Here is a 41,481-nt window from a genome sequence, read left to right as displayed (position 1 = left end):
GTGAGGATAGGACGTTGCCAGGCACTTGACCGATCTGCAGATTGCAGGTCGGTCTTTTTGTGTAATCATTTTAGAGGAAAAGGAGTTTTTTCATGAAACACGAACTTCCTATTGTACATGCACTTCAACGCCATTTAGATCGAACGCCCATCTCATGGCATGTTCCTGGTCATAAGAATGGAACATTGACACCTCTTCCTGACTTCTTTAAATGGGACGTCACAGAATTACCTGGTCTAGATGATTTTCATCATCCGGAAGAGGCCATTGCAGACGCGATAGCTTTGCTGCAAAAAGTCTACGGTGCAAAAGCGAGTCATTTCCTTGTGAATGGTTCGACCGTTGGGAACTGGGCGATGCTTGCCGCTACAGCAACAAGAGGAGAGCGTGTTTATGTACAGCGTAATTCCCATAAATCGGTGTTCAATGCGTTAGAATGGCTGGGGATCGAACCGATCTTTCTTGAACCAGACATCCATGAGGAAACGGGAATCAGTGGACATGTTTCACGTGAAACATTAAAGGAAGCGTTTACGAAATACCCAGGAGGAGTCGGCGTGTTTATCACTTCACCGACCTATTACGGGGAAGCAGCTGATATCACGTCACTCGTTCAGCTCACAGCGTCGCACGGGCTCCCTTTATTAGTGGATGAAGCACATGGCGCACACTTCGGTGAAGCATTTGGTGTACGCTCTGCATTTGAATTAGGAGCAACTGCTGTTGTCCAGTCTGCCCATAAAACACTTCCAGCACTGACGATGGGAGCATGGATGCATGAGCGATTTTCAGAAAAGATGAGAAGGAAGTTACAGCGAGCGCTTCAAGCGTTTCAGACTTCGAGTCCTTCATATTTACTCTTGGCTTCATTAGATTACGCCCGTTCCTATCGTGAACAATGGACAGTTAAAGGGATGTCAGATGTTCAAGCTAGTCATGATGCATTCATCGAGGCACTTCAACGGTTCGATCATATGACGGTTCTGCGATTCGATGATTGGTCGCGGATGACATTAACGTATGAGGGATATCCAGGAGATGCGTTGTTGCACGCGTTACGAGCTGTTCAACTCGATGCGGAATTTGCTCTAGGAGATCACGTCGTCTGTATTTTGCCACTTCGTCCGCTAACAAAGTCTGAGCAGAATGACTGGGTCCACCGTGTCGAACGAGCCATTCAAATGATGAAATCAGAAGGAATTCCTTTGAAAAGGTATATCGAGCAACCAATTATGGGTAAAATACAGGTATCTGCTTTAGCTTGTTCTTATGAACAGTTAGAACAAGCAACAGGTATGTTCCGTCAGCTGGATGAGTGTATCGGTCATGTTTCACTCGAAACGATTATTCCATACCCGCCAGGCATTCCGTTGATCGTCAGAGGCGAACGCATTACGGCGGAACAGGTACTACGTTTACGATATTATCAAACCGTAGCCGTTCATTTGCAAGGAGGCGAACAATTGCAACGAGGAGCGTTACGCGTCATAGAGGAAGGGTTTGAAGAATGAAAGGTACGTTCATTACTGTCGAAGGACCGGATGGTGCCGGTAAAACGACACAACTACAATTGCTTGGCGATGTGTTAAAAGAAAAGGGCTATAACGTCATGACGACCCGCGAGCCAGGTGGCACACGCGTTGGAAACGAAATTCGTTCGTTGATTTTGAATCCTGATTTTGAAGAGATGAAAGAGATGACGGAAATTCTGCTGTATGCAGCGTCTCGTGCCCAGCATGTCGAGGAATTGATTCGACCGGCGTTAGAGGCAGGAATAATCGTCTTATGTGACCGATTCGTTGATGCGTCACTTGCGTATCAAGGGTATGGTCTCGGACATCCGATTGATCTCGTGCGTCAAATCAATGATTCTGCAACAGGTAGGTTAGCACCAGACCGAACGTATTTATTTGATTTAACGGTAACGGATTCTAAAAAACGAATGATGGACCGGGGAGCACTTGATCGAATCGAGCAGCGAGATGATGCGTTTCGTGCCCGCGTCTATGAAGGTTTCCAACAGATTGCAGCATCGGATCCGGAACGGGTGAAGATCGTACAAGCCAATCGATCGATTGAAGCGATTCATCAGGACTTAGTGGAAGATGTCATTACCTATTTAGAAGAAAAGGAGAGATTTTCATGAAAATGGTCATTACGATCGTTCAAGATAAAGATAGCTTACGTTTGGCGGAAGCACTTGTCGAGCATGATTTCCGAGCAACGAAACTGGCAACGACAGGTGGTTTTCTTAAAGAAGGGAACACGACGTTCATGATTGGTGTACAGAGTGAGCGTCTCGATGATTTGTTGCGATTGATCAAAAAGAACTGTTCAAGCCGCGAACAGATGGTTTCTCCAATCTCACCAATGGGTGGTCATGCCGATTCTTATATCCCTTACCCTGTTGAAGTCCAGGTAGGCGGGGCAACGGTCTTCGTCTTGCCAATCGAAGGGTTTCATCAATTCTGATGCAGACGTTTCATGAACTGGAACAGACACAATCGGTCATTTCGACGATTCTTCAAAATTCGTTACGAAACGATCGAATCAATCACGCTTATATCTTCACCGGAGACTATGAGCCGCTTCTACTTGAAGCGGCTCACTTGTTCGCGAAAAGCCTTTTTTGTGAGGACCCGGTCGATGTAGAACCGTGTGGTGTCTGTCGTAGCTGTCGGCGGATGGAAAGTGGCAACTTGGTCGATTATTATGAAATCGAACCAGATGGCGCGACCATCAAAAAAGAACAGATTCAACAATTGATGCATGATCTCTCACTCCGAGGACTTGAAGGCGATCGTCAGATTTATGTCATTACCCAGTCCCATAAGATGACTCCCCAGGCAGCAAACAGTTTGCTGAAGTTCTTTGAGGAACCAGGAGAAGGAAAAGTGGCTTTATTGTTGACGAATCAACCCCAGCTCCTTTTACCGACGATTCGATCGCGGGGACAGTTATTAAGTTTTCGTCCGGCGGATCGTCAAATGATTGGCGAGGTTTTATCTGAAAAAACGGGACGGGACCACGAGTTGACGCAATTGGCAGCGCGTGTCTATCCAAAAGTCGAGGATGCAGAAGAAGCATTACTCGAAGACTGGTTTGTAAATGCGCGAGCGTCAGTGTTACAATTGATGGAGGAATTAGCGAATCGTCCGGCTGATTTACCACTGTTCGTACAAGAGAAATGGATGGGACAATTCAAAAACCGTCAGGATGTCCGAATCGGTCTTGAACTCGTCACTTGTTTCTTCGAGGATGTCTTACGTCTGAAACTGAATCCGGCGTGGGAAGGTATGACCTATACGAATAGTAAACCCCAACTTGAACAGATGGGGTCCAAGAGCCAGACGACGATCACCCGCTGGTTGCAAGCTGTGCTTGCCGCAGTAAGACGGGTCGAAGCGAATGTTAATCCCCAATTAACAGTTGAGCGTCTCATGTTTGACTTACAGAAAGGGTAGAGCGACATGCTAGAAGTAGTAGGCGTTCGCTTTAAAGAAGCGGGCAAAATTTATTATTTTGCACCTGGACAAGAGTCATTATCACGAGGACAAGCAGTCATCGTTGAGACGGTACGGGGCATTGAATATGGCGAAGTGGTCATCGCCGATAAACAAATGGACGAAGAAGATGTGGTGTTGCCACTGAAATCCATTCTTCGGATTGCTGACGATAAGGATGCAATGATCGTCCGCGAAAATAAAGTCGCAGCGCTTGATGCGCATGCGGTATGTGTCGAAAAAATCCGTGAACATAAACTCGATATGAAATTGGTCGATGTCGAGTACACGTTTGATCGCAATAAGGTCATCTTCTACTTCACGGCAGAAGGACGTGTTGACTTCCGTGAGCTCGTCAAAGATTTAGCGGCGGTCTTCCGGACGCGTATCGAACTCCGTCAAATCGGTGTTCGGGATGAAGCGAAGTTACTGGGAGGCATCGGTCCGTGTGGTCGTGTCTTATGTTGTTCATCTTTCCTCGGTGAGTTCGAACCGGTTTCGATCAAGATGGCAAAAGATCAAAACCTGTCGTTGAATCCGACGAAGATTTCAGGAGTATGTGGTCGTTTGATGTGCTGCCTGAAATACGAGAACGATACGTATGAAGAAATGCGCCGTGATTTGCCGGACTACGGAAAACGTTTGACAGTACCTGAAGGCGAAGGACGCGTCGTTGGTTTGAACATCCTCGATCAAGTCGTTCAAATCGAACTGAAGGATCGTTCCCGCGTCTTGACGTATTCAATGGAAGAACTATTATCCGTTGGTGCCGTAAAACCAAAACGACCAAAAGAATAACGGGGTGCATACGCGTGGAGAGAGTCGATAAAAAAGAAATCATTACGCGTGTCGATGCGATTGAGCAACAGATTCATTTGCTGACTGAGCATCTGAGCGTGTTAAAGGATCAGCTGGCTTACATGATGGAAGAGAACCAACATCTGTACCTGGAGAATCATCATCTTCGAGAAAAAGTCGAACGCGATGAACAACAGCCGGTCACGGAAGCGGAAGAAGCGGAAGCAGGCGTCGGTGCGGGCTACGATAATCTCGGGCGATTGTACCAGGAAGGGTTCCACATCTGTAACTTGCATTATGGACAAGTACGAAAAGACGGCGATTGTCTCTTTTGCTTATCCATGTTAACGAAACATTGAGAGGCTGACTTCTACATGAGTCAGTCTTTTTTTCGGAAAGGAAGGCACGACATGTTTGAACTATTACCAGACGAACGACTTGATTATCTCTTAGGACAGGAAGGGAAAATCATTCAAAGTCCATCCGTCTTCTCGTATTCACTTGACGCGGCACTGCTCGCACGATTTGCGTGGGTCCCGATTCAACAGGGACGGATTGCCGATCTCTGTTCAGGAAACGGTGCAATTCCACTCTTTTTATCCTACCGGACGAAAGGGCAGATCACGGGTCTTGAAATCCAGCCACGACTAGCGGAGATGGCACGACGGAGCGTCACCTTGAATGAACTGAACGACCGGATTGAGATGATTGAAGGGGACGTCAAAGAGGCGGGAGCGCGTCTTGGATACGGCATCTATGATGCTGTCACCTGCAATCCGCCATATTTTTTAGCAAATGAGACATCGAACCAAAACCAAAGTGAACATTATACGATTGCAAGGCACGAAGTCCTCTGTACCCTTGAAGACTGTATTCGAGGTGCATCTGATTTGTTGAAACAAGGCGGAAAAGCAGCGTTCGTTCATCGACCGGAACGACTGCTCGATATCGTCACCTTGATGCGGACGTATCGCTTGGAACCGAAACGGATGCAGCTGATTTATCCGAAAGCAGGGAAGGAAGCAAACATGCTCTTGATCGAGGGGATCAAGGATGCAAAACCTGGACTGAAGGTGCTTCCCCCATTCATCGTCTATGAAGCGGACAACTCGTATGCGGCTCAGATGAAAGAACTGTTCGATGTCTGAGCATGCAGTCTATATCGTTCGGTGCCAAGATGATACGTATTATACGGGTTACGCCGTAGACGTCACACAACGCATTGCGACACATAACGCAGGTAAGGGTGCGAAGTATACACGTGCCCGTCTGCCGGTCGTCCTCGTTCATCAGGAAGTTTTCGCGACGAAGTCAGAGGCAATGAAGCGGGAATATGCGATTAAACAATTAACCCGTTCACAAAAAGAACGGTTGATTCAAGGAGGAACCTCATGAAAGCGACGAGTAGCTATCAACAGCAAGGAGCCGGTCTCTATATCGTCCCGACACCAATCGGCAATTTAGAAGACATGACGTATCGGGCCGTACGGATTTTACAGGAATCCGATATCGTCGCAGCAGAAGATACGCGGCAGACGATGAAACTGTTTCGACACTTTTCGATTGAGTCGAAGCTTGTCAGTTACCATGAACACAATAAACAAACAAGCGGCGAACGACTCCTCGCTGATTTAGAGGCAGGAAAACAAATTGCCCTCGTCTCCGACGCCGGTATGCCTGGCATCTCGGACCCGGGAAGCGACTTGATCCGCCAAGCGATTGCAGCAGACATCCCTGTCATCGTTCTTCCGGGTGCGAACGCTGCGTTGACCGCTCTTGTCGCGTCCGGATTATCGACGGAACGCTTTTTATATTACGGCTTTTTGCCACGGAAGAAAAAAGAACGTCGCGAAGCGTTGGAGCAATTGAAATACGAAACCGGAACGCTCGTCTTTTATGAAGCACCACATCGTTTGAAAGAGATGTTGCAAGGGATCGAGGAAGTACTCGGTGATCGCCAGGTGACGTTAGCCCGGGAATTAACGAAACGGTACGAGGAGTACATTCGGGGAAGCGTGAGTGAATTACGTGCTTGGGCAGCAGAAGACGTTCGAGGTGAGTTCGTCGTTCTTGTCGAAGGGTCAAATGAAGAACGACCTGATGCGGTCATCCAAGACAGTGATCCGCTCGAGCAAATCCGTCGGTATATCGAAGAAGGCGAAAAGCCGAACGCGGCGTTGAAGCGTGTCGCCAAGGAACGGGGACTGGATCGTCAGGAACTATACCTTGCGTTTCACGAAGCAGATTAAAAAAAGGAAGCCCCGTCAGGAGCTTCCTTTTTTGTTTATTCGTTGCTTGCGTAATGACGATCGAGGAAATCTTTTAATTCAACGAGAACGCGTTGTGCGCCATCTGGTGAAAGAATCAATTTACCATCAGCCAATTTGAAGTTATCTTCTGATACTTCTCCTGTTACTTGGCAAGTCATGTTTGGTTTATATTTTTTAAGGATGATCTGTTCGTTGTCGACATAGATCTCGAGGGCATCCTTTTCTGCAATTTGAAGTGTACGGCGTAATTCGATTGGAATTACGACACGACCGAGCTCGTCTACCTTACGTACAATACCTGTTGATTTCATTTTGTTGTTCCTCCTTTGATGTCATGGATCTCTTTTTCTTTTGAAAAATCGTCAAAATTCGACATCGTTTCTATAGAATGTAGAATACTAGACTTTCCAAAAGTAGTCAACCAATCTGAATAGCTTGAAATCAAAATGTCATTTATTTCTCAAAAACACCATATTTGAAACGATTTATTAATACATTTTCCCTTTTTAAAGGAAATGAAACTATAGAGTGTGTTTTTTTGTAATTTGATGTCTGATGTCAAAAAATGTTTTGATTCGACAAAAAGTGAGTTTCGACATCAGTCCCGTAACAGCGTATAATAGCCTATAATGAAGATGGAAATCAGAGAACGGAGGAATAACATGGCAAAGACATTTTATATCACGACCCCGATTTATTATCCAAGTGCAAAACTACATATCGGTCACGCGTACACGACGGTGGCTGGAGATGCGATGGCACGATACAAACGACTTCAAGGATTCGACGTCCGGTATTTGACAGGTAGCGATGAGCACGGTCAAAAGATCCAGGAAAAAGCAGCAGAAGCAGGGATTTCGGAACAGGCATTCGTCGACGGTGTCGTCGAACAGATTAAAGTCTTATGGGATCGTCTCGACATCTCGTACGATGATTATATCCGGACGACAGAACCACGTCACAAGAAAGTCGTCGAAAAAGTGTTCGAGACACTTCTTGAATCAGGCGATATCTATTTAGGTGAATACGAAGGTTGGTATTCGATTCCGGATGAGACGTACTATACGGAATCACAACTCGTCGACGGGAAGAGCCCTGACAGTGGACACCCGGTCGAACTCGTTCGCGAAGAATGTTACTTCTTCCGGATCAGTAAGTACGCGGACCGTCTGCTTGAGTACTTTGAAGCGAATCCGTCATTCATCTTGCCAGAATCACGTAAACACGAAATGATCAATAACTTCATTAAACCAGGTCTTCAAGACTTAGCGGTCTCACGGACGACATTCAACTGGGGTGTACAAGTCCCGTCGAATCCAAAACACGTCGTCTACGTCTGGATCGATGCGTTGACGAACTACATCTCGTCACTTGGTTATGGTACGGACGATCACGGTAACTTCGATAAGTACTGGCCAGCAGATGTCCATCTCGTCGGAAAAGAAATCGTTCGTTTCCACACGATCATTTGGCCGGCACTCTTGATGGCGCTTGACCTCCCATTACCGAAGAAAGTCTTCGCACATGGTTGGTTGTTGATGAAAGACGGAAAAATGTCGAAATCAAAAGGAAACGTCGTCGATCCGATTCCGTTGACGGATCGCTACGGTCTCGACGCCCTTCGTTACTACCTCTTACGGGAAGTGCCATTCGGTTCGGACGGTATGTTCACACCTGAAGCATTCGTTGAGCGGATGAACTATGATTTGGCGAACGATCTCGGGAACTTACTCAACCGGACGATCGCGATGGTCACGAAATACTTTGATGGTGAGATCCCAGCCTATACAGGTAACGTGACACCGTTTGATGCGACACTGTCGGATCTTGCAAAAGAAACGGTCACGAAAGTCGAAGCATCGATGGAACACATGGAATTCTCTGTCGTACTGTCGAACATTTGGCAATTGATCAGCCGTGCCAATAAATACATCGATGAGACACAACCGTGGGTGCTTGCAAAAGACGAATCCAAAACGGCGGAACTCGGTTCTGTCATGGTGCATCTCGTTGGCGTCTTGCGTCATGTGGCGATCATGTTGCAACCGTTCATGACGCGTTCACCAAAAGAGATCTTCGCGCAACTGGGTCTCTCTGGACAAGCGATGGACTGGGCAGCGCTCGAGAAATTCGCAGACATCGCACCAGGAACGAAAGTCGGTACAGCGACACCGATCTTCCCACGTCTCGACGTCAAAGAAGAAGTCGAAGCAATCGTCGACATGATGCGCCAAGCTTCTGCAGCACGTGTTGAGGAAGAGGAAGTTGAAGAAGAAGACGAAGATATTCGTCCAGAAACGACAATCGATGTCTTTGACCAAATCGAACTCCGTGTCGGTGAAGTCGTGACGGCTGAAAAGATCAAAAAGGCGAAAAAACTATTGAAGTTACAAGTCGATATGGGCAAAGAAACACGCCAAATCGTCTCTGGTATCGCTCAGTGGTATGAGCCGGAAGATTTAGTCGGACGAAAAGTCATCGTCGTGGCGAACTTAAAACCGGTCACGTTACGTGGCGAACTCTCACAAGGAATGGTCCTTGCTGCTGAAAAAGCAGGAAAACTTGAACTGGCGACGGTTCCGTCAACGATGGCGAACGGCGCAAGCGTAAAATAAAACCGATGCCTGTGGACTCCATGTCACAGGCATTTTTTTAAAGAAGGAGTCGAACAGCTATGTTAATCGATACACACACTCACTTAAATGCAGACCAATTCGCGGACGACGTCCACGAGACGATTGAGCGGGCACGCGCGAACGGTGTCTCACCGATGATCGTCGTCGGATTTGATCATAAGACGATTGATCGTGCGATGGAACTCGTCGAAGCGTACGATGATCTTTATGCGGTAATCGGGTGGCATCCCGTCGACTCGATTGATTTTGATGAGGAAGCGTACCAAAAGGTCGAACGGTTGATGGATCACGAAAAAGTCGTTGCGCTTGGAGAAATTGGGCTCGACTATCACTGGGATACGTCACCGAAAGATGTGCAGCAGGAAGCTTTTCGTAAACAAATCCGGCTTGCGAAGCAGAAAAAGAAGCCGATCGTCATCCATAACCGGGAAGCGACAGAAGATACATTACGGATTCTTGAAGAAGAAGATGCGAAAGAAGTCGGTGGAATTCTGCATAGCTACAGCATGAGTGCTGAATTATTACCACGCTGCCTGGCGATGAACTTCTATATTTCACTCGGAGGTCCCGTCACGTTCAAGAATGCGAAGATGCCGAAGCGTGTTGCGCAGGAAGTCCCGCTCGATCGTCTACTCGTCGAGACGGATTGTCCGTATCTGACACCGACGCCACACCGCGGGAAACGCAACGAACCCGCTTACGTCCGGTTCGTCGCTGAAGAGATTGCGCAGCTCCGTGGCATGATGTATGCCGACGTGGAAGCAGCAACGACCGAAAATGCCAAACGGGTCTTCCGCTTGCCATGATGCGTTCGTTGACGTTTACTACGATTGGATTCAGCCTCTTACTTGTTGCTGCACTCATCTATGGAATGATGGATCATCCACAAATCGTGACCGTCTTGATTGATGGACAAGAGCAGCAAATTGAAACGACAGCCGATTCCGTTTATGGCGTACTTAAAGAAGCAGGCATCACGACGCGAACGAATGACATCATCGAACCAGCGCTCAGTGCTGATTTACCAGAAAAACGGTTGATCGTCATTCAGCGTGCGAAAGAGATCACACTGATCATGGGCTATGGTGAATCCCGTCGTGTTCGGACGCAGGCGCGCCAAGTGAAGGATTTGCTGGCAGAACGTGGTATCAAGAAAGCGGAGACGGATGATATCTATCCGTCCTCTGACGCTGTTCTGAAGAGTGGCATGACGGTGCGATACCGAGAAGCTTTTCCTGTTGATCTTGTCGTCGGTGGAAAAGCCCGACAACTCTACACGTATGAGACGTCGGTCCGGGAATTGTTAGCGCGAGAAGGGATTCGCTTGCAAAAAGAAGATCGGGTCGCTCCAGATCCCGACACCCGCGTGACGGAAGGGACGTTGATTACGGTCAACACGACACGTCGTGCAACGTTGACGCAGGAACAGCTCGTTCCGTTTGAGATCGAAGAAGTCGAGGACCCAACTTTACCGGAAGGCGAACAACTCGTGACGGCATCTGGTCGTCCAGGTGTCCGAACGAAAAAGTATCAATTGACGCTTGCTAACGGTTTGAGCAAAGAGAAAAAACTGATTGGTGATCAAGTGACGCAGACACCCGTCAAACAAGTTGTCAAAGTCGGAACCAAACCGGTCGAGACACCCGTCGAAGCGCCTGTCTTCAACGAAGAACAGGCGACGAATCCGTTAGCTGAAACACCGAAGGCCGATACGGATCTTGATTTTGCAAGTGCGAAGAGCTTGATGGTCGAAGCGACGGCGTATACGAACGATCCAGCTTCAAACGGCAGTCGTTTGTATAACGGTCGCGCCTTGACCGCGACCGGGTATGACGTGACGGATACGATCACCTATCAAGGGATGCCAATTATCGCGGTTGATCCGAAGGTCATTCCGCTTGGTACGAAGGTCTACGTCGAAGGAGTGGGGCTTGCGATCGCCCTCGATACCGGTGGCGCCATCAAAGGCAATAAGATTGATGTCTTGGTCGACGGAGAACAAAAAGCGAAGACGTTCGGTCGAAAACAACTGCAAGTCTGGGTCATTCCTAGTGCAACGGAAGCGGACACGTGACGCTTCCTTGTTTTTTTCGTGGAAACAGGTACAATTACGAGAGTGTTTGAAGAAGGTGGAGAGATCATGCGGAAACGCTTAAAAGAAGTCATCGTCGTCGAAGGACGGGATGATACGACACGATTACAAGAAGTCTTTGATGTCGATACAATTGAAACGAACGGCTCAGCCGTCAACGAACAAACGATGCAACGCATCGAGAAGGCGCTGGAACGGCGCGGTGTCATCATTTTCACGGATCCTGATTTTCCAGGAGATCGTATCCGTGCTCGAATCAATGAACGCGTACCAGGCTGTAAACATGCTTATCTTCCGCGTGCTCAAGCAAAAGACAAGCGAGGCAAAATCGGTGTGGAGCATGCCTCACCTGCCGCAATCGAAGAAGCGCTCGCTGCTGTCTATGAGACGGAAGAAGCACCGGTTGCTGAAGTGACACGTGAGATGATTCTGGCAGCTGATTTGATTGGTGGACCAGCAGCCTCGATCCGCCGTCGTCGTCTCGGTCAGATTCTTGCGATTGGTGAACCAAATGCCAAACAACTTGTCAAACGCGTCGCATCAATCCGGATCACGCGGGCAGAATGGGAAGCGGCTTTGAAACAATTAGAGGAGGAAGAAGTTTGAAAGACATTGCTACATTGCACCGGACGAAGGAAATTTTAGCGAAACATGGCTTTTCGTTTAAAAAATCGTTAGGACAAAATTTTTTAATCGATTTAAACGTATTAGGAAACATCGTCGGAGCAGCTGGATTAACGCCGGAGAGCGGCGTACTCGAGATCGGACCAGGAATCGGCTCATTGACGGAACAATCGGCGAAACAGGCGAAAAAAGTCGTCGCTCTTGAAATCGATCAGCGTCTACTACCGATTCTTGACGATACACTTTCACCGTATCCTCATACGAAGGTCATTCACGGTGATGCCCTTGAACTGGATCTTTCGACGATCGTCGCAGAAGAGTTCACGCAAGAAGGCATCACTGACATTGCCGTCGTCGCGAACCTCCCGTATTACGTCACGACACCGATCATCATGCGGATTCTAGAAGCGAAAGCACCGTTTCGGACGCTCGTCATGATGATTCAAAAGGAAGTCGCTGAACGAATCGGTGCAAAACCGGGCACAAAAGCATACGGTTCTCTATCGATCGCGATTCAGTATTATGCGGAAGCTGAAGTCTGCTTCACGGTTCCAAAACAAGTCTTCATCCCAGCACCAAACGTTGATTCAGCTGTCATCCGTTTGAAAATTCGAAAAGAGCCAGCGGTACAGACGCAAGATGAGGTCCTCTTCTTCGAAATCGTCCGAGCAAGTTTTGCACAACGTCGGAAAACGATTCTGAACAACTTGACGACACACTTTGGGAAGACAGAAAAGGCGGCGGTCGAAGCGGCATTGTTAGAAGCTGGAATCGAACCACGTCGTCGCGGAGAAACGCTCAGCCTGCAGGAATTCGCACAGTTAGCGGATGCACTTTTGCCAATTAAAAAACGTTGACGGATACGATTAGAACAGATATAATATTTCCCCTTTCTAATATTTATTTAATATGCTATAATAAATATTAGTGAGGTGAAGCGTATGCCAAAGACGTTGAACGAAATCAGACATGTTTTCGAAACACATGTTGGTGAAAGACTGACGCTAAAAGCAAGCGGCGGTCGTAAAAAGGTCGTAACCCGAATCGGAACGCTCGTTGAGACGTATCCTTCGGTGTTTGTAGTCAAGCTAGACGCAGAGCGCCACAATGTCGAGCGAGTTTCTTATAGCTACGCCGACGTGCTAACAGACTCCGTACAAATCGAATTTGCGAATTCGTAAACTTACCTTCCGAAGCGGACAAAATGTTCGCTTCTTTTTTTGTGGAAAGGTTGATACAATTCCTACAGGAAACGAACTAGAGGAGGAACGGCACGATGACGATTATTGTAAAGGCTCCGGCCAAGATCAACCTAGTCCTGGATGCGACGGCAAAGCGCCCGGACGGCTATCACGATGTACATATGGTGATGACGACAGTCGATTTGGCAGACCGTCTAGAATTGACGGAGCTGCCGTCAGGAGAAATTCGCATGAATGCCCAGCATGCTTACGTTCCAAACGACGAACGTAATCTTGCGTATAAAGCAGCAGCGATCTTAAAAGAAAAATACGACGTCAAGACGGGGGTCGAAATCTTTTTAGAAAAACACATCCCGGTCGCAGCGGGACTTGCTGGTGGTTCCAGTGACGCGGCAGCGACGTTACGCGGTTTGAATGAGTTATGGCAACTCGGCTTGACGCTTGAAGAGTTGGCGGAAGTTGGCGCAGCGGTTGGATCTGATGTTCCGTTTTGTGTCATGGGTGGAACAGCGATTGCAACAGGTCGCGGAGAGAAGCTAGAAAAACTTGTCTCACCACCACCATGCTGGGTCGTTCTTGCCAAACCGACGATTGGTGTCTCGACGGCTGACGTCTATGGTGCCCTCGACTTGAACACGGCAAAACGTCCGAACGTCGAAGCGATGATCGATGCGGTGAAGGCGCAAGATTTCCAAGGCATTTGCCAGTCACTCGGGAATGTTCTCGAATCGGTCACGTTGCCGATGCACCCGGAAGTCGAGCAGATCAAGGAATTCATGGCGAGTTGTGGCGCAGAAGGCGTCTTGATGAGCGGAAGTGGTCCGACAGTCTTTGCGTTGACGGAACACGAGAATCGGGCACAACGTCTCTATAATGGATTACGTGGCTTTTGTAACGAAGTCTACGTCGTTCGTCTTTTAGGCGAAAACCATTGATAATATCCGTATGAAAATGATATATTCACTATTGAATATTCGGAATTACGGAGAGGTGGAACAAAACAAATGAAAATTCGGAGAAGTGGTCGATTGGTCGACATGACGCGGTACTTGCTTGACCATCCCCATCATCTCGTCTCATTGACGATTTTTGCAGAACGCTACAAATCGGCGAAATCGTCGATCAGTGAAGATTTAGATATCGTCAGCGAGATGTTAGAACATGAGGGAACGGGTCGTCTCGTCACGGTACCAGGTGCTGCGGGTGGCGTCATGTTCATCCCGACGTGGAGCAGTAAGAAGGCGTTACCGTTCATCGATGATCTATGTGAACGTGTCGCACGTCCAGATCGACTGTTACCGGGGGGATATCTCTATTTGACGGACTTACTCGGGGATCCGAAGATGGTCAAACAAATGGGGCAAGTGTTTGCATCTGTCTTTAGCCAAAAGAAAGTTGATGTCGTCATGACGATCGCGACGAAAGGGATTCCGCTTGCTTATGCGGTCGCTGAGCAACTGGGTGTGCCGTTCGTCATCGTGCGTTCAGATAGTCGTGTCACGGAAGGATCTACGGTCAGCATCAACTATGTCTCAGGGTCTTCAAAAGCGATCCGGACGATGGCACTTGCGCGTCGGAGCTTGCCGCGTGGAGCGAACGTCTTATTGATCGATGACTTCATGAAAGCTGGCGGAACGATTCGTGGAATGATGAGTCTCTTGAGCGAGTTCGAAGCAAAGGTTGCAGGTGTTGGGGTCTTGATCGAGGCAGAGGGTGCTGAGAAGAAGATGGTCAACGAATACGTCAGCTTAATGAAATTAGCGGACGTCGACGTCGATCTCGGTCAAATCCAAGTCAAGCGTGGAAACGTCGATCACTATTTCTCGGAAGCCGAGACTACCTGAAATTGACAGCCGCATGGATTGTAACTATACTGTAATTATCAAACTTTTGGAAATTATGCGTAAAAAGATTGGGAAAGACTAAACCTTTATTTGTTTTAAGCCGTAAGTAGAAGTAGACAACGAAGAGTTGTGACAACGGTTAAAGGGGTGCGGACAAAATGAACGTTACGGACGTTAAAATTCGTCGCGTCGTGGCAGAGGGTCGAATGAAAGCACTTGCCTCTATTACGCTCGACCACGAATTCGTGGTACATGATTTGCGTGTCATCGAAGGGAATAGTGGTCTCTTCGTCGCCATGCCAAGCAAACGAACGCAAGAAGGTATCTTCCGGGATGTCGCTCATCCAATCAATGCATTAATGCGAAAAAAGGTCGAAGATTCAGTACTCGAAGCTTATGCGGCACGTGAGGAACAAGAAGAAGGCATCGGTTACGAAGTCGCTTCTGTTCAAACGACAGATCAAGTATAAGGAAAAAGACAGCTTTTCTCTTCTTGGGAAAAGCTGTCTTTTTTCTCGTTTTTTCCTCGATTCCGCTTCGTCCCATCATTGAATAACGGTGCCGTTTTCGTTATAGTTGGAACGAGTGTACTATTTCAGAACGAAATCAACACTAATTTACGTGGAGGAGCGACAAGGATGAATCATTTCGCGGTAATTCTAGCAGCGGGTAAAGGAACTCGGATGAAATCGAAGCTTTACAAAGTACTTCACCCAGTCGCTGGGAAACCTATGGTACAGCACGTCGTCGATCAATTAGCGACGCTCGGCGTCAAGCGACAGGTCGTCATCGTCGGTCACGGTGCGGAATCCGTCAAAGAAGTGCTTGGCACATCGGTGGAATACGCACTTCAAAGTGAGCAGCTTGGCACAGGACATGCTGTTCAAATGGCAGAACCCGTACTTGGGAACGAACAGGGAGCGACACTCGTCGTCTGCGGCGATACACCGCTCTTGACGAGCGAGACATTAGCTTCATTGTTACAACATCATACGGAGACGAACGCAAAAGTGACTGTCTTGACGGCACTCGCTGACGATCCGACTGGTTACGGACGAATCGTACGCGGTGAAGACGGAAACGTCTCGAAAATTGTCGAGCATAAGGATGCGAATGCAGAAGAACTCGCGATTCGTGAAATCAATACTGGTACGTATGTCTTTGATAATGAGATGTTGTTCGCGACGCTGAAGCAGGTCAAGAACGATAACGCGCAAGGTGAGTATTACTTACCAGACGTGATTGAGATTGCAAAGGCAGCAGGCGAAACAATCGCAGCGTATGCGGCACCTACGTTCGAAGAGACAATTGGTGTCAACGATCGCGTCGCACTTGCGCAAGCGGAAACATCGATGCGCAAGCGGACGAACGAGTACTGGATGCGTCAAGGTGTCACGTTCGTTGATCCGTCTTCGACGTATATCGGACCGGATGTCACGATTGGTTCAGATACTGTTCTTTATCCGGGAACGCAATTACTCGGTCAGACGGTCATTGGTTCAGAATGTACGATTGGTCCGAACTCGGATATCCGTAACAGTGAAGTGGCAGATGGTGCCATTGTTCGTCAATCCGTCGTCACGGACAGCAAAATTGGTCCAGCAGCGCAAGTCGGTCCATTCGCGCATTTACGTCAACAAGCAGTTCTCGGGGCGAACACACGCGTCGGAAACTTCGTTGAGATCAAGAAATCAACATTCGGTGAAGGTAGCAAATCAGCCCACCTGAGCTATGTCGGAGATGCGACGATCGGAGAGAACGTCAATCTCGGTTGTGGATCGATCACGGTCAACTACGATGGAAAAAATAAATTCCAGACGATCATTGAGGACGATGCCTTCATCGGCTGTAACGTCAACTTGATCGCACCGGTCACGGTCGGAAAGAACGCCCTTGTTGCTGCCGGATCAACCGTCACGGATGATGTGCCGGAAAACGGTCTCGCGATCGCACGGGAACGTCAAACGACGAAACCCGATTATCGTTAATTCATTACTTGTCGCTCTACTCGTCTAAACCCAAACAAATGGAGGCCACCTACACATGTCTACTGTCTTAGAACATGAAATTCGTATTTTCGCACTCAACTCGAACAAACCACTGGCAGAGGAAATCGCTAAAGTCATCGGAATCCCGGTCAGCGAAAGTTCAGTCAAACACTTCAGTGATGGCGAAATTTCGATGAACATCGAAGAAAGTGTCCGAGGGGATGATATTTACATCATTCAATCGACAAGCCAACCAGTCAACGAAAACCTGATGGAACTTCTCATCATGATCGATGCACTGAAACGGGCGTCTGCACGGACAATCAACGTCGTCATTCCGTATTACGGTTATGCGCGTCAAGACCGCAAAGCACGTTCACGTGAGCCAATCACGGCGAAACTCGTTGCGAACTTGCTTGAAGTAGCAGGGGCGACACGCGTCGTGACGATGGATCTCCATGCAGCACAAATCCAAGGGTTCTTCGATATTCCAGTAGATCAATTGATGGGTGTACCGCTTCTCGCTTCATACTTCGAGAAAAAGAACATCGATCCAAACGAACTCGTCATCGTTTCTCCAGACCATGGCGGTGTCACACGGGCACGTAAATTAGCAGAACAATTAAAAGCACCGATCGCGATCATCGACAAACGCCGTCCGAAACCGAACGTCGCAGAAGTCATGAACATCGTCGGTCAAGTCGATGGCAAGATTGCTATCATCATCGATGACATCATCGATACAGCGGGTACGATCACACTTGCAGCGAACGCTTTGATCGAAAACGGAGCGAAACAAGTCTATGCATGTTGTACACACCCTGTTCTTTCGGGTCCAGCAATGGAACGGATCGAGAACTCAGCGATCGAAGAACTCGTCGTCTTGAACACGATCGACTTGACACAACGCGAATGTGCAAGCAAAATCAAACAAATCTCTGTAGCACGCTTGCTTGCAGAAGCAATCATCCGTGTACACGAACAGAAATCAATCAGCCCGCTCTTCAGCTGATTGCTTGATGCATACGAACGACGTGGTCCGGTTTATTGAAATCGGACCCTTGTTCGTTTACTTTTTTAAATAGAAATGAGGAATCGATATGAAATGTATCGTCGGATTAGGGAATCCTGGAGCGAAGTATGCGAATACGCGCCACAACATCGGTTTTCTTGCGATTGATGCCTTAGCGGAGAAGCACGGGATCAAGCTTTCAGAATCGAAGTTTAAAGCCCTCTTCGGAACGGGAATGATAAACGGAGAACGTGTCGTGCTCGTCAAGCCATTGACGTATATGAACTTATCAGGTGAAGCGGTGCGACCGTTACTTGATTTCTATAAAATTGCGGTCGAAGATGTGCTCGTCATCTATGACGATCTGGACTTGCCGCTTGAGAAACTACGGTTGCGTTCAAAAGGCAGTGCAGGCGGTCATAACGGCGTCAAGTCGTTGATCCAGCACCTCGGTACGCAGGAGATCAAGCGTCTTAAGCTCGGCGTCGGTCGACCACCGGCACCCATCCAAGTCATTGACTGGGTGTTAATGAATTTTTCGAAGGCAGAACAAGGAAGTTTGCAACACGTACTCAATGCGTCTGTCGATGTAGCGACAGACTTCATAGACACACCGTTTCTCGCTTTGATGAATCGGTATAACTGAACGCAACGCTTTGGGGTTCCAAAGCGTTTTTGCTGTCGTGTTTTAGGAGGAAGAAGATGAAACAATTACAAGAACTCTTACTAGCGATTCCTGAAATCAAGACGGTTCGGGAACGCTTCCGGGACGGTGTCAACGCTCAGTTGATCACCGGTCTGATGAACAGTGGGAAAGCATTGTTCGTCGCCGGGATTTATCAGGAGACGAAACGTCGATTCGTACTCGTGACACATAATATGTTCCAAGCACAAAAACTGTACGATGATTTGATTGAACTTGTACCGGAAGAAGACGTCATGCTCTATCCGGTCGATGAGACGTTAGCAGCAGAACTTTCTTATGGCGCAAGTCCAGAACTGCGGGCGACGCGGATCGAGACCCGTCATCGTTTACTGACGACGGACGACGGAATTTTGATCATTCCGCTCGTCGGTTTACGCCGATATGTTCCGGATGCACAGACGTTCCTGTCACACGTCAAACAAGTGAAGCCGGGCGACATCTTATCGATTCCGGACTTCGTCCAAGATTTAGTCGATGCGGGGTACGAACGGACAGCGACCGTGACGACACCTGGTGAGTTTGCTGTTCGCGGAAGTATCATCGATATTTATCCGCTCACGGTCGAACGCCCATACCGGCTGGATCTATTCGACGAGGAAGTCGACTCGATCTATACATTCGATGCGGAGACACAACGCTCACTCGGTGTCGTCGCAGAAGCATGTTTGATGCCGGCGGCGGAACACTTCGCGACGAAGGATCAGTTGAAGGACGCGGGTGAAAAAGTCCGTCGTCTTTATGAGGCGACGAAAGAGCGCGTCCAAAGTACGGAAGTCCTCGCGGCACTTGAAGAGGGAATTGCTTATGACGTCGAGTTGCTAGAAAACGGCGATCGTCCGAAACAGTTCGCGAAGTATGCACCGATTCTCTACACGTCGACGTTACGTCAAGACGTGACGGGAAGTGTCTTGATCGTCGATGAAGTCGCACGGGTCGAAGAAGCGGCGGAAGTCCAGGACGCAGAGGAAGCAGAATGGATGGCGTCTCTCATTGAACGCGGACAAAGCGTCAGTGATTACGTCCTGTCCGTTCCGATGGCACATGTCTTTGAAGGACAACCATTGTTGTATCTCTCGCTCCTACCGACCCGCCGGAGTGGGGTACCGGAAAGTGCGGCAATCCATTTCAGCATCAAACCGATTGCACCGTTCCATGGTCAGATGGAACGCCTGAAGCAAGAAGTCGAGCGATATCGTCGCGCTGACATGTGGATGGTTTTCTTAGCGAGTAACCGAGAACGTGCCGAGCGGATGCGTCAGACGTTATCCGATTATGGGGTCGAAGCCTCGATCGTAACGAAAGAAGGCATCACTCGTGGTCAACCAGCGATCCTGATTGGGGGAATTCATGGTGGATTCGAGATGACGAATGCGCGTCTCGTCGTCATCACGGAAGAAGAAGTCTTCAAGCAACCAGCGCGTCGCCGGAAGCAAACGACGAAGCTGACGAACGCTGAACGGATTAAGAGCTACCAAGAATTGAAGACAGGCGATTACGTCGTTCATATTCATCATGGGATTGGTCGGTACCACGGCATCAAGACGATTGATGTAGCCGGTAATCATCAGGACTATCTCCATCTCGTTTACGCGGGAGAGGACTCTTTGTATGTTCCTGTCGATCAGATCGACTTGATTCAAAAGTATGTCGGGGCTGAAGGGAAAGAGCCGAAGATCTATAAACTCGGCGGGACGGAATGGAAAAAGGTCAAAGCGAAAGTCCAGAAATCGGTCGAGGATATTGCTGATGAGTTGATCAAGCTCTATGCGGCTCGCGAGGCTGCCGTCGGTTTTGCGTTCCCAGAGGACGACGATAACATGCAAGCATTCGAGGCTTCGTTCCCGTATGAGGAAACGGTCGATCAATTACGATCGATTGCCGAGATCAAGAAGGATATGGAACGTCCGCGTCCGATGGATCGTCTATTATGTGGCGACGTTGGATACGGGAAAACGGAAGTTGCGATTCGAGCAGCGTTCAAAGCGGTCATGTCTGGAAAACAAGTCGCGTTACTCGTACCAACAACTGTCCTTGCACAACAACACTACGAAACGATGCTTGAGCGATTCAGTGAATGGCCGATTCGTGTGTCGGTCATGAGCCGGTTCCGTTCGCCAGCAGAATTAAAGGCGACGAAACAAGGTCTAAAAGAGGGAACGATCGATGTCGTCGTCGGGACACACCGTGTGCTGTCGAAAGACGTCCAGTTTGCTGATATCGGATTATTGATCATTGATGAAGAGCAACGATTCGGTGTAAAACACAAAGAACGTCTGAAACAGTTGAAGACGAACGTTGACGTCTTGACGTTGACAGCGACACCGATTCCGCGGACATTGCACATGTCGATGATCGGGATCCGTGATCTCTCGGTCCTTGAGACACCGCCGGAAAACCGGTATCCGGTTCAGACATACGTCATGGAATACGACGGAATCGTCATGCGAGAAGCGCTCGAACGAGAACTCGGCCGGGGTGGACAAGCGTTCTTCCTGTATAACCGGGTCGAAGGCATCGAGCGAAAGGCAGAAGAGATTCGCGCGCTCGTACCGGAAGCGAGGATCGTCACGGCGCACGGTCGGATGACGGAAACCGAACTCGAAAGTCAGTTGATCGCGTTCTTCGAAGGGGATGCAGATGTTCTTGTCAGTACGACGATCATCGAGACAGGAATCGATATTCCGAACGTCAATACGTTGATCGTTCACGACGCGGATCAAATGGGACTATCCCAACTGTATCAATTGCGCGGTCGTGTCGGTCGTTCAAGTCGCGTCGCCTATTCGTACTTTACGTACCGTCCGCAAAAACGATTGACGGAAGTCGCAGAAAGTCGACTGCAAGCGATCAAGGAATTCACGGAGCTCGGTAGCGGCTTTAAAATTGCGATGCGTGACTTATCGATTCGTGGCGCCGGGAACTTACTCGGTTCCCAACAATCGGGCTTCATCGACTCTGTTGGTTTCGATCTTTATTCGCAGATGCTGGCAGAAGCGGTTGAAGAACGGAAAGAACGGATGAAGGGCAAAAAACGCGTCCAGAAATTCGTACCTGAGTTCACGTTCAGTCTTGATGCGTATATTCCATCGCACTACATGACGGACTCCGAGCTGAAAATCGAATTTTATAAACGCTTGAAATATGTCGATACCGTCGATAGTCTCGAACAACTTGAAACAGAGATGCTCGAACGATTCGGTGAGTTCCCGGATGAGGTTGCTCGTTTGATCCAATTGACACGGATGCGGATTTTTGCTGAACGAGCGCGTGTCGAGCGCGTCAAACAAACCGATCCGAAAATCGAGATCGTCTTGTCACTTCAATCAACACAGCAGCTGGATGTGGCGGATTTCGTCAAATGGACCGTTCCGCTTGGACGTGGTCTAGGGATGGGGCAACAAGAACAGAAACTCGTCTTGACGCTCAACCGCAACAAGCAGTCGACGCAACAGATGACGATGCAAGCAGAACAGTTGCTAGCAGAGCTTGATCGTCGGCTCGTCGCACGATGAATAGACGAACGATTGCGCAAGGCGCAGCACTGCTTGCAATCTCTAGTTATATCTCGAAACTGCTCAGCTTCTTTTACCGGATTCCGTATCAGAACCTTGCAGGTGACTTCGGACTGTACGTCTATCAGACGGTCTATCCCTTATTCGCGATAGCGGCAGCGCTAGGTATTTATGCGCTGCCCGTCATCGTGGCGAAGTTGACGCTCCATCATCCAGATGAAAAACGAGAAGTTTTATGGTCGATTTTGTACGTCTTACTTGCGATGACGGTCTTCTTTGGTCTGTTCGGATGGTGGATTGCCCCGACACTTGCGGGTTGGTTTGGAGACGATAAACTCGTTGTTCCGTTGCGAGCCGTCACGTGTACGTTTTATTTACTACCTGTGATTGCCGTTCTTAGAGGCATGTTTCAAGCAGATCTCGAGATGCGACCGACGGCTGTATCCCAAGTCTCTGAAAATGCCGTCCGTGTCGGACTCTTGTTGCTCGTGACCTATATCGGCGTCTCGATGCAGGCGGACCCTTACTGGATTGGTGCCAGTGCCCATCTGACAGCGATTGGCGGCAGCATCGTTTCGTTATTCGTCCTGTTGCGTTTTGCGAAAGGGAAGATTGGTCGTCCTGTGTTTTCAGGTATTCATGTACGGCGGGTCGGGAAGGTGCTCGTGACAAGCGGGGTGGCGGTCAGTATCGCCTCACTTGCCTTGTTACTGATGCAATTGATCGATGGATTGACGTTCGTCAATCTACTTGGCAATACGACGGAGACGAAAATTGAAAAAGGGGTGCTCGACCGTGGGTATCCGTTACTGCAATTCGCGATTCTCTTTGCGACATCGATGAGTCTTGCGAGCGTTCCGTCCTTATCAACCGCATATCGAAAGCATGATCCGCAGATGATGCGTCAACAACTCGAGACATTACTCCGTTCCGGTCTATTGATTGCCGCTGCAGCGACAATCGGACTAATGGGTGTGATGCGTCCGCTCAATATTGCGTTGTATCAAGATGACCAGGGAACAGCAGGGTTGATTTGGCTCGCGGCGACGGCATTTGCCGCTTCGATTGCGATGATGATCATCTCTTGTCTCCAGTCGGTCGATGCTGAAAAATATGCGCTCGTTGGTGTTCTTGTCGGATTAGGGGCGAAGCTCGTTCTGAATCTCTATTTCATTCCCCGATATGGTATGATCGGGGCGGGTATGGCGACATTTGGCGGTTTTGCCGTCATGGCGACAGCACAATGGATTTTATTGAACCGGAAGTTCGGTCGCGTATCGGCAGGAAACGCGTTCTACCGACGACTGGTCTTACCTGTGCTCGCCATGAGTGTGTTTCTGTACCTGATCGAAACGTTCTTCCAGCTGTTTGAGCTTGAGACACGAATCGGTGCGGCACTCGAAGTCGGCGTCCTTGTCGTCGGTGGTGCCATCATTTATGGCAGTATGGCATTACGCGTTCGTGCATTAACAGCACAAGAGTGGGCGCTATTGCCTTTAGGAGATAAGTTATATCAGATGTACCAACGTAGGAGGAGTATATGACACACCGAATCACGATCGTCGGCCTTGGCGTCGGCGAACTTGAACAATTGCCGTTTGGCATCTATCGATTATTAAAAAACACGACACAGCCTGTCTATTTACGGACAATGGATCATCCAGTCGTTTCAGAACTCGCAGCAGAGGGAATGAACTTTACATCATTTGACTCGGTTTACGAACGACATAGTCGGTTTGAAGACGTATACACAGAAATCGTTGAGGAATTGCTTCGCCTCTCAAAGACGACGGACATCATCTATGCCGTCCCAGGTCATCCACTGGTCGCTGAGAGTACCGTCCAGCAGTTATTAGAGCGGACGGACGCGGTCGACGTTGTAGGCGGACAAAGTTTTCTTGATCCGATGTTCGCGGCGCTTGGCGTAGATCCGATTGAAGGATTCCAGTTGCTTGATGCGACGGCGTTTACCGTCGATGAAGCGCAGATCCGTCAACATTTGCTGATTGGACAAGTCTATGATGCGCTCGTCGCCGGTGATTTAAAGGTTCAGCTGATGGAACGTTATCCGGACGAACATCTCGTCACTCTTGTCACAGCAGCGGGTACAAGCAAACAAACTGTCCAAAGCGTGCCGTTGTATGAACTCGATCATGTGACGACGCTCAGTAACTTGACGACAGTCTACGTACCACCTGTTACGGATGAGCAGACGCTGAACCGTGACTTCGCGACATTAAAAGAGATTGTCGCACGGTTACGTGGTGAAGGCGGTTGCCCATGGGATCAAGAGCAGACACATGAGTCCTTAAAACGTCATTTAATCGAAGAATCTTATGAATTACTGGAAGCAATCGACCTTCAGGACGATAACTTAATGATAGAAGAGCTAGGAGACGTCCTTTTACAGGTCATGCTCCACGCACAAATTGGTCTAGATGAAGGGTATTTCGACATTCGAGATGTCATCGGAAGCGTCAGTGATAAGATGATTCGTCGTCATCCACATGTGTTCGGAGAAACGATTGTCGATTCTTCGGCAGACGTTGTTTCGAACTGGCAAGACATTAAAGCACAAGAGAAACCGGAGCGGACTTCCTTGCTCGATGGTGTGACAAAAGGAGCACCTGCCTTGATGCGCGCAGAAGACATTCAAAAGAAAGTGGCGAAAGTCGGTTTTGAATGGAGTGACGTCGAGGGTGCACTTGAAAAAGTAATCGAAGAGTTACGTGAGTTGAAGGAAGCCGCACCAGAAGAACGACTAGGTGAATTCGGAGACGTTCTGTTTTCGATAACACTCGTTGGGAAATACCTTGGTCTCTCGGCAGAAGAGGGGCTACAACAGACGAATGATAAATTCATCCGTCGCTTTACGCGAATGGAACAGCTAGCGGATCGACCGCTCGTTGAGATGACGCTTGAAGAGCAAGATTCACTCTGGCATCAAGCGAAGCAGGAGGAACAGTCATGAGACTTGATAAATTTTTAAAAGTATCGCGTCTGATCAAACGACGGACGCTTGCGAAAGAAGTAGCCGATCAAGGTCGGATTACAATCAATGGTAATGTGGCGAAAGCAAGTAGCACGGTAGCAGCAGGTGATGAGATGACGATTCGGTTCGGAAACAAGATCGTCACGGTTGCGATTTCGAGCATTAAAGAACATGCCAAAAAAGAAGAAGCATCTGATATGTATGAGATCATCCGTGAAGAAAAGGTGAATTCCGAAGAATCAATGTAATTTACCGGAAAAAGGAAGTATACTAAAGAGTGTCAGGGGTGACCACTCAGAAAGAGGAGGGATGATATGCCAACACCGCTCGAATCAGGGCGTCCTGCGCCAAAGATCAAGCCGCTCAATGACCGTAAAAAGCAGTTGAGTCAGAATGCCATCGAAAACCGTCGACGTCTCAAAAATCGCTTTTTCCTGTGTCTGACCGTCTTTTTACTCATCTTTTCCCTCATGGGGTGGTCATACATGGAGAAACGGCAATTGATCGCTGAACAAAAGCAGTCGTTTCAAGTCGCCGAACAAGAGCAGACGAAAGCAAAAAAAGAGACCGCCCGTCTGAAGGAAGAAATCAATCGTCTCAATGATAAAGAGTATGTAGCGAACTTAGCTCGAAGCGAGTTGCTCTATTCGAAAAAAGGGGAAACGATCTTCTACTTTTCACCGGAAGACTAATTGAAGGTTGCCGATTGATTGAAAAAAGAATGAATCACTCGTATAATAAGAAACGAATCAACTAAAAAGGAGCAATACAATTTATGTCGATTGAAGTAGGCAGCAAAGTGCAAGGGAAAGTAACAGGCATCACGAATTTCGGAGCGTTCGTTGAGTTACCAACAGGGAAAACTGGTCTTGTTCACATCAGTGAAGTGGCAGATTCTTACGTTAAAGACATCAATGATGTGTTGACGGTTGGTCAAGAAATCACCGTCAAAGTCTTAAGTGTTGAAAACGATGGTAAGATCGGTCTTTCCATCAAAAAAGCCGTCGATCGTCCAGAAGGCGAACGTCCTCGTCCTGCACGTCAGTTCGACCGTGGACCACGTCCAGCAGGACAAGATCGTGGACCACGTTCGTTCGATAACAAAGGACCACGTGGAGGCGGTAACCGTGGAGGCTTCAACAAAGGCGGCCGTGGTACACCACCACCGCGCAAAGAACAATCGTTCGATACGCTGATGTCTAGTTTCCTGAAAGATAGTGAAGATCGTCTTGCTACATTGAAACGTCAAACGGATTCAAAACGTGGCGGACGCGGCGCAAAACGTCAATAACTTGCTGACCTGTTCTTTATAAGAATAGAGATGGAATGACGCCGTTCATTCCATCTTTTATTTTTTTGAAATTATTTTTAGAAAAAGCGTTGACTTTCATTTGACCTGCCCGTATTATAGAAAATGTGCTTAAGACGCACGAGTTAAAAATATGGCGGTGTAGCTCAGCTGGCTAGAGCGTACGGTTCATACCCGTGAGGTCGTGGGTTCGACTCCCTCCGCCGCTACCATATTTTTTNGTCAAGCGGTTAAGACACCGCCCTTTCACGGCGGTAACACGGGTTCGAATCCCGTACGGGTCATTCTCAAAAGCTATCTCTATTATATAGAGATAGCTTTTTTTAGGTTTTAACGGAAAGGGGGAAATCGTTATGGAAGGTGTGCCGTTCGAACCACTTTTAGTAGGTGTTTCGGGAGGTTGTGATTCGATGGTACTCGTCGATCGGTTGTACAAAGAGGGCTACGATATCGCGATTGCGCATGTGCATCATGGATTACGAGAGGCGTCCGACGAAGAAGCGTGCTTTATTAAGGAGTGGGCAACGGCCCGAAAGATATCTTTTTTCATGACGCGTTTAGAATGGACAGGACGTACGAGCTCTCAAGCAGCTTGTCGCGAAGAGAGATATGCGTTTTTTGAACGAATCATGGAAGAGACCGGGCGCTCGCGTCTGATTCTCGCCCATCATCAAGACGATCAAATTGAGACGCTACTCATTCAGCTCATTCGTGGAGAAGCGCAGGTTGATGGTATTCCCGTCGTTCGTCCGTTTGGTAACGGTTGGTTGCATCGACCGTTGCTACATGAATCGAAGCAAACATTACGCGAGTATGCGTTGCAACATGAAGTTCCATGGCGAGAAGATGCGTCAAATGCAGAAACTACTTATTTGCGTAATCAAATCCGGCATACGATTGTTCCATCACTCCGAGACATGCGTCCTGAGTTTGAACAGGCAACGGCAGCGGCAGCACATGCGCGACAGCAAATCATCCGTGAACAGGCGGCATTCGTCGCGACCTATCTCGAACGGTGTAAGGAAGCGAACGGAATTCCGGTCGCACGTATTTTAGAATTACCGACGGATTTACAGCGGCTTGTTTTGCCGACATTAACGGGAGAAATGTTTTCTTCGGATGTGATTCGTCACTTTGTTACATGGCTTCGGGTGGATAAGGGCTCAGACGAAGTGTATTATGGAAACTGGAGGATGCGACGTGCATATGGCTTTTTGATGCAGGATCGTGTGATACGGTCAATGAATGACGATTTATCGTTTCAAGTAGGGGAGAATTTGGGAACGTATCATTATGGTGAACAAATGGTTCGCTTCTCAATCGGAAATCAAGGTATCCCGCTGGACGCGATTGCGTTCCCATTGACGGTACGTCCGCCACGTCCAGGAGATCGGATTCAGCTTGCTGTGGGTTCGAAAAAAGTCAGTCGAATTCTGATTGATGCTAAGGTTCCGCGTTATCTCCGGGAACAGGTTCCGGTCGTCGTCGATGCAAATGGAGTGATTTTAGCCGTCATTGGACATCGAATTGCAATATTCGGGTCATTTGAACTCCTCGCAAAATCTTATTTAATGATAGAATGGTAATGTAGTGTTTATTATGGAGGAGGAATACCTAGCATGACCTTGATGAACGATATGGAAAAAGTACTGATTTCAGAAGAAGAGATCCAAAATAAAGTGGGCGAACTCGCCGGCGAATTGACAGCGGATTATCACGATCGTTTTCCGTTGCTTGTGTGCGTCTTAAAAGGCGCAATGCCGTTCATGTCTGATCTTGTGAAAAAGATGGATATGCATCTTGAAATGGACTTCATGGACGTTTCAACGTATCACGGTGGGACAACATCAACAGGTGAAGTCAAGATTGAAAAAGATTTGAACACATCGGTAGAAGGACGCGACATCTTGATTGTCGAAGATATCATCGACAGCGGATTGACGCTTGGTTACCTTGTCGATCTCTTCAAGTACCGGAAAGCGAAGTCCGTTAAGATCGTGACGTTGCTCGACAAACCAACAGGACGGAAGAATGACTTGCACGCAGATTACAGCGGCTTCGTCATTCCACACGAATTCGTTGTCGGTTATGGTCTGGATTACGAAGAGAAGTATCGTAACCTTCCATACGTAGGTGTCTTGAAACCTGCAGTCTACGGTGGCTAATTATTTTTAATCTCGTCTGTCCCATGATAAGATGAAACCAATTACAAAGCGCGCCCTGTCGCGCCAGGATTCGTATTCATCCACTAGAAAAACGAGATGGATGCGGAGAGGAGGCATAAGATGAACCGAGCAGTGAAGAATACCCTCGTGTTTGGGGTCATTTTTCTAGCTTTGATCTTGTTTCTGCAATACTTGCAGAGTCCAGTGAACAAAAGCAAAGAAATCAATTACACACAGTTTGTCGAGTCTGTTGAAAAAGGTGAAATCAAGACGGCTACCTTCCAATATGAAGGGCAGACGTATAATGTGACAGGAGATTTGCGTGAAAAAGATTCAACGTATGAGACGGTCGTACCGGCTGTTGATACGGAACTAACGGATCTTTATACGCAATTGAAAAGCCAAGGAGTCAAATTGGACTTTAAGGCAGCAGAAACGAATGGTGGTTGGATCGCGTTACTGACGACGATCGTTCCATTCATCATCATCTTCATCCTCTTCTTCTTCTTGATTAATCAAGCACAAGGTGGCGGTGGTGGCGGTCGCGTCATGAACTTCGGGAAATCGAAGGCACGCCTCTATGACACAGAGAAGAAAAAGATTACGTTTGATGATGTAGCCGGCGCAGACGAAGAGAAACAAGAACTCGTCGAAGTCGTTGAATTCTTGAAAGATCCGCGTAAATTCGCGAAACTCGGTGCCCGTATTCCGAAAGGGGTCCTCCTCGTAGGTCCTCCAGGTACAGGTAAGACGTTGCTCGCGCGTGCCGCAGCTGGTGAAGCTGGCGTACCATTCTTCTCGATTTCAGGTTCTGACTTCGTTGAGATGTTCGTCGGTGTCGGGGCATCACGTGTCCGTGACTTGTTCGAAAACGCGAAGAAAAATGCACCATGTATCATCTTCATCGATGAAATCGATGCTGTCGGTCGTCAACGGGGCGCAGGTCTCGGTGGTGGACACGATGAGCGTGAGCAGACATTGAACCAACTTCTCGTCGAGATGGATGGATTCAGTGAAAACGAAGGCATCATCATGATCGCAGCAACGAACCGTGCTGATATTCTTGACCCAGCCTTACTCCGTCCAGGTCGTTTTGACCGTCAAATCACGGTTGACCGTCCAGATGTCATCGGTCGTGAAGCAGTCTTGAAAGTTCACGCGCGGAACAAACCGCTCGATTCAACGGTTGATTTAAAAGCGATCGCACAACGAACACCTGGATTCTCAGGTGCGGATCTTGAAAACCTTCTAAACGAAGCAGCACTTGTTGCCGCTCGGGCAGACCGTGATAAAGTCTCGATCGTTGACCTCGAAGAAGCGATTGACCGCGTCATCGCTGGACCAGCGAAGAAGAGCCGGATCATCTCGCCGAAAGAGAAAAAGATCGTCGCATGGCACGAAGCTGGACATACAATCATCGGTGTCACGCTCGACGATGCGGATGAAGTACACAAGGTAACGATCGTTCCTCGCGGTAACGCGGGTGGATATGTCGTCATGTTGCCAAAAGAAGATCGTTACTTCATGACGAAGCCGGAACTCGAAGATAAGATTACTGGATTGCTCGGTGGTCGTGTCGCAGAGGATATCGTCTTCGGAGAAGTCTCGACTGGGGCAAGCAATGACTTCCAGCGTGCGACAGGTCTTGCACGGAAAATGGTCATGGAGTTCGGGATGAGTGAAAAACTCGGACCGCTTCAATTCGGATCAGGTCAAAGCGGTAACGTCTTCCTCGGCCGTGATTTCCAAAACGAACAGAACTACTCGGATGCAATCGCACACGAGATCGATACGGAAATCCAAGCGATCATCAACCGCTGTTACCAAAAAGCGAAAGATATCCTGACTGAGAAGCGCGATCAGCTCGACTTGATTGCAACGACATTGCTTGAAGTCGAAACACTCGATCAAAAACAAATTCACCATCTCCTAGAGACGGGCGAATACAAAAAACATGAACCAGAAGCAACGACTCCAAAAGCAGAAGAGAAAGCACCGGAATCGACAGATGCAACTGTTGATCAACCGACGCAGTCTCCAACGCAAATGGGTTCAGTCGTTGACGAAGGGAAAAATGTAGATACGGATACACCAGATACGCCGCGTCGCGATGATCAAGTGTAAACGGATGGAACGGATTCGATTGATATCGAATCCGTTCTTTTTTGTGGCAGACCGAGCGAATACACATCGGTAGGTGTGACTATACGAGCATGGTATAATCACAACGTATATAGTTCCGATCGTAAAACAACGGAATACAATCGAAGCATGAAAATTGAGAAGAAGCGGGGAAATAAGCAAATGATTTTAGTCATCGATGTCGGAAATACGAATATCGTCTTAGGTGTCTATCAAGGACAAGAGTTGATTGAGCATTGGCGGATTGCGACAGACCGAACACGGACGACGGACGAATACGGTATGCTCGTCAAAGCGTTGTTCCGTGACGCAGAGCTAAACGTGGAAGAAATCGAGGGAATCGTGTTATCATCTGTCGTACCCCCCGTCGTGTTTCCGCTAGAAAATATGTGTGTGCGTTACTTTAAACGCCGTCCGTTCTTGATTGGACCAGGAATCAAGACAGGACTGGATTTAAAAGTCGATAATCCACGGGAAGTGGGAGCCGATCGAATCGTCAACGCAGTAGCGGCGACGGCGAAATACGAGGGACCGATGATCATCGTCGATTTCGGAACAGCGACGACGTATTGTTACATCGATGCACAAAAACGGTATTACGGCGGCATCATCTCACCCGGTGTGATGGTTGCAACCGAGGCACTCTATAATAAGGCAGCAAAATTGCCACGAATTGAAATCGCGAAACCGCAGTCAGCCATCGGACGGAATACGATCCATGCGATGCAGTCGGGGACCTATTTCGGATATGTGGCACAGGTGGACGGACTCGTTCACCGGATGAAAGAAGAAATGGGAGAAGCGAAGGTCATTGCGACCGGCGGCTTAGCCCGATTAATCAGCGAGGAATCCACGATGATTGAGATCGTCGATCCATTCTTGACGTTAGATGGATTACGGATTATCTACGAACGAAATAAGTGAGGGAATCAAGATGAAACGTGAAGAATTATTAGCACAATTAAAAGATGACTATTTAGTACGGGCGTTAGGCTTCAATGGAGAAGTCCGTGCGTTTGCAATCCGTTCGACGAAGACGGTCTATGAAGCACAACTGCGCCACCAGACGACACCTGTCGTCACAGCAGCGCTCGGTCGGACACTGACGATCGGTGCAATGATGGGTACGATGCAAAAAGGCGATACACGTGTCACATTAAAAGTCGAAGGCGATGGACCGATTGGGAAAATCATCGTCGATGCCGACGCAAAAGGTGTCGTACGTGGATATGTGAGTCGTCCCCGTGTCGAGATGGATACGTATGTCAATGCAGATGGTCTGACGAAACTAAAAGTCGGTGAAGCGGTCGGTCGCGGAAACATCTCTGTCATCAAAGACCTCGGGTTGCGTGACTTCGTCGGTGGTCAATCGCCGATTCAAACAGGTGAGATCAGCGAAGACTTCACGTATTACTTTGCTGTATCGGAACAAAGCCCATCGGTCGTTGGGGCTGGCGTTCTCGTTTATCCAGAAGACGAATCAGTCATCGCAGCAGGTGGCTTGATCGTTCAATTGATGCCAGGTGCGTCGGAAGAAACGATTGCAGCACTCGAAAAACGTGTTGGAGCCCTTAAACCGATCTCGATTCTCGTCGGTGAGGAAAAAACACCAGAAGAAATGTTAGAACTCGTTCTCGGTGACTACGAACATCTTGATACGATTCCAGTATCATTCGAATGTACGTGTGACCGTGACAAATTAGCGACAGCAATCATTGCCCTTGGACCAGATGAGATTCAAGCGATGATTGATGAAGATGGTGGTGCGGAAGCTGTTTGTCACTTCTGTTCAGAGCATTATCACTATGATGTTCCAGAATTAGAGGAACTTCGCGAAAAATCACTCGAAAGAGCATAAGAGGGATCGAATATGGGGAATGTACAACCTAAGTACTTGTGGATGTTGATCTTCATCTTAATGTTGACGAATTTCATGACCGGTGCTTACGCCTTCATGGGTGAGCTCCCAAAGGTCGATTCTCCTAAAATCGTTCAAGACAGCATCGGTGGTCCGCTCGAGGATGTCGTCGCCGAAGTCGGTGATGAGAAAATCACGCGCGCGATGGTCTATCAGACGATGCGAACGGAACAGGAAAAACAGACGATTGATCGTTTGATTCAAGAAGCGGTCGAACGCCAGACGAAGGATGGAAAAAAGCCGGAAGTCAAACGCTTTGATTGACAGATTTCATCCAGTCCGCTGATAATTAGTTTATCGGATTACTTGGAATTCAAGCGGTTCACTAATGAGGAGGAATGGTCATGCGTATTGCGAATTCAGTATTAGATTTAGTCGGTCGCACCCCGATCGTCAAGTTACATCATCTAACGGGTCCTGAGGATGCAGATGTGTATCTAAAATTGGAGTACATGAACCCTGGATCAAGCGTAAAAGACCGGATCGCGCTATCTATGATTGAGGCCGCAGAAGAAGCGGGTCAACTCAAAGAAGGAGACACAATCATCGAGCCGACGAGTGGAAACACAGGGATCGGACTCGCGATGGTCGCTTCGGCGAAAGGATACCGTGCCATCCTCGTCATGCCGGAAACGATGAGCATGGAGCGCCGGACGTTGCTTCGCGCCTATGGTGCGGAATTGATTCTGACTCCGGGTCCTGAAGGGATGAAGGGTGCGATCGCTCGCGCGACAGCGGAAGCGGAAGAACACGGTTACTTCATGCCGCAACAATTCAATAACGGTGCTAATCCAGTCGTCCATGAAAAAACGACAGGTCCTGAAATCGTCGAAGCGTTCGAAGGCATGCAACTCGATGCGTTCATCGCGGGAATTGGAACGGGCGGAACGATCACCGGTGCTGGTAAAGTGTTACGCGATGCTTTCCAAGGTATTGAAATCATTGCCGTCGAACCAACGGATTCACCGGTCTTATCAGGTGGTAAACCGGGACCACACAAACTGCAAGGAATCGGTGCTGGGTTCGTGCCGTCGATTCTCGATACAGAGATTTATGATGGTGTTGAGCAAATCACGACGGAAGAAGCATTCGATCACGCACGCCGAGCAGCGAAGACGAATGGTGTCTTAGGCGGTATCTCGTCAGGTGCTGCGATTGCAGCAGCGCTCAAGACAGCGAAACGTCTCGGTAAAGGGAAAAACGTTCTCGCGATCATTCCTTCGAATGGGGAGCGGTACTTAAGTACACCGCTGTATCAAATCGAGGAAGAAGCAGACCAATCGAAGTAATCAACTGGACGTACACGGAAGTCATTCGGCTTCCGTGTACTTTTTTGCGTATAATGAGAGCAGAATAGTGTGAAGTGGGGGACGCGTATGCGACAGACGAAATACAAAGCAGTACCATGGACGAAAGAACAATTCTACAATCGATATGTTGAACAGACGAATGGCACAACGGGACACGTCTGGCTCGAAAGCGGTCGAATCGGCCGGTATACGATGGCGGCGACTCGTCCTGTCGGATACGTCCGGACAAAAGACGGAACGACGACGATTGAGACAGATGGAAAAGTCGAGATATCGACGGCGAATCCGTTTGATGTACTCGAACGACTTCGCGTCGACCGTGAATCAGTCCGACCGGATGGAATGCCACCGTTCTTTGGTGGGTTTGCCGGATACGTCAGTTATGATGCCGTCCGTTATTTAGAAAAGCTACCGGAACAAGCGATGGATGATCTTCAAACACCCGATCTATCATTTTACTGGTACGATGAAGTCGCCGTATTTGATGAGGAAACGAAGCAGTTGTTCATGGCCGTGACACGAGACACGGCAGAGGAAGCAGAACGAGTCCTTGAAACGGAAATCGCGCGTTGGTGCATCGAGACGGATGCACCTCAATTTACAGCAATCGGTTCGTCCGGCGAGCGGGAACGGGCTTTCGGGCAGGAAGCGTTCATGACAGCGGCACACCGGATTAAATCCTATATTGAGGACGGTGACGTTTTCCAAGTTAATTTGTCCGTCCGTCAACAAGAACCGCTTGGGACGACAGCGGAACATTTGTATGATGTATTACGACAAGTCAATCCTTCTCCATACATGGGTTACTTTGCGGATGAAGATTTAACACTCGTGTCCGCCTCACCCGAGTTGCTCGTCGAAAAAATCGGCGATGCGTTAGCGACACGTCCGATTGCGGGAACACGACCACGCGGGAAGGATGAAGCAGAAGATTTACGACTTGCGAAAACCTTACTCGATAACGAAAAAGAACGGGCAGAGCATGTGATGCTTGTTGATTTAGAGCGGAATGATTTAGGTCGCGTCAGTCGTTATGGCACGGTTCATGTCGATGAGTTGATGGTGATCGAGAAATACTCGCACGTGCAACACATCGTCTCAAACGTCAGAGGGGAAGTAGCACCGGAACACTCTGGGAGTCAGGTGCTTGCTGCGATGTTCCCAGGTGGTACGATCACTGGTGCGCCAAAAATCCGGACGATGGAAATCATTGAAGAACTCGAACCGGTCCGGCGTGGCATCTATACTGGATCGCTTGGCTTCATCAGTTGGGCGGATGATGTCATCTTCAACATCTTGATTCGGACACTTGTCGCCAAAGACGGGATGGCATATGTCCAAGCAGGTGCTGGAGTCGTCACAGACTCGGACGCAGCACGTGAATACGAAGAGTCACTCAGTAAAGCAAAGGCGTTATGGGTGACAAAAGAAACAGCGGAGGGAACGCAATGATTGTATTGATTGATAACTATGATTCCTTTACGTACAACTTAGTCCAGTATTTCGGCGAACTTGGGCAAGACATCCGGGTATTTCGCAACGACGCGATCACCCTTGCGAAAATCGAAGCATTGCAACCGGATCATCTGGTCATCTCACCGGGCCCCTGTACACCGAATGAAGCGGGGATCAGTCTAGAAGCGATTGCTTATTTTGCTGGGAAGGTACCGATACTAGGGGTCTGCTTAGGTCATCAAGCGATTGGACAAGTATTCGGTGGTAAAGTCGTCCGCGCGAAGGAATTAATGCACGGAAAAGTCTCGCCACTGACGCATGACGGACAAGGCATCTTTGAACGAATCCCACAAGCGACGCCGGTGACACGTTATCACTCGCTCGTCGTTGAACGCGAGACATTCCCGGAAGTGCTCGAAGTGACGGCGGAATCCGGTGGGGAGATCATGGCACTCCGTCACCGGACGTTGCCGATTCTCGGTGTCCAGTTCCATCCGGAAGCGATTTTGACGCGAGACGGGAAGCAGATGTTAAAAAATTTCTTGGAGTTGACGCATTATGTATCTCTGGCATGACGGAACCATTAAACGAGAAGAAGAAGTACGCATCTCCCCGCTCGATCACGGATTCGTCTACGGGATGGGTGTATTCGAGACGTTTCGGACCTATAACGGACATCCGTTTTTGTTCGATGATCATATTGAACGCTTACGGATGAGTTGTGTCGCACTCGGAATCCAGCTAGCATATGATCGGGAAGCCTTACGGCAAGCGATCCAAGATTTATATGCGGCATATGGGGCGAACGATTTATACATTCGGTTGAACGTCTCTGCCGGTCCACGTGAGATCGGTTTATCAATCGATCCTTACGACACGCCGACCGTGTTGATCTATGCGAAACCAATCGCTCCGCGAAAACGGGCGGAACGTGCACTCGAGACGATTCGTTTACCGCGCAGTACACCGGAGACGACTTACCGCTTGAAGTCACATCATTACATGAACAATCTAGTGGCGAAACGCCAATTGTTCAATCCGGAAGCAGAAGGGTTGTTTTTGACGAAGGAAGGTCATGTCTGTGAGGGCATTACGTCAAACATCTTTTGGCGTTACGGAAGTACATGGTATACGTCACCGCTTGAAACCGGTGCACTGAACGGGATTACCCGTCAGTTCCTCATGCAATATGTACCGGTCGAAGAACGCTTGGCTTATTTACCGCAGCTCGAAGAAGCAGATGAGATCATCTATACGAATTCCGTTCAGGAAGCGGTCGCTATTTCGTCACTTGACGGACGCCCTTTCCCTGGAATCAACGGAACAGGATATGCACAAATCATGACGCTGTTCGATCAATCCGTCGAACAGGTGACGACAAGGAGAGAACAACGATGACTTACATCATGGGTATCTTGAACGTGACACCGGACTCCTTTTCGGACGGTGGACAATATGTCGATGTCGAGCAAGCGATGCGGCAAGCGCGTCAGCTCGTCGCGGATGGAGCAGATGCAATCGATGTCGGTGGAGAATCGACACGACCGGGTGCAGCATTCGTATCAGTCGAAGAAGAACTCACCCGTGTTTTACCGATCATCAAGCGCATCAAACGAGAGCTGAACGTCCTCGTATCGATCGATACGTACAAACCGGTCGTCGCAGAGGCTGCTATTGAAGCAGGAGCAGATATCATCAACGATGTTTGGGGCTCGAAGTGGGGCGATCGTTCGATGGTCAACGTTGCTGCGCAGTATAAAGTACCCATCATTTTGATGCATAACCGGGAGACGGCGCATGGGACAGATATGCTGGCAGAAGTCCAGGCTGACCTTGAGGAATCGATTCGGTTAGCAAAACAGGCAGGCGTAGCGGAAGAGCATATTTGGCTCGACCCTGGGATTGGATTCATGAAGACGCATGAAGAGAACTTGTACCTGATGCGTCATCTATCGATCGTAACGGACTTCGGGTATCCGGTTTTACTCGGAACGTCCCGTAAATCGATGATCGGACTTGCGCTCGGATTACCGACAGAAGAACGACTCGAAGGAACGATTGCGACGGTGTGTTACGGAATTCAACAAGGATGTGACTGGATGCGTGTGCATGACGTCAAAGAAGTCAAACGGGCAGCGCAGATGATGGACATCATGTTGGCTGCGACGAAGGGGGAATAACGGTGGATCGAATTCATGTAACAGGAATGCGTTTTTATGGGTACCACGGTGTATTCGCAGAAGAGACGAAACTCGGTCAACGCTTCAATGTCGACTTATCGATCGGACTTGCATTGGCAGAAGCCGGTCGGACGGATGATTTGACGAAAAGTGTCAATTACGCCGAATTGTATGAAGCGACGAAACGTGTCGTCGAAGGAGAACCGCTCCAACTCGTCGAAGCCTTGGCGGACCGTATTGCAAAAGCAGTATTTGCGTTAGACGAACGAATTCAAGAAGCGTCGATCAAGGTCATCAAACCGGATCCGCCGATTGCCGGTCATTATGAACATGTGGCGGTCGAGATCAATCGCCTTCGGGAGGACTATGCATGAAGGAAGCTTACATTGCACTCGGCTCGAACATCGGCGATAAAGCGGCTCACTTAAGAGCAGCGATTGCTCGCCTGAGAGCATTACCGTCCGTTCATGACGTAAAGACCTCTTCCATTTATGAGACGGTACCTGTCGGGTATCTCGAGCAGGATTTATTCTATAATATGGTCGTCGCGATTCAAACGACGGATGAGGCATCTGTCTTACTTGGGCGACTGCAGGAAATTGAACAGCTAGAAGGACGCGAGCGTTTGTTCAAAAATGGACCACGAACGCTTGACTTAGATATTTTGCTATATGAGGAAGAACGCATTGACCTCGAAGGATTAACCGTTCCGCATCCGCGGATGCAAGAGCGGGCATTCGTCCTCGCACCATTACGTGAACTCGCAGCAACATGCGTCATACCCGGTCTTGAGCAAAGTGTCGAGCAGTTGTATCAGCAGTTACCAGAGACAGAACGAAACGGTGTACGACGGTTAGGTGGGCTTTTAGAAGCGGAGGAACAATAATGGAATTTAACATTGGTGATGTCAAACTGAAGAATCAAGTCATCTTGGCACCGATGGCAGGCGTCTGTAATCCGGCGTTTCGGTTAATCGCAAAGGAGTTTGGTGCAGGACTCGTCTGTGCGGAGATGGTCAGCGATAAAGGGATCTTGTACGAAAACGAACGGACGCTTCAGATGCTGTACGTGGATGAGCGGGAAAAACCGCTCAGTCTTCAAATCTATGGCGGTTCAAAAGAGACACTCGTTCAAGCGGCACGATATGTCGAAGCGAACACGAATGCCGACATCATTGACATCAACATGGGCTGTCCCGTCCCGAAAGTCACGAAAAGCGATGCTGGAGCGAAATGGTTGCTTGATCCAGATAAGGTATATGAGATGGTTCATGCGGTGACGCAAGCGATCGATAAACCCGTTACTGTTAAGATGCGGACCGGCTGGGACAGCCATCACATCTATTGTGTCGATAATGTCAAAGCAGCAGAAGCGGGTGGGGCGAAAGCTGTAGCCATCCACGGGCGGACACGTTCGCAAAAGTATGAAGGGGTCGCAGACTGGAACATCATTGGCGAAGCGAAAAAAGCGGTCAACATCCCAATCATCGGAAATGGAGATGTTCAGACTCCGCAAGATGCAAAACGGATGATTGATGAGATCGGCGTCGACGGTGTCATGATCGGACGGGCCGCTCTAGGGAATCCATGGATGTTGTATCAGACGATCCAGTACCTCGAATCAGGAACGCTTCCAGCAGAACCGACGGCGCGTGAGAAGATTGATATTTGTCTCTTGCATGCCACACGACTAGTCGCGCTAAAGGGAGAAGAACTCGCCGTACGCGAAATGCGGACACATGTCGCCTGGTATTTGAAAGGAATGAAGGGGAACGGTCGCGTTCGCAATGCGTTATTCAATATCGACACACACGCAGGACTCGTCGAACTGTTACAGCAGTACTTGCAGACACTCGAAGAAGACGTAGCATATGCCTAACAGGTAAAGTATAGTCGGACAGCGTCGTTTTGTGGTACGCTAGTTGCATTGAAGATGAGCGTATCGGTTTTCTAAAGGGCTGTCGGTCATTCCGGCAGCTTTTTATTCGAGAGAATCGTCGTGAACCATTATTAAAAGGAGTGAAGAGAGTGAGTCAGGATATGGAAATGAACGATCAAATGCAGGTGCGTCTCGGTAAGATGAACGCCATGCGTGAACAAGGTCTCGATCCATTCGGCGCACGTTTTGAACGTTCGACGGATACCGCGAGCATTCGTGCATCGTTTGGTGAACATACAAAAGAAGAGTTGGCTGAACTGAAACCGGAAGTTGCGATCGCGGGTCGTGTCATGACGACACGTCGTAAAGGGAAGGTTGGCTTTACGAACGTTCAGGATGTACAAGGTCAAATTCAGTTGTATGTCCGTAAAGATGATGTCGGTGAAGAGGCGTATGAGATCTATAAGACATGTGACTTAGGTGACATCGTTGGAATTCAAGGATACGTGTTCAAAACGAATGTTGGTGAACTCTCTGTTCACGTCACAGCATTTACGTTATTAACAAAAGCATTACGTCCGCTTCCGGATAAATATCACGGATTAAAAGATATCGAGCAACGCTATCGTCAGCGTTACCTCGACCTCATTACGAACCAAGAATCACGTGAGACATTCATCGCGCGGAGTAAAGTCATTCGTGGAATTCGTCAATATCTCGATAACCTCGGATACTTGGAAGTCGAAACACCAATGTTGCATACGATTGCGGGTGGAGCATCGGCTCGTCCGTTCATCACGCATCATAATGCACTCGACATGACGCTTTACATGCGGATTGCGATCGAGCTCCATTTGAAACGTTTGATCGTCGGTGGACTTGAGAAAGTCTACGAAATCGGTCGTGTGTTCCGTAATGAAGGAATCTCAACACGCCATAACCCAGAGTTTACGATGATCGAACTCTATGAAGCGTATGCGGATTATAAAGACATCATGAACTTAACAGAGAACCTGATCGCTCACGTCGCACAAGAAGTACTCGGTACGACACAAGTCACTTACGGAGAAGACGTCATCGACCTATCTGTCGGTTGGAAACGAGCACACATGGTCGATCTTGTTAAAGAAGCGACAGGTGTCGACTTCTTTGAACAGATTTCAAACGAACGTGCTCTCGAACTAGCGCATGAACACGGTGTTGAAGTCCAGTCGCACATGACGACGGGACATATCTTGAATGAGTTCTTCGAACAAAAAGTAGAAGAGACACTCGTTCAACCAACATTCGTCTATGGTCATCCTGTTGAAGTATCGCCACTTGCGAAGAAAAATCCAGAGGATCCACGCTTTACGGATCGCTTTGAATTATTCATCGTCCGTCGTGAACATGCGAATGCCTTCACGGAATTGAACGATCCAATCGATCAACGTGAACGTTTCGAAGCACAACTCGTCGAAAAAGAAGCAGGAAACGACGAAGCACATGAAATGGATACAGACTTCATTGAAGCACTCGAGTACGGTATGCCGCCAACGGGTGGTCTTGGCATCGGGATCGATCGTCTCGTCATGTTGTTGACGAATGCGCCATCGATTCGTGATGTGTTACTCTTCCCGACAATGCGTCACCAACAAAATTAATGAGTAGAGCTCCGTTTCTTCTATAGCTTATAGAAGGAACGGAGCGTTCTTTTTGAAGTCAATGTAGGGATAAACGAGTCAAAAAACGGGTAAATAAAACTTTTTAAATGTTTTTCTAATAAAATGCTTGTACGATTTAAAAAGCCATGGTATATTACTTCTTGTGCCGCGAATGGTCGTGACACACAAAAATAAATATCAAAAAAGTTGTTGACAATCGGGTTGATAACTTGTTAAGATATTAAAGTCGCTGAAAACGACACGACGAACTTTGAAAACTGAACGATGAGGCAAAAATCGTA

General features: G+C 48.4%; 43 protein-coding genes and 1 tRNA gene. 43 read left to right on the top strand and 1 reads right to left on the bottom strand.

Translation table 11 applies throughout. The features are described 5' to 3' along the window. Positions 1 to 92: 92 nt before the first annotated feature. The 9 genes from ASF99_RS00920 to rsmI are packed head-to-tail and all read left to right on the top strand — an operon-like array spanning position 93 to position 6,550. Entirely contained in the window at positions 93 to 1,511 is a 1,419-nt protein-coding gene (locus ASF99_RS00920; protein ID WP_055966576.1) for an aminotransferase class I/II-fold pyridoxal phosphate-dependent enzyme, read from the top strand. Further along, positions 1,508 to 2,146: a dTMP kinase gene (gene tmk / locus ASF99_RS00915; RefSeq protein ID WP_055966572.1), complete on the top strand. Its 639-nt coding sequence runs from the start codon at positions 1,508 to 1,510 to the stop codon at positions 2,144 to 2,146. The genes ASF99_RS00920 and tmk overlap by 4 nt, the downstream gene beginning before the upstream one ends. Further along, on the top strand, positions 2,143 to 2,472 hold the full coding sequence (locus ASF99_RS00910; protein ID WP_023466519.1) for a cyclic-di-AMP receptor: 330 nt from the start codon (positions 2,143 to 2,145) through the stop codon (positions 2,470 to 2,472). The genes tmk and ASF99_RS00910 overlap by 4 nt, the downstream gene beginning before the upstream one ends. Beyond that, positions 2,472 to 3,464 carry a DNA-directed DNA polymerase gene (locus ASF99_RS00905; RefSeq protein WP_023466521.1) on the top strand — a complete coding sequence of 331 codons (993 nt, stop codon included), beginning with the start codon at positions 2,472 to 2,474 and terminating at the stop codon, positions 3,462 to 3,464. The genes ASF99_RS00910 and ASF99_RS00905 overlap by 1 nt, the downstream gene beginning before the upstream one ends. A gap of 6 nt (positions 3,465 to 3,470) precedes the next feature. Beyond that, complete coding sequence (locus ASF99_RS00900; protein WP_029343044.1) at positions 3,471 to 4,301, top strand: PSP1 domain-containing protein; 831 nt, start codon at positions 3,471 to 3,473, stop codon at positions 4,299 to 4,301. An 8-nt stretch (positions 4,302 to 4,309) separates the two neighbouring features. Then, positions 4,310 to 4,660, top strand: coding sequence for a DNA replication initiation control protein YabA (yabA, locus tag ASF99_RS00895; protein ID WP_119182633.1), 351 nt, complete (start codon positions 4,310 to 4,312; stop codon positions 4,658 to 4,660). A gap of 51 nt (positions 4,661 to 4,711) precedes the next feature. Continuing rightward, positions 4,712 to 5,449 carry a tRNA1(Val) (adenine(37)-N6)-methyltransferase gene (locus ASF99_RS00890; protein ID WP_023466526.1) on the top strand — a complete coding sequence of 246 codons (738 nt, stop codon included), beginning with the start codon at positions 4,712 to 4,714 and terminating at the stop codon, positions 5,447 to 5,449. Next, on the top strand, positions 5,442 to 5,696 hold the full coding sequence (locus ASF99_RS00885) for a GIY-YIG nuclease family protein (protein ID WP_023466528.1): 255 nt from the start codon (positions 5,442 to 5,444) through the stop codon (positions 5,694 to 5,696). The genes ASF99_RS00890 and ASF99_RS00885 overlap by 8 nt, the downstream gene beginning before the upstream one ends. Further along, positions 5,693 to 6,550, top strand: a complete 858-nt coding sequence (gene rsmI, locus ASF99_RS00880) for a 16S rRNA (cytidine(1402)-2'-O)-methyltransferase (protein ID WP_055966569.1) — start codon at positions 5,693 to 5,695, stop codon at positions 6,548 to 6,550. Before ASF99_RS00885 ends, rsmI begins: the two co-directional genes overlap by 4 nt. Positions 6,551 to 6,585: 35 nt before the next feature. On the opposite strand, the gene ASF99_RS00875 is transcribed toward rsmI, so the two are convergent. Then, positions 6,586 to 6,882, bottom strand: a complete 297-nt coding sequence (locus ASF99_RS00875; protein ID WP_023466531.1) for an AbrB/MazE/SpoVT family DNA-binding domain-containing protein — start codon at positions 6,880 to 6,882, stop codon at positions 6,586 to 6,588. 324 nt (positions 6,883 to 7,206) lie between these two features. Between ASF99_RS00875 and metG the strand changes: the two genes are divergently transcribed. The 34 genes from metG (at position 7,207) to lysS (ending at position 41,179) form a co-directional block, all read left to right on the top strand. After that, a complete protein-coding gene (gene metG / locus ASF99_RS00870) occupies positions 7,207 to 9,186 on the top strand; it encodes a methionine--tRNA ligase (RefSeq protein WP_255343760.1) in 1,980 nt (659 codons plus the stop codon). Positions 9,187 to 9,245: 59 nt separating this feature from the next. Beyond that, positions 9,246 to 10,013: a TatD family hydrolase gene (locus tag ASF99_RS00865; RefSeq protein WP_023466535.1), complete on the top strand. Its 768-nt coding sequence runs from the start codon at positions 9,246 to 9,248 to the stop codon at positions 10,011 to 10,013. Further along, positions 10,010 to 11,281: a 3D domain-containing protein gene (locus ASF99_RS17740; RefSeq protein ID WP_055966567.1), complete on the top strand. Its 1,272-nt coding sequence runs from the start codon at positions 10,010 to 10,012 to the stop codon at positions 11,279 to 11,281. Before ASF99_RS00865 ends, ASF99_RS17740 begins: the two co-directional genes overlap by 4 nt. Positions 11,282 to 11,347: 66 nt before the next feature. Continuing rightward, a complete protein-coding gene (gene rnmV / locus ASF99_RS00855) occupies positions 11,348 to 11,905 on the top strand; it encodes a ribonuclease M5 (protein ID WP_023466539.1) in 558 nt (185 codons plus the stop codon). Beyond that, a complete protein-coding gene (gene rsmA, locus ASF99_RS00850) occupies positions 11,902 to 12,780 on the top strand; it encodes a 16S rRNA (adenine(1518)-N(6)/adenine(1519)-N(6))-dimethyltransferase RsmA (RefSeq protein WP_055966564.1) in 879 nt (292 codons plus the stop codon). The genes rnmV and rsmA overlap by 4 nt, the downstream gene beginning before the upstream one ends. A gap of 84 nt (positions 12,781 to 12,864) precedes the next feature. Beyond that, the gene (locus ASF99_RS00845) at positions 12,865 to 13,104 is read left to right on the top strand and encodes a Veg family protein (RefSeq protein ID WP_012368950.1); all 240 of its coding nucleotides are present in this window, start codon (positions 12,865 to 12,867) and stop codon (positions 13,102 to 13,104) included. A 95-nt stretch (positions 13,105 to 13,199) separates the two neighbouring features. Further along, a complete protein-coding gene (gene ispE, locus ASF99_RS00840) occupies positions 13,200 to 14,060 on the top strand; it encodes a 4-(cytidine 5'-diphospho)-2-C-methyl-D-erythritol kinase (protein ID WP_023466542.1) in 861 nt (286 codons plus the stop codon). 69 nt (positions 14,061 to 14,129) lie between these two features. After that, the gene (gene purR / locus ASF99_RS00835) at positions 14,130 to 14,969 is read left to right on the top strand and encodes a pur operon repressor (protein ID WP_023466544.1); all 840 of its coding nucleotides are present in this window, start codon (positions 14,130 to 14,132) and stop codon (positions 14,967 to 14,969) included. 158 nt (positions 14,970 to 15,127) lie between these two features. Continuing rightward, positions 15,128 to 15,439 (top strand): septation regulator SpoVG, encoded by a 312-nt coding sequence (gene spoVG / locus ASF99_RS00830; protein WP_023466546.1) that lies wholly within the window; start codon positions 15,128 to 15,130, stop codon positions 15,437 to 15,439. Positions 15,440 to 15,607: 168 nt separating this feature from the next. After that, positions 15,608 to 16,957, top strand: coding sequence for a bifunctional UDP-N-acetylglucosamine diphosphorylase/glucosamine-1-phosphate N-acetyltransferase GlmU (gene glmU / locus ASF99_RS00825; RefSeq protein ID WP_023466548.1), 1,350 nt, complete (start codon positions 15,608 to 15,610; stop codon positions 16,955 to 16,957). Positions 16,958 to 17,012: 55 nt separating this feature from the next. Next, positions 17,013 to 17,969 carry a ribose-phosphate diphosphokinase gene (locus tag ASF99_RS00820; RefSeq protein WP_012368955.1) on the top strand — a complete coding sequence of 319 codons (957 nt, stop codon included), beginning with the start codon at positions 17,013 to 17,015 and terminating at the stop codon, positions 17,967 to 17,969. A gap of 88 nt (positions 17,970 to 18,057) precedes the next feature. Further along, positions 18,058 to 18,615 (top strand): aminoacyl-tRNA hydrolase, encoded by a 558-nt coding sequence (gene pth, locus ASF99_RS00815; RefSeq protein WP_023466549.1) that lies wholly within the window; start codon positions 18,058 to 18,060, stop codon positions 18,613 to 18,615. 56 nt (positions 18,616 to 18,671) lie between these two features. Then, the gene (gene mfd, locus ASF99_RS00810; RefSeq protein ID WP_023466550.1) at positions 18,672 to 22,187 is read left to right on the top strand and encodes a transcription-repair coupling factor; all 3,516 of its coding nucleotides are present in this window, start codon (positions 18,672 to 18,674) and stop codon (positions 22,185 to 22,187) included. Further along, positions 22,184 to 23,731, top strand: a complete 1,548-nt coding sequence (locus ASF99_RS00805; protein WP_055966562.1) for a putative polysaccharide biosynthesis protein — start codon at positions 22,184 to 22,186, stop codon at positions 23,729 to 23,731. The genes mfd and ASF99_RS00805 overlap by 4 nt, the downstream gene beginning before the upstream one ends. Beyond that, on the top strand, positions 23,728 to 25,158 hold the full coding sequence (mazG, locus tag ASF99_RS00800; RefSeq protein ID WP_023466554.1) for a nucleoside triphosphate pyrophosphohydrolase: 1,431 nt from the start codon (positions 23,728 to 23,730) through the stop codon (positions 25,156 to 25,158). The genes ASF99_RS00805 and mazG overlap by 4 nt, the downstream gene beginning before the upstream one ends. Next, positions 25,155 to 25,427 carry an RNA-binding S4 domain-containing protein gene (locus ASF99_RS00795; RefSeq protein ID WP_023466556.1) on the top strand — a complete coding sequence of 91 codons (273 nt, stop codon included), beginning with the start codon at positions 25,155 to 25,157 and terminating at the stop codon, positions 25,425 to 25,427. The genes mazG and ASF99_RS00795 overlap by 4 nt, the downstream gene beginning before the upstream one ends. A 66-nt stretch (positions 25,428 to 25,493) precedes the next feature. After that, complete coding sequence (locus tag ASF99_RS00790; RefSeq protein WP_023466557.1) at positions 25,494 to 25,871, top strand: FtsB family cell division protein; 378 nt, start codon at positions 25,494 to 25,496, stop codon at positions 25,869 to 25,871. An 83-nt stretch (positions 25,872 to 25,954) separates the two neighbouring features. Beyond that, positions 25,955 to 26,470: a S1 domain-containing RNA-binding protein gene (locus tag ASF99_RS00785; RefSeq protein ID WP_023466558.1), complete on the top strand. Its 516-nt coding sequence runs from the start codon at positions 25,955 to 25,957 to the stop codon at positions 26,468 to 26,470. A gap of 153 nt (positions 26,471 to 26,623) precedes the next feature. Next, positions 26,624 to 26,700, top strand: a tRNA-Met gene (locus tag ASF99_RS00780). A 141-nt stretch (positions 26,701 to 26,841) separates the two neighbouring features. Next, entirely contained in the window at positions 26,842 to 28,074 is a 1,233-nt protein-coding gene (gene tilS, locus ASF99_RS00770) for a tRNA lysidine(34) synthetase TilS (protein ID WP_055966560.1), read from the top strand. Between the two features lie 33 nt (positions 28,075 to 28,107). Continuing rightward, positions 28,108 to 28,653, top strand: coding sequence for a hypoxanthine phosphoribosyltransferase (gene hpt, locus ASF99_RS00765; RefSeq protein ID WP_023466560.1), 546 nt, complete (start codon positions 28,108 to 28,110; stop codon positions 28,651 to 28,653). Between the two features lie 120 nt (positions 28,654 to 28,773). After that, positions 28,774 to 30,777 (top strand): ATP-dependent zinc metalloprotease FtsH, encoded by a 2,004-nt coding sequence (gene ftsH / locus ASF99_RS00760; RefSeq protein ID WP_023466561.1) that lies wholly within the window; start codon positions 28,774 to 28,776, stop codon positions 30,775 to 30,777. Between the two features lie 180 nt (positions 30,778 to 30,957). Beyond that, positions 30,958 to 31,719, top strand: coding sequence for a type III pantothenate kinase (locus ASF99_RS00755; protein WP_035399500.1), 762 nt, complete (start codon positions 30,958 to 30,960; stop codon positions 31,717 to 31,719). 10 nt (positions 31,720 to 31,729) lie between these two features. Continuing rightward, complete coding sequence (gene hslO / locus ASF99_RS00750) at positions 31,730 to 32,653, top strand: Hsp33 family molecular chaperone HslO (protein ID WP_023466563.1); 924 nt, start codon at positions 31,730 to 31,732, stop codon at positions 32,651 to 32,653. A gap of 12 nt (positions 32,654 to 32,665) precedes the next feature. Then, on the top strand, positions 32,666 to 32,977 hold the full coding sequence (locus tag ASF99_RS00745; RefSeq protein WP_023466564.1) for a hypothetical protein: 312 nt from the start codon (positions 32,666 to 32,668) through the stop codon (positions 32,975 to 32,977). Between the two features lie 80 nt (positions 32,978 to 33,057). After that, positions 33,058 to 34,002, top strand: a complete 945-nt coding sequence (gene cysK / locus ASF99_RS00740) for a cysteine synthase A (protein ID WP_023466565.1) — start codon at positions 33,058 to 33,060, stop codon at positions 34,000 to 34,002. Between the two features lie 87 nt (positions 34,003 to 34,089). After that, the gene (locus ASF99_RS00735; protein WP_055966557.1) at positions 34,090 to 35,475 is read left to right on the top strand and encodes an anthranilate synthase component I family protein; all 1,386 of its coding nucleotides are present in this window, start codon (positions 34,090 to 34,092) and stop codon (positions 35,473 to 35,475) included. Beyond that, positions 35,472 to 36,053, top strand: coding sequence for an anthranilate synthase component II (locus ASF99_RS00730; protein WP_055966554.1), 582 nt, complete (start codon positions 35,472 to 35,474; stop codon positions 36,051 to 36,053). Before ASF99_RS00735 ends, ASF99_RS00730 begins: the two co-directional genes overlap by 4 nt. Then, positions 36,037 to 36,876: an aminotransferase class IV gene (locus ASF99_RS00725; RefSeq protein ID WP_023466569.1), complete on the top strand. Its 840-nt coding sequence runs from the start codon at positions 36,037 to 36,039 to the stop codon at positions 36,874 to 36,876. Before ASF99_RS00730 ends, ASF99_RS00725 begins: the two co-directional genes overlap by 17 nt. Further along, positions 36,873 to 37,658 carry a dihydropteroate synthase gene (gene folP, locus ASF99_RS00720; protein ID WP_055966551.1) on the top strand — a complete coding sequence of 262 codons (786 nt, stop codon included), beginning with the start codon at positions 36,873 to 36,875 and terminating at the stop codon, positions 37,656 to 37,658. Before ASF99_RS00725 ends, folP begins: the two co-directional genes overlap by 4 nt. A 2-nt stretch (positions 37,659 to 37,660) precedes the next feature. Further along, a complete protein-coding gene (gene folB, locus ASF99_RS00715; protein WP_023466572.1) occupies positions 37,661 to 38,032 on the top strand; it encodes a dihydroneopterin aldolase in 372 nt (123 codons plus the stop codon). Then, a complete protein-coding gene (gene folK, locus ASF99_RS00710; RefSeq protein ID WP_023466573.1) occupies positions 38,029 to 38,544 on the top strand; it encodes a 2-amino-4-hydroxy-6-hydroxymethyldihydropteridine diphosphokinase in 516 nt (171 codons plus the stop codon). Before folB ends, folK begins: the two co-directional genes overlap by 4 nt. Beyond that, the gene (gene dusB / locus ASF99_RS00705) at positions 38,544 to 39,536 is read left to right on the top strand and encodes a tRNA dihydrouridine synthase DusB (RefSeq protein ID WP_023466575.1); all 993 of its coding nucleotides are present in this window, start codon (positions 38,544 to 38,546) and stop codon (positions 39,534 to 39,536) included. The genes folK and dusB overlap by 1 nt, the downstream gene beginning before the upstream one ends. 161 nt (positions 39,537 to 39,697) lie before the next feature. Then, the gene (gene lysS, locus ASF99_RS00700) at positions 39,698 to 41,179 is read left to right on the top strand and encodes a lysine--tRNA ligase (protein WP_087682563.1); all 1,482 of its coding nucleotides are present in this window, start codon (positions 39,698 to 39,700) and stop codon (positions 41,177 to 41,179) included. The last annotated feature ends 302 nt before the right edge of the window (positions 41,180 to 41,481 follow it).

The organism is Exiguobacterium sp. Leaf187, from assembly GCF_001423925.1.
Taxonomy (GTDB): domain Bacteria; phylum Bacillota; class Bacilli; order Exiguobacteriales; family Exiguobacteriaceae; genus Exiguobacterium_A; species Exiguobacterium_A indicum.
The sequence above is the reverse complement of the archived record's forward strand: the minus strand, read 5'-3'. Positions and strand labels throughout refer to the sequence as shown.

Excerpts from the sequence above, each read along its gene's own strand:
- ASF99_RS00920 (WP_055966576.1), top strand. The coding sequence starts at position 93 with ATGAAACACGAACTTCCTATTGTACATGCACTTCAACGCCATTTAGAT.
- tmk (WP_055966572.1), top strand. The coding sequence starts at position 1,508 with ATGAAAGGTACGTTCATTACTGTCGAAGGACCGGATGGTGCCGGTAAA.
- ASF99_RS00910 (WP_023466519.1), top strand. The coding sequence starts at position 2,143 with ATGAAAATGGTCATTACGATCGTTCAAGATAAAGATAGCTTACGTTTG.
- ASF99_RS00905 (WP_023466521.1), top strand. The coding sequence starts at position 2,472 with ATGCAGACGTTTCATGAACTGGAACAGACACAATCGGTCATTTCGACG.
- ASF99_RS00900 (WP_029343044.1), top strand. The coding sequence starts at position 3,471 with ATGCTAGAAGTAGTAGGCGTTCGCTTTAAAGAAGCGGGCAAAATTTAT.
- ASF99_RS00890 (WP_023466526.1), top strand. The coding sequence starts at position 4,712 with ATGTTTGAACTATTACCAGACGAACGACTTGATTATCTCTTAGGACAG.
- ASF99_RS00885 (WP_023466528.1), top strand. The coding sequence starts at position 5,442 with ATGTCTGAGCATGCAGTCTATATCGTTCGGTGCCAAGATGATACGTAT.
- rsmI (WP_055966569.1), top strand. The coding sequence starts at position 5,693 with ATGAAAGCGACGAGTAGCTATCAACAGCAAGGAGCCGGTCTCTATATC.
- ASF99_RS00875 (WP_023466531.1), bottom strand. The coding sequence starts at position 6,882 with ATGAAATCAACAGGTATTGTACGTAAGGTAGACGAGCTCGGTCGTGTC.
- metG (WP_255343760.1), top strand. The coding sequence starts at position 7,207 with ATGGAAATCAGAGAACGGAGGAATAACATGGCAAAGACATTTTATATC.
- ASF99_RS00865 (WP_023466535.1), top strand. The coding sequence starts at position 9,246 with ATGTTAATCGATACACACACTCACTTAAATGCAGACCAATTCGCGGAC.
- ASF99_RS17740 (WP_055966567.1), top strand. The coding sequence starts at position 10,010 with ATGATGCGTTCGTTGACGTTTACTACGATTGGATTCAGCCTCTTACTT.
- rnmV (WP_023466539.1), top strand. The coding sequence starts at position 11,348 with ATGCGGAAACGCTTAAAAGAAGTCATCGTCGTCGAAGGACGGGATGAT.
- ASF99_RS00845 (WP_012368950.1), top strand. The coding sequence starts at position 12,865 with ATGCCAAAGACGTTGAACGAAATCAGACATGTTTTCGAAACACATGTT.
- ispE (WP_023466542.1), top strand. The coding sequence starts at position 13,200 with ATGACGATTATTGTAAAGGCTCCGGCCAAGATCAACCTAGTCCTGGAT.
- purR (WP_023466544.1), top strand. The coding sequence starts at position 14,130 with ATGAAAATTCGGAGAAGTGGTCGATTGGTCGACATGACGCGGTACTTG.
- spoVG (WP_023466546.1), top strand. The coding sequence starts at position 15,128 with ATGAACGTTACGGACGTTAAAATTCGTCGCGTCGTGGCAGAGGGTCGA.
- glmU (WP_023466548.1), top strand. The coding sequence starts at position 15,608 with ATGAATCATTTCGCGGTAATTCTAGCAGCGGGTAAAGGAACTCGGATG.
- ASF99_RS00820 (WP_012368955.1), top strand. The coding sequence starts at position 17,013 with ATGTCTACTGTCTTAGAACATGAAATTCGTATTTTCGCACTCAACTCG.
- pth (WP_023466549.1), top strand. The coding sequence starts at position 18,058 with ATGAAATGTATCGTCGGATTAGGGAATCCTGGAGCGAAGTATGCGAAT.
- mfd (WP_023466550.1), top strand. The coding sequence starts at position 18,672 with ATGAAACAATTACAAGAACTCTTACTAGCGATTCCTGAAATCAAGACG.
- ASF99_RS00805 (WP_055966562.1), top strand. The coding sequence starts at position 22,184 with ATGAATAGACGAACGATTGCGCAAGGCGCAGCACTGCTTGCAATCTCT.
- mazG (WP_023466554.1), top strand. The coding sequence starts at position 23,728 with ATGACACACCGAATCACGATCGTCGGCCTTGGCGTCGGCGAACTTGAA.
- ASF99_RS00795 (WP_023466556.1), top strand. The coding sequence starts at position 25,155 with ATGAGACTTGATAAATTTTTAAAAGTATCGCGTCTGATCAAACGACGG.
- ASF99_RS00790 (WP_023466557.1), top strand. The coding sequence starts at position 25,494 with ATGCCAACACCGCTCGAATCAGGGCGTCCTGCGCCAAAGATCAAGCCG.
- ASF99_RS00785 (WP_023466558.1), top strand. The coding sequence starts at position 25,955 with ATGTCGATTGAAGTAGGCAGCAAAGTGCAAGGGAAAGTAACAGGCATC.
- tilS (WP_055966560.1), top strand. The coding sequence starts at position 26,842 with ATGGAAGGTGTGCCGTTCGAACCACTTTTAGTAGGTGTTTCGGGAGGT.
- hpt (WP_023466560.1), top strand. The coding sequence starts at position 28,108 with ATGACCTTGATGAACGATATGGAAAAAGTACTGATTTCAGAAGAAGAG.
- ftsH (WP_023466561.1), top strand. The coding sequence starts at position 28,774 with ATGAACCGAGCAGTGAAGAATACCCTCGTGTTTGGGGTCATTTTTCTA.
- ASF99_RS00755 (WP_035399500.1), top strand. The coding sequence starts at position 30,958 with ATGATTTTAGTCATCGATGTCGGAAATACGAATATCGTCTTAGGTGTC.
- hslO (WP_023466563.1), top strand. The coding sequence starts at position 31,730 with ATGAAACGTGAAGAATTATTAGCACAATTAAAAGATGACTATTTAGTA.
- ASF99_RS00745 (WP_023466564.1), top strand. The coding sequence starts at position 32,666 with ATGGGGAATGTACAACCTAAGTACTTGTGGATGTTGATCTTCATCTTA.
- cysK (WP_023466565.1), top strand. The coding sequence starts at position 33,058 with ATGCGTATTGCGAATTCAGTATTAGATTTAGTCGGTCGCACCCCGATC.
- ASF99_RS00735 (WP_055966557.1), top strand. The coding sequence starts at position 34,090 with ATGCGACAGACGAAATACAAAGCAGTACCATGGACGAAAGAACAATTC.
- ASF99_RS00730 (WP_055966554.1), top strand. The coding sequence starts at position 35,472 with ATGATTGTATTGATTGATAACTATGATTCCTTTACGTACAACTTAGTC.
- ASF99_RS00725 (WP_023466569.1), top strand. The coding sequence starts at position 36,037 with ATGTATCTCTGGCATGACGGAACCATTAAACGAGAAGAAGAAGTACGC.
- folP (WP_055966551.1), top strand. The coding sequence starts at position 36,873 with ATGACTTACATCATGGGTATCTTGAACGTGACACCGGACTCCTTTTCG.
- folK (WP_023466573.1), top strand. The coding sequence starts at position 38,029 with ATGAAGGAAGCTTACATTGCACTCGGCTCGAACATCGGCGATAAAGCG.
- dusB (WP_023466575.1), top strand. The coding sequence starts at position 38,544 with ATGGAATTTAACATTGGTGATGTCAAACTGAAGAATCAAGTCATCTTG.
- lysS (WP_087682563.1), top strand. The coding sequence starts at position 39,698 with ATGGAAATGAACGATCAAATGCAGGTGCGTCTCGGTAAGATGAACGCC.